42 protein-coding genes and 5 tRNA genes (2 of these 47 only partly in view) are annotated in these 57,671 nt (G+C 29.5%); 6 read left to right on the top strand and 41 right to left on the bottom strand.

Annotated elements, in window-relative coordinates; genetic code table 4:
- On the top strand, nucleotides 1–12 hold the end of the coding sequence (secDF, locus tag AC1RP9_RS02825; protein ID WP_481821970.1) for a protein translocase subunit SecDF. Its footprint begins 2,577 nt before the window's first position; the window shows 12 of its 2,589 coding nt (coding positions 2,578–2,589); its start codon lies off the left edge, out of view; it ends in the stop codon at nucleotides 10–12.
- Between the two features lie 86 nt (nucleotides 13–98).
- Nucleotides 99–1,364 carry a GTPase ObgE gene (gene obgE / locus AC1RP9_RS02830; RefSeq protein WP_481821972.1) on the top strand — a complete coding sequence of 422 codons (1,266 nt, stop codon included), beginning with the start codon at nucleotides 99–101 and terminating at the stop codon, nucleotides 1,362–1,364.
- 79 nt (nucleotides 1,365–1,443) lie between these two features.
- Here obgE and AC1RP9_RS02835 read toward each other — a convergent pair.
- The 12 genes from AC1RP9_RS02835 to mnmA form a co-directional block, all read right to left on the bottom strand.
- A tRNA-Leu gene (locus AC1RP9_RS02835) sits at nucleotides 1,444–1,527 on the bottom strand.
- 23 nt (nucleotides 1,528–1,550) lie between these two features.
- Nucleotides 1,551–2,048, bottom strand: a complete 498-nt coding sequence (locus tag AC1RP9_RS02840; protein WP_481821974.1) for a dUTP diphosphatase — start codon at nucleotides 2,046–2,048, stop codon at nucleotides 1,551–1,553.
- A 45-nt stretch (nucleotides 2,049–2,093) separates the two neighbouring features.
- Nucleotides 2,094–2,852 (bottom strand): class I SAM-dependent methyltransferase, encoded by a 759-nt coding sequence (locus tag AC1RP9_RS02845; protein ID WP_481821976.1) that lies wholly within the window; start codon nucleotides 2,850–2,852, stop codon nucleotides 2,094–2,096.
- 16 nt (nucleotides 2,853–2,868) lie between these two features.
- On the bottom strand, nucleotides 2,869–4,632 hold the full coding sequence (locus AC1RP9_RS02850) for a restriction endonuclease subunit S (protein WP_481821978.1): 1,764 nt from the start codon (nucleotides 4,630–4,632) through the stop codon (nucleotides 2,869–2,871).
- An 18-nt stretch (nucleotides 4,633–4,650) separates the two neighbouring features.
- A complete protein-coding gene (locus tag AC1RP9_RS02855) occupies nucleotides 4,651–5,739 on the bottom strand; it encodes a M42 family metallopeptidase (protein ID WP_481821980.1) in 1,089 nt (362 codons plus the stop codon).
- Between the two features lie 32 nt (nucleotides 5,740–5,771).
- Complete coding sequence (gene hpt, locus AC1RP9_RS02860) at nucleotides 5,772–6,329, bottom strand: hypoxanthine phosphoribosyltransferase (protein ID WP_481821982.1); 558 nt, start codon at nucleotides 6,327–6,329, stop codon at nucleotides 5,772–5,774.
- A complete protein-coding gene (locus AC1RP9_RS02865; protein WP_481821984.1) occupies nucleotides 6,322–6,996 on the bottom strand; it encodes a deoxynucleoside kinase in 675 nt (224 codons plus the stop codon). The genes hpt and AC1RP9_RS02865 overlap by 8 nt, the downstream gene beginning before the upstream one ends.
- A 44-nt stretch (nucleotides 6,997–7,040) precedes the next feature.
- Nucleotides 7,041–7,520, bottom strand: coding sequence for a transcription elongation factor GreA (gene greA, locus AC1RP9_RS02870; protein ID WP_481821986.1), 480 nt, complete (start codon nucleotides 7,518–7,520; stop codon nucleotides 7,041–7,043).
- 41 nt (nucleotides 7,521–7,561) lie between these two features.
- Nucleotides 7,562–8,221, bottom strand: a complete 660-nt coding sequence (locus AC1RP9_RS02875) for a BC85_0335 family putative methyltransferase (protein ID WP_481821988.1) — start codon at nucleotides 8,219–8,221, stop codon at nucleotides 7,562–7,564.
- A complete protein-coding gene (gene ruvX / locus AC1RP9_RS02880; RefSeq protein ID WP_481821990.1) occupies nucleotides 8,214–8,651 on the bottom strand; it encodes a Holliday junction resolvase RuvX in 438 nt (145 codons plus the stop codon). Before ruvX ends, AC1RP9_RS02875 begins: the two co-directional genes overlap by 8 nt.
- On the bottom strand, nucleotides 8,639–11,266 hold the full coding sequence (gene alaS, locus AC1RP9_RS02885; RefSeq protein ID WP_481821992.1) for an alanine--tRNA ligase: 2,628 nt from the start codon (nucleotides 11,264–11,266) through the stop codon (nucleotides 8,639–8,641). Before alaS ends, ruvX begins: the two co-directional genes overlap by 13 nt.
- An 8-nt stretch (nucleotides 11,267–11,274) precedes the next feature.
- Nucleotides 11,275–12,387 carry a tRNA 2-thiouridine(34) synthase MnmA gene (gene mnmA, locus AC1RP9_RS02890; RefSeq protein WP_481821994.1) on the bottom strand — a complete coding sequence of 371 codons (1,113 nt, stop codon included), beginning with the start codon at nucleotides 12,385–12,387 and terminating at the stop codon, nucleotides 11,275–11,277.
- Between the two features lie 142 nt (nucleotides 12,388–12,529).
- Here mnmA and ftsY point away from each other — a divergent pair, with 142 nt between their 5' ends.
- On the top strand, nucleotides 12,530–13,549 hold the full coding sequence (gene ftsY, locus AC1RP9_RS02895) for a signal recognition particle-docking protein FtsY (protein WP_481821996.1): 1,020 nt from the start codon (nucleotides 12,530–12,532) through the stop codon (nucleotides 13,547–13,549).
- Nucleotides 13,542–13,778 carry a sigma factor-like helix-turn-helix DNA-binding protein gene (locus AC1RP9_RS02900; RefSeq protein ID WP_481821998.1) on the top strand — a complete coding sequence of 79 codons (237 nt, stop codon included), beginning with the start codon at nucleotides 13,542–13,544 and terminating at the stop codon, nucleotides 13,776–13,778. Before ftsY ends, AC1RP9_RS02900 begins: the two co-directional genes overlap by 8 nt.
- A gap of 40 nt (nucleotides 13,779–13,818) precedes the next feature.
- On the opposite strand, the gene AC1RP9_RS02905 is transcribed toward AC1RP9_RS02900, so the two are convergent.
- From AC1RP9_RS02905 to mip, 26 genes are all read right to left on the bottom strand, one after another.
- Nucleotides 13,819–15,393 (bottom strand): hypothetical protein, encoded by a 1,575-nt coding sequence (locus AC1RP9_RS02905; RefSeq protein ID WP_481822000.1) that lies wholly within the window; start codon nucleotides 15,391–15,393, stop codon nucleotides 13,819–13,821.
- Between the two features lie 155 nt (nucleotides 15,394–15,548).
- A tRNA-Ile gene (locus AC1RP9_RS02910) sits at nucleotides 15,549–15,625 on the bottom strand.
- 58 nt (nucleotides 15,626–15,683) lie between these two features.
- A complete protein-coding gene (gene rpsI / locus AC1RP9_RS02915; RefSeq protein WP_481822002.1) occupies nucleotides 15,684–16,082 on the bottom strand; it encodes a 30S ribosomal protein S9 in 399 nt (132 codons plus the stop codon).
- 2 nt (nucleotides 16,083–16,084) lie between these two features.
- Complete coding sequence (gene rplM / locus AC1RP9_RS02920) at nucleotides 16,085–16,519, bottom strand: 50S ribosomal protein L13 (protein ID WP_481822004.1); 435 nt, start codon at nucleotides 16,517–16,519, stop codon at nucleotides 16,085–16,087.
- A 177-nt stretch (nucleotides 16,520–16,696) separates the two neighbouring features.
- Entirely contained in the window at nucleotides 16,697–21,094 is a 4,398-nt protein-coding gene (locus tag AC1RP9_RS02925) for a DNA-directed RNA polymerase subunit beta' (RefSeq protein WP_481822006.1), read from the bottom strand.
- On the bottom strand, nucleotides 21,087–24,689 hold the full coding sequence (gene rpoB / locus AC1RP9_RS02930) for a DNA-directed RNA polymerase subunit beta (protein WP_481822008.1): 3,603 nt from the start codon (nucleotides 24,687–24,689) through the stop codon (nucleotides 21,087–21,089). Before rpoB ends, AC1RP9_RS02925 begins: the two co-directional genes overlap by 8 nt.
- 140 nt (nucleotides 24,690–24,829) lie before the next feature.
- Nucleotides 24,830–25,831, bottom strand: a complete 1,002-nt coding sequence (locus AC1RP9_RS02935; RefSeq protein WP_481822010.1) for an NAD(P)H-dependent glycerol-3-phosphate dehydrogenase — start codon at nucleotides 25,829–25,831, stop codon at nucleotides 24,830–24,832.
- A 50-nt stretch (nucleotides 25,832–25,881) separates the two neighbouring features.
- Nucleotides 25,882–25,956: transfer RNA gene (locus AC1RP9_RS02940), tRNA-Trp, on the bottom strand.
- A gap of 23 nt (nucleotides 25,957–25,979) precedes the next feature.
- A complete protein-coding gene (locus AC1RP9_RS02945) occupies nucleotides 25,980–26,207 on the bottom strand; it encodes an acyl carrier protein (RefSeq protein ID WP_481822012.1) in 228 nt (75 codons plus the stop codon).
- A gap of 25 nt (nucleotides 26,208–26,232) precedes the next feature.
- On the bottom strand, nucleotides 26,233–26,637 hold the full coding sequence (locus AC1RP9_RS02950; protein ID WP_481822014.1) for an MHO_1590 family protein: 405 nt from the start codon (nucleotides 26,635–26,637) through the stop codon (nucleotides 26,233–26,235).
- Nucleotides 26,630–27,736: an MHO_1580 family protein gene (locus tag AC1RP9_RS02955; protein ID WP_481822016.1), complete on the bottom strand. Its 1,107-nt coding sequence runs from the start codon at nucleotides 27,734–27,736 to the stop codon at nucleotides 26,630–26,632. Before AC1RP9_RS02955 ends, AC1RP9_RS02950 begins: the two co-directional genes overlap by 8 nt.
- Complete coding sequence (locus AC1RP9_RS02960) at nucleotides 27,720–28,034, bottom strand: MG284/MPN403 family protein (protein ID WP_481822018.1); 315 nt, start codon at nucleotides 28,032–28,034, stop codon at nucleotides 27,720–27,722. Before AC1RP9_RS02960 ends, AC1RP9_RS02955 begins: the two co-directional genes overlap by 17 nt.
- 73 nt (nucleotides 28,035–28,107) lie before the next feature.
- The gene (gene proS, locus AC1RP9_RS02965) at nucleotides 28,108–29,544 is read right to left on the bottom strand and encodes a proline--tRNA ligase (protein ID WP_481822020.1); all 1,437 of its coding nucleotides are present in this window, start codon (nucleotides 29,542–29,544) and stop codon (nucleotides 28,108–28,110) included.
- Between the two features lie 72 nt (nucleotides 29,545–29,616).
- Nucleotides 29,617–29,691: transfer RNA gene (locus AC1RP9_RS02970), tRNA-Gln, on the bottom strand.
- Nucleotides 29,692–29,696: 5 nt separating this feature from the next.
- Nucleotides 29,697–29,780 (bottom strand) — tRNA-Tyr (locus AC1RP9_RS02975).
- A 102-nt stretch (nucleotides 29,781–29,882) separates the two neighbouring features.
- Nucleotides 29,883–32,585 (bottom strand): cation-translocating P-type ATPase, encoded by a 2,703-nt coding sequence (locus tag AC1RP9_RS02980; protein ID WP_481822022.1) that lies wholly within the window; start codon nucleotides 32,583–32,585, stop codon nucleotides 29,883–29,885.
- Nucleotides 32,586–32,715: 130 nt separating this feature from the next.
- Nucleotides 32,716–34,077, bottom strand: coding sequence for a phosphopyruvate hydratase (eno, locus tag AC1RP9_RS02985; RefSeq protein ID WP_481822024.1), 1,362 nt, complete (start codon nucleotides 34,075–34,077; stop codon nucleotides 32,716–32,718).
- A gap of 135 nt (nucleotides 34,078–34,212) precedes the next feature.
- The gene (locus AC1RP9_RS02990; RefSeq protein ID WP_481822026.1) at nucleotides 34,213–35,580 is read right to left on the bottom strand and encodes an MSC_0618 family F1-like ATPase beta subunit; all 1,368 of its coding nucleotides are present in this window, start codon (nucleotides 35,578–35,580) and stop codon (nucleotides 34,213–34,215) included.
- Complete coding sequence (locus tag AC1RP9_RS02995; protein ID WP_481822028.1) at nucleotides 35,580–37,112, bottom strand: MSC_0619 family F1-like ATPase alpha subunit; 1,533 nt, start codon at nucleotides 37,110–37,112, stop codon at nucleotides 35,580–35,582. Before AC1RP9_RS02995 ends, AC1RP9_RS02990 begins: the two co-directional genes overlap by 1 nt.
- Nucleotides 37,102–39,105 carry an MSC_0620 family F1-like ATPase-associated subunit gene (locus tag AC1RP9_RS03000; protein WP_481822030.1) on the bottom strand — a complete coding sequence of 668 codons (2,004 nt, stop codon included), beginning with the start codon at nucleotides 39,103–39,105 and terminating at the stop codon, nucleotides 37,102–37,104. The genes AC1RP9_RS02995 and AC1RP9_RS03000 overlap by 11 nt, the downstream gene beginning before the upstream one ends.
- Nucleotides 39,096–39,554 (bottom strand): MSC_0621 family F1-like ATPase epsilon subunit, encoded by a 459-nt coding sequence (locus AC1RP9_RS03005; protein WP_481822032.1) that lies wholly within the window; start codon nucleotides 39,552–39,554, stop codon nucleotides 39,096–39,098. Before AC1RP9_RS03005 ends, AC1RP9_RS03000 begins: the two co-directional genes overlap by 10 nt.
- Nucleotides 39,547–40,437 (bottom strand): MSC_0622 family F1-like ATPase gamma subunit, encoded by an 891-nt coding sequence (locus AC1RP9_RS03010; protein ID WP_481822034.1) that lies wholly within the window; start codon nucleotides 40,435–40,437, stop codon nucleotides 39,547–39,549. The genes AC1RP9_RS03005 and AC1RP9_RS03010 overlap by 8 nt, the downstream gene beginning before the upstream one ends.
- Nucleotides 40,418–40,921: an MSC_0623 family F1-like ATPase-associated protein gene (locus AC1RP9_RS03015; RefSeq protein ID WP_481822036.1), complete on the bottom strand. Its 504-nt coding sequence runs from the start codon at nucleotides 40,919–40,921 to the stop codon at nucleotides 40,418–40,420. Before AC1RP9_RS03015 ends, AC1RP9_RS03010 begins: the two co-directional genes overlap by 20 nt.
- A 2-nt stretch (nucleotides 40,922–40,923) precedes the next feature.
- Nucleotides 40,924–42,360 (bottom strand): MSC_0624 family F1-like ATPase-associated membrane protein, encoded by a 1,437-nt coding sequence (locus tag AC1RP9_RS03020; RefSeq protein ID WP_481822038.1) that lies wholly within the window; start codon nucleotides 42,358–42,360, stop codon nucleotides 40,924–40,926.
- Nucleotides 42,341–44,455 carry a putative immunoglobulin-blocking virulence protein gene (locus AC1RP9_RS03025; RefSeq protein ID WP_481822040.1) on the bottom strand — a complete coding sequence of 705 codons (2,115 nt, stop codon included), beginning with the start codon at nucleotides 44,453–44,455 and terminating at the stop codon, nucleotides 42,341–42,343. The genes AC1RP9_RS03020 and AC1RP9_RS03025 overlap by 20 nt, the downstream gene beginning before the upstream one ends.
- Nucleotides 44,456–44,463: 8 nt before the next feature.
- Nucleotides 44,464–46,821, bottom strand: a complete 2,358-nt coding sequence (mip, locus tag AC1RP9_RS03030; protein WP_481822042.1) for an Ig-specific serine endopeptidase MIP — start codon at nucleotides 46,819–46,821, stop codon at nucleotides 44,464–44,466.
- A 135-nt stretch (nucleotides 46,822–46,956) separates the two neighbouring features.
- On the opposite strand from mip, the gene prfA reads away from it, so the two are divergent.
- Entirely contained in the window at nucleotides 46,957–48,033 is a 1,077-nt protein-coding gene (prfA, locus tag AC1RP9_RS03035) for a peptide chain release factor 1 (RefSeq protein ID WP_481822044.1), read from the top strand.
- Between the two features lie 2 nt (nucleotides 48,034–48,035).
- Entirely contained in the window at nucleotides 48,036–48,761 is a 726-nt protein-coding gene (gene prmC / locus AC1RP9_RS03040; protein WP_481822046.1) for a peptide chain release factor N(5)-glutamine methyltransferase, read from the top strand.
- Here the strand turns inward: prmC and AC1RP9_RS03045 are convergent.
- The 3 genes from AC1RP9_RS03045 to AC1RP9_RS03055 all read right to left on the bottom strand — a co-directional run.
- Entirely contained in the window at nucleotides 48,758–50,041 is a 1,284-nt protein-coding gene (locus tag AC1RP9_RS03045) for a hypothetical protein (RefSeq protein WP_481822048.1), read from the bottom strand. The genes prmC and AC1RP9_RS03045 overlap by 4 nt on opposite strands.
- Nucleotides 50,042–50,489: 448 nt before the next feature.
- Nucleotides 50,490–51,038: a hypothetical protein gene (locus AC1RP9_RS03050; RefSeq protein ID WP_481822050.1), complete on the bottom strand. Its 549-nt coding sequence runs from the start codon at nucleotides 51,036–51,038 to the stop codon at nucleotides 50,490–50,492.
- Nucleotides 51,039–51,675: 637 nt separating this feature from the next.
- On the bottom strand, nucleotides 51,676–57,671 hold the final stretch of the coding sequence (locus AC1RP9_RS03055; protein WP_481822052.1) for an SGNH/GDSL hydrolase family protein. The gene runs 6,226 nt beyond the window's last position; the window shows 5,996 of its 12,222 coding nt (coding positions 6,227–12,222); its start codon lies beyond the right edge, outside the window; its stop codon occupies nucleotides 51,676–51,678.

The raw sequence follows: 57,671 nt of genomic DNA on the forward strand, positions 1-57,671 counted from the left end.
TTTGAATATTAAACAACTTTTTAAAAGTTGTTTTTTAATGCAACTAAAGACAAAAGTAAAATATGGTATTATTTAAAAACTAAACAAGGAGGAATTAAATGGCACGTTTTATTGATGAAATTACAATTCAAGTTCAAGCAGGAAAAGGTGGAAATGGAATGGTTTCGTTCCGTAGAGAAGCACACGTAGACAAAGGTGGTCCTGATGGTGGAGACGGAGGAAACGGTGGTGATATTTACTTTGTCGCTGATCCTGGTAAAAATACTTTACTTAGCTTTTATAAAAATAAGATCATTGTAGCTGATGATGGTGTTAAGGGAGGACCTAAAAATCTTTATGGTGCAAACGCTCCCCATAAATACATTAAAGTACCAATTGGAACTTTGGTTTACAATGGTAAAAAACTGATTGCTGATATTATTGAACCTGATAAACCTTATTTAATTGCTAAAGGTGGGAAAGGTGGTCGTGGAAACACTAAATTTAAAACTTCAAAAAATACTGCTCCAAGAATTTCAGAAAATGGAATGCCTGGTGAAAAATATGAAGCTAAAATTGTGCTTAAAATTCTTTCGGATGTAGGAATTGTTGGTAAACCAAGTGCAGGAAAGAGCACTCTACTATCTGCTCTTTCTAACGCAAAAGCAAAAGTCGCTGATTATGACTTTACCACTCTTGTTCCTCAACTAGGAATGGTTGAATTCCATGATAATTCATTTACAGTAGCAGATTTACCAGGTCTTATTCAGGGTGCTTCATTAGGTAAAGGTCTTGGGATTCAGTTTTTAAAACATATTGAGCGTTGTAGAGTAATTGCTCATGTAATTGATTTTGGAAGCGAAGAAAAAGATCCTATTACTGATTATGAAACTATTAACAATGAATTAAAATCGTATAATTATAAACTCGAAGAAAAACCTCAACTGGTTATTGCAAATAAAAGTGATATGCCATTATTTAATGAAAACTTAAGTGCTTTTAAAGCTAAATTCCCAAATATTGATATAGTAATAATTTCAGCTATTTTAAGAGAGAATTTAGAACAAGTTAAGCAAAAATTATGAGCAATAATTCAAAAAGAGGCTTTAAAACCAATCCAAGAAGAAGAGCAAGAAGAAAAAGAAATTACTTTTGAACCTGATTATATTATTCACTCTCCGTACCGTGGACATTTTGATATCACCGGTAAAAAGGTTGAAGAGTTTTATCACAAAATTCCTCTCAATTCATATGATAATTTAGTTAGATTTAATAATATGATGAAGAAAATTGGAGTTTGGGACGAGCTTTTACAAAGAGGGATTAAACGTGGTGATACTGTTTCTATTTACGGCCACCAAATGGAATGGGAAGATGATGAATAAAATAGACTACCTAATTAAGGTAGTCTATTTTATATAAAAAAACAGGATACTAAATTATCCTGCACAAAAAAGAGTATTTTGGTGCCCAAGACAGGACTTGAACCTGCACGGATTGCTCCAGCGGATTTTGAGTCCGCAGCGTCTACCATTCCACCACTTGGGCGTAATAAAATTATACTATTAACATTAATAATTATTTAAAATTCTTTGATAATTAGTATGATTTTTTGCAATATATCACGAGCATAATTGCTCATAGGTAAATCCTAACATTTCAAAAGTCCCAATAGCAACTTGAAAGGCCTTGTAAACAGTTTCCTTGCATGGATTGTGCATGATTTTGGTTAAAGTGATAAATAAGTTCTGTAACTGAATATTTAAATCCGAAGAACAAATGATCGGTTCAATTTCATAAGGAACATTATAACGATTAGAAAAAGAGACTAAAAAGTGAATTAAATCTGCAAATTCTTCTAAAGCTTTATCGGTATTAATATTTTTGTTCTTTTTTCAATACTTAAAAGATTGAATTTCGTTAGCAAATTCTGAAGCTTCAACCACTAGAGCTATTGTTCCATTAATAATAATTTGATCATCAGATAAATTCGGATTAGAATCAAAGGATTTTTCCTTGATTTTTTTATCTAAATCCTTTTGCATTTCGAATATTTTCGAGAAATTCATATTAAAGTATTATAAAGAATTTACGCTTAAAACCAACAAATAAGACTATTTTTTGAGTACATAATAATATGCATTATCCGAAAACGCTTTAACTTTTTCATTTTCTTGTGCAATCTCATCTCTCTTAGCAATGAAAATAGGTTCAGGTAAAGATGCTTGTTTGATTAATTTTAAAACCTCAGGTTTATTGTAAAAACAAAGCACACCTTCTTTATCTTCAATATGATAAATTACATCTTCAGGTCTTCAATTGGAAACGTTGTTTTTGATTAAATACTCTCGTCTTTCTTGAATATATTTTTCTTTTGCTGGATCATTATTAATCTCATCAGCAGTGAAAATTAAAATCCCTCCTTTTAATAATGATTTTCAAGCGTTTTGTAATGCTTTAATTTTATTATCATGTCCTGGAATGCACATGAGTGAATTGAAGGTAAAAAATGCTAAATGATAATAATTGTCTTTTAAATGTTTAGGTTTGGTTAAATCATCTTTATAAAAGTTAATGATTCCTTTTGATTGTTGTAGTAAATATTTCTGCTTGAGAGATTTAGCAAGTTTAATCGATAAAGGACTTATATCATAACCATCAATGTTCAAATATCCCAATAATAGTGTATTAAAGGTAAATCGACCAGGACCACAACCTAAGTCAGCAATTTTAATATTAAATTGATCTTTAAAATATTTGCTCAATAGCACTTCTTCTGCTTTAAATAAACCAACATTAAAAATCGCTTCAGAATAATGTTGAAGCGATTTTCGTGTATCGTAACTTTTTGTATATTTAATAGTATCTTTCATAATTAAGAGCAAAAAATTATTTAAAAAAATGCTTAGTTTTAGTTAAAAGTAAATTTCGATAATATTGATATTGTTTATTGACAAGCTCAATTTCTGCAGGTAGACCTTGTGTTAAGTCATTAGTTAATTTTTCGAAATTATCTAAAATATCAACTATTTTTTGTTGGGTTTTAATGTTTGGTAATGAAATAGGTAAATTTAAAATGCTTTCTCTAGCTAACATTGGTGGAGCTGAAGCGAATGCTTGATTCTTAATAATATCTTCTTTATTTTTAAGGAAATAATATAAATACTTGTTCAGAATAATTGATTCATTTTTAGACTTTACAATATAACAATTTGGATTTGCTCAAAATTTGGTTTTTTGAAAAACAACACTTCCTGCTGCTCCAACCTGTGATATTGTAATTGTGTTTTCTTGTTCATTATATTGATTGGTAAAACCCATTGGTATAATTCCGCTATTAAATACCGGATATTGTCCATGAGGAATAAAAAGGTTTTTACTAAGTTTTCTCCCATTGCTTAAATTGATGTAGTTTTCTAATTTAACTGGTTGTTGTATTTGTAAACTATCTGAAATGGTGTCAAAAAAGACAAAATTAATAAGTTTAATAAGAGAATTTATTAAGCTGTCTTTAGCTAGCTGTCTTTGTTCTCTTGGTGTTTTAAATATGTCTTGTGTAAATGTTAATAATTTATCTCTATAATATTGATATTGTTTTTCTCTAAGTTCAATTTCTGCAGGTAAACCAATATTTAAATCTGCACAAATTTGTTCAAAATTATCTAATACTTCCACAATTTTTTGCTGAATTTTTAAACTAGGAATAAGAATTTCTATATCAGAAATATAAGAAGGATAAATATTAGGTATGCCACCTGTTGATTTTAAAGAATAGATATATTCTTGTTTGTTTTTTAAGAAATGAAATAAGTATTTTTGAAGAACGATTTCTTCATTAGAATGTATAGTAAAACAGTTTGAAGCATAAATTGGTGTATTTCAAAAAGCGACAAAACCAGCTCCTGACCCAGAAGAAGAAACAGTTATTGAATTTTTATCTCTGTTTGGAATATCTGTATATTTTTTAACTTGTGCACCACTTGAAATTACAGGGTATTTGGTTCCTTCTGGAATATCAATTTTTCATTGTCCTCTTTCAAATGAAGCAACGTCTTTTAATTTTCGTCTTTTAATGTCAGTTAAGTAATTAGTGCTTAAAAGTTTATTTCGATAATAAGTATATTGCTTTTTTCTAGCTGTTAGCTCTGCTGTTAGCTCTGCTGTTAGCTCTGCTGTTAGCTCTTGTGAATAATACTCCATAAACCCAAGGACTCTAGATTTTTTAGCAATATCTTCTCAATCAATTTCACCTTGATAATTCAATGGTAACAAAACATAATCACTATCAAGATTTTTAAATCTATATTGATTTGAATAGTTATAATTATTTTTTGAAACAGATTCTTTAACTGCTTCTAAAAGAAAATATGCGGTTTTTTCGCTTAAATTGTCATGCTGAAGAACAATTATATTATCATCACAATAAAATTGATAATTTCTTCAAAAAACATTTCCGAACATATCTATTGTTAGTGAGTTTTTAAAAATTTCTTTGCCATTAGATATATATTGTGCAATACCTTGGTTTTGAAATCCGGCTGTAACCAACGGAATTTCACCTTTTACTCTTTCGTCTACAGTTAGCCTTGTGCCTCTTTTATAATTAAAGAATTCTGATATTTTAAAACCTTTGCTTTTTTCTAAATTATTCATATTAATTTTTATATTTAATTATTTATAAGATAATTCATCGTGTTTTTCTGGGTTATAGTTTTTAATAAATTCAACCATTAAATCAATAGTTGCTTGAATATCAACTAGTGAAGCAACTCCAATTGGACTGTGTAGATATCTTTGTGGAATTGAAATAGAAACTGTTTTAGTCCCACCTTTACCGTATTGAAGCACACTAGCATCAGTTCCACCACCCATTGCAATATATTTATATGTCGGAATATTGTGGGTTTTAGCTAAATTCATTAACATTTCTAATATTTTGGGATCTGATAAAGTTCCACCGTCTTTAACAAGTAAATTTACCCCTTTACCTAGTGATGGAGTTCCTTTAATACATCCAGTTGTGTCGTGTGAAGCACCTGTATCTATTGCAAAAGCTACATCAGGGTTAATTAAACTAACTGAAGTTTTTGCTCCTCTAAGCCCAACTTCTTCTTGAACAGTTCCAACAATATATAAGTCTATATCTAATTCTAAATCAGCCACAGCATTAGCAATAAATTCAATTGCTGTAACTCCAGCACGATTATCCATTGCTTTTCCGCCAACTAGATTATTAGCTAAAATTACTGTTTCACCAGAAAGATAGATTCGATCTCCGACATCAATACCTTCATCAAGAACTTCTTGTTTTTTCATAAAACCTAAATCAACAAAAAGTTCTTTTTCTTTGAGTGCTTGTTTTGCTTTTTCTTGCTCTAAAATGTGGATAGAAGTATGTCCAAACACTCCAGTATATTTTTTATTGGTTGCATTTAAAACTACAGTAACTTTAGTTCCAATGACTACACTTGGTCATACTCCACCAATGCTTGAAACTAATAAATTTCCATTATCTTCAATACTCCGAACAATATAACCAACTTCATCCATATGGGCAGCTAACATTACTTTAGGTGCGTTTGGGTTTTTTGATTTTTTATGAAAAATCACTGAACCAAATCCATCTCTGCTTACTTGGTAGGTATTGCTTTTGATTGATTTTTTAAGTTCATCAACTACTGGCTCTTCATAACGAGACATTGCTTCAATGTTCATATAAACATTTAATCTGTTAAATAATTCTGTATATTTTTTATCCATATTATCCCTTTGTTTGTGTATTTTAGATAAAATTACTCATCCTTATCTTCAATATATTTTGGATCAAAAACTCCTATATAAGGTAAATTTCTAAGTTTTTCTTTATAATCAAGTCCAAATCCAACTAAAAACTCATTGGGTACAATAAATCCATAAAAATCAGCTTCCAATTTAGCTTTTCGATTATGTGGTTTGTTCATTAAAGTTAAAATTTTTAAACTCTTTGGATTACGAGAGAGTAAAATTCCTTTAATTTTTTCAAGTGTAATTCCACTATCAATAATATCTTCAATAATTAAAACGTCTTTCCCTTCAATATCAGCACTTAAGTCCATGATGATTTTAACGCTTCCACTTGATGCGTGCGAACCACTGTAACTTGAAGCGATTAAAAAGTCAATTTGATGATCGACATTAACGCTTTTGATTAATTGAGCTAGAAAAGGTACTGAACCTTTTAATAATCCAACTAAGATTAAATCTGAGCTATCTTTATAGGTCTCATTAATCCAGTCTGCGCATTTTTTAATATGTTCATTAATAAATTCTTGGTCAAATAAAATTTTTAATACTCTTGGGTCTTTATTCATTTTGTGCTCCTGTTGTTTTGATTTGTTTATAGTGATCAATTGCTTTGATTGCTTCTTCAAAAACTTCTTTCTCACTTTTATCGTTAGTATCAATAATGAAATAATTTATTTTGTATTTTTTAACAATATCAAGAAAAACATTTTTATAAACTTTATAAAGTTCATTAAAATATCCCTCGTTTTGTTCATAGGTATTAATTTCAACTTCTCTTCCCCGTTTGAATAACCGTTTTTTAAAGTTTTCAAAACTAATATCTAGGAAAATTGTGAATTCTGGTAATTCCTCATTGCTAACAAGCTCGTTAAAGAGTGCTTTATAAGCATTGAATGATTTTCTTGGATATCCTTTTAAATTAACCGATGCAAAAACATAATGTTCAGCACTAAAGCGATCCAGAAAAATAATGTGCTCGTCTTTATTTAATTTTTTATCTTCAAATTCTTGCAGAATTTTTCTTACACTAGCGGTGTGATTTTCAACAACATAAACTTGAAAACTCACATCAATGTTTGCTTTCTTTTCGTAAAATCACTTTAAAAAAGTATTAAATACAACATCGTCTTCTTCGTATTCATTTAGTAAAAGTGATTTTTTGTAATGCTTATGAAGTTTTTTGGAAAGTGTACTTTTTCCACTACTAATCATTCCAGAAATACCAATTAACATACCTACCCCTTAAATAAATTAACAAAAAACCAAAGAATAAATCTTTAGTCTTCTTGTGTTACGTTCATAATTTCAACATTAAATTTTTGTTGAGCATCTACTTCAACTGCATCCCCAGCTTTTCTACCTAAAATAGCTACTGCTAGAGGACTTTTGTTTGAAATTTTATCTTCAAATGGATTGGCATCATGAGTTCCCATGATGGTGATGTTTTTAATTTCGCCAGTTTCAAGGAATTTTAAGGTCACAGTTGCCCCAATTCCAATTGAAGCGCTGTGAGCATTTTCAATAATTTCAGCACGATCAAGAATTGATTCAAGTTCGTTGATTCTTCCTTCGACAAGTCCTTGACGATCTCTAGCTGCATCATATTCAGCATTTTCTGAAAGGTCACCTTGAGCACGGGCTTCTTTAAGTGCGTTTTGAACCGCAGGACGTTCAACATTAACTAGTTGTTCGTACTCTTTTTTATATTTTTCTAAAGTCTCTTTGGCTAGATAAATTTTTTCGCTTTGTGTTGACATAATGCTCCTTTTTTATTTAAAAAATTATAGCAATTTTAACTCTATCTCTTAACAATATATAAAAATTTACTTTCTACATACGAAATTCGGTAAGTAAGATTGCTTTTCTTAATTAATTTAACAAATTTAATTAATTCTTTTTTGCGATAATTGCTAGTTAAAATCATCATCATTGATTCAGGTTGCAAAGCTGGGAAAAATTCATTAAATAACTCTTCAAGCTTATAAGTATTATTAAATATAACAACAAAATCTAAATTTTGTCCACCATATTCAATGAGGTTAGATTGACTTAATTCGTTTGAGTACTTTTGAGTTAGTTCAAGGTATTTTGAATAAAAGTTATATTCTTTTAAATAATAAATTTTACGTTTAGTTTTTGATGAAACAACCGATTGCAAAAATACATCTTTATTATCAATAACTAAGGTTGATTGAAAATTATTGACATAGATAGTGTTAATTACTTCTTCAATATCATAAGGCTTATAATTATTTTTTAATTCATCTTTAAGATTAAAAGGTAATTCTCCTAAATCATTGCGAAGTTTTTGTAACATTAAATAGGTTTGTTCTCGATCTTGAGCCAAATATTTTTCTTTAATTTTTTTAATTTTTCGTTTAAGTAAAAATGATGAAACTGCAGCTAAAATAATTACAACAATCATTGAGCCAAAAAGAATTCATTGCGTTTTAGTCATGTTTTTCTCACTTATTTTTGTAATATTGCAAATAATCATTCAAAATAATTTGAGCAGCTAATTTATCTTTATGGTTTTTGCGTTTTTGACGAGTAAGTCCAGCTGTAATCATAATTTCTTGAGCTTTTTTGGTGCTATATTGTTCATTAATAAGCATGATCGGAATATCAAAATGTTGTTTTAATAATCGAACAAAATCTTCTACCATTAAAGTTCGTTCGCTTTTTTCTCCACTTATTTTAAGGGGATAGCCTAAAATAAAACCATCAATAGAATACTCAAGTAGATATTGTTGAATTCTATTAATAACTGCACCAAAATCTCCCTCAGACATTAAAAAGTTTTCTAATGAGCTTGCAATAATTTCACTTTCATCAGTAATGGCAAACCCACAACTTTTAATTCCTAAATCCATTCCTAATTTTCTCATGATATTTTGCTTAATTGTTCAAGAATTATTTCTTTAGAAACTGTTAAGCTACATTTACCCATTGCAAGTAAATTATTTCCTCCGCCTTTTCCTTGGAAAATCTTGAAAAGTTGTTGGGCTATTTGATTTGCATTAAGTGTTTTTGAACCAACACAAAGCATATTACTTTGATCATATCCAATGACTAAAGATTGTGTGTGAACTTCTCTAATAGTTGAAACAGAAGTTTTTAATGAATTGGTGGGTAATTCTAAAACATATACTTCTTTGCCGTTAACTTGTGTACTTTGGAGATTTTCTAAATCAAGTGAATTAGAATTTTGTGCTTGTTTTTTTGATAATGTCTTATTATCTTCTTTAGCTTGTTCAATTGCTTGTTCTAGACATTGAATTTGTTTTTCTAAATCATTTTCAACACAACTTTTTGCTTGATAATTTGGGTCTAAGGCTTCATTTTTAACAATAATTTTGTCAAATTGTTCTCTTAATAATTCAACTTGTTCATTGAGATATTCATTAACAATTTTAAACGATGAGATAGCACGAATCCGGAAAATTCCAGCTGCTTTTTTCTCTACTGACACAATTTTAAAAGTTTCAAGCATTCCTGAATGCTCTAAGTGTGTTCCTCCACATAAATCAGCAGTTATTCCTTCGAATTCAACAATTCGAATATTTTTTGGATCCATATATTCAGCTTCTTCAAGTGTCATAATTGCACCCATTTGTTTAGCTTTTTCGGTAGTAGTTTCTAAATAATTACGTTTGGCATCGCGTTTAATGTAATCTTTAACTAAATTTTCAATCTGTGCAATAGTTTCTTTACTTGGTTTTCGATCAGCAGGAAAGTCAAATGTTAATCTTAATTCATTATTATCACTACTTAATTGCTCAATATGTGAGCCTAAAATAGTTCTTAAAGCACAGAATAATAAGTGAGTTCCTGAGTGGTTTCTTTTTAACCCTAAACGAATTTGTTTATCAACAAAACATTGAACTGGATCTTTAAGATTGACTTTTCCTTGTACTTTGTGAATGTGATTATTAAATTTATCTTTAAAGACATTTAAAATTTCAAGTCTATTATTCCCTTGAAGAATGTATCCGCGATCGTGTTTTTGTCCACCACTAGTTGCATAAAAAGGTGTTCGTTCTAAAATTAAGTAACTAATTCCTTCATTTTCTGATACTTCATGTTCGCTGGTAAGAATTTTAAGAACTTTGGTTCTTCCTTCTTCAAATTCATAACCAATAAATTTATCAAGTTTTTGATCAATTAGAGCTAGTGAGTTAATTACTTTATCCATTCCAGAAATTTTTGAACCCTTTGATACTTCTGAATGTTGTTCTTTAGCTTGGTTATATCCATCCATATCGACTTGAATATTTTGTTCAGCTAAAATTTCAGTGGTTAATTCAATTGGAAAACCATAAGTTTCAAACAATCTAAAAGCAATTTCTCCCGAAAATAAGCTTTGATCGTGATTAATATATTGTTCAAGTAATTCTCTTCCGCTTTCAATAGTTTTTGAAAATAAAAGTTCTTCTTCTAAAATAACCTTTTCAATATGCGGAATATTATATTCATATGGCAGAGTGCTTGCAATCACAGGAACTAATTTATATAAAAAGATGTTTTGTTCAACTTTAAGTTGCATTGCTTTGTGCACTGAACGACGAATTAAACGTCTTAAAATATATCCACGTCCCACATTTGAAGGTTTAGCTCCATCATTAATGGCATTAACTACAGTTCGCATATGGTCTGCAATTACTTTAAAATAAGTATTAATAGTGCTTTGTTGTGGGTCATTAATAAAGTAATTATCAATTTGATATTTGTATGGAGTATATTTTTCAATTTCGTGAATAATTGGTAAAAATAAATCAGTATCAAAATTAGTTGGTGCATCTTGTAAAATTGAAGCAATCCGCTCAAGTCCAGCACCAGTATCAATATTTTTTTGGTTTAATTCAGTGTAATTACCTTCGCCGTCAGAATTATAAGTTGAAAAAACAATGTTTCAAATTTCAATATAACGGTCATTCTCAATATCTTTTTGGAGTAGTTCAATTCCACGAGCGTCATATTTTTCACCACGATCATAGAAAATTTCTGTGTTTGGACCACAAGGACCTGAACCTACTTCTCAAAAGTTAGTTGATTTATCCCCAGGAATTAAACGATCTTCACTAAAACCATGTGACATTCACTCGTTTTTAGTTTCTAAATCTTCATAATAGTAGGTAAAATAAAGTTTGTCTCGATCTAGTTTAAGGTCATTAATTAAAAATTCAACCGCAAAAGCAATGGCTTCTTTTTTAAAGTAATCTCCAATTGAAAAGTTTCCTAACATCTCAAAAAAGGTATGATGACGGGCGGTGATTCCAACATTTTCAATATCATTTGTACGGATTGCTTTTTGTGAGTTAGTTAATCTTTTTGAAGGTGGAATTTTTTTACCTGAAAAATAATCCTTTAAGGTGGCTACTCCACTATTTATCCAAAGCAATGATGGATCTTTTTCAGGAACTAAGCTTTTTGAAGGGACAATAAAGTGCCCTTTTGATTCAAAAAACTTTAATCATTTGTCTCTAATTTCACTTGTTTTCATGTTTACCTCTAAATGTATGTGAGTTTTTGCTCGTCCATATAAATTTCTTCAATTATCGCTCCACCAATGCATTTATCCCCATCATATAAAACCACTTGTTGTCCTGGAGTGATTGCTTGTGCTTTTTGTGGATAAAAAACTCGAATATTGGTGCCATTTATTTGAATATGTGCTTTAATATCGGCTTGGCGATATCTAAATTTAACAGTTATATTATTAGGATTGTAATCTAAATTGTTTAAATTGAGATTACTTGCAATTAAATTATTCGATTCCAGTCACTGCGGTTGGGATGCTGGAGCCACATATAAAATGTTTTTTTGGACATTGTGCCCACAGACATAATACGGTTCACTCATCCCACCTAAATTGAGTCCTTTGCGTTGTCCAATGGTGTAATAAAAACAACCCACGTGTCTACCAATTTTTTTATGAGTGGTAATATCAACAATGTCACCATCTTGAGTTGGGATGTAATTTTGTAAAAATTGAGTAAAATTACGCTCGCCAATAAAACAAATTCCAGTTGAATCTTTCTTTTTGGCTGTAATTAAGTCTAATTTAGCTGCTATTTGGCGAATTTGTTCTTTTTCTAAATTAGCTAAAGGCATAATGACTTTACTCAGTTGTTCAGTGCTTAATTGAGCTAAAAAATAAGTTTGATCTTTGTTTTGGTCCTTGGCTCGATATAAGTGACCATTTTCAACTTTAGCATAATGTCCCATAGCAATATAATCAGCTTTTAGTTGATTGAAAGCATAATTAGCAAAAGAATCAAATTTAATGTGTTTATTGCATAAAATATCTGGATTGGGAGTGCGTCCTTTTTTGTATTCATCAATGAAGTTTTCAAACACTTTATTTCAATATTCTTGAACAAAATCAACTCGATGTAATTTAATACCCAGAGCTCTAGCAACTGCTAGAGCATCGTTATAATCTTGTTCTTGAGGACAAATATCTTGTGAAATTTGTTCATTACCCAGAACATCATTATTAAGAATGCTATCTCAATTACGCATAAATAAACCTTCAACTTGATACCCTTGTTGTAAAAGTAGGTGTGCTGCAACTGAAGAATCAACTCCTCCGCTCATTCCGATAATTACCTTTTTTTTCACAAAATCTCCTTTAATAGTTAGACTGTTCTTATTATATTATTTTTAGTTCTTTTTAAAAGAATAATGCGATAAATCGGAATTATTCAACTCTTTATTAGCTTGTTAAAAGCAAATAAAATAATTAAAATGGTAAAATTAAACCATGGGATTTTTTAAAAATTTAATCAATAAAGTTTTTACAAAAAATAAAGACGGGAAAAATACTAAAGATAGTCAAATTATTGATACAACAAAGCTTGAAAAATATACAACTGGTCTTTCAAATGCAAGCAATTTTGGAAAACGATTGCTTGAACTTCAAAATCGATACAATCATATTGATGAGCAATTCTTTGAAGAACTAGAAGAATTGCTCATCATGTCTGATATTAATGCTTCATTAGTATATTTAATTATTGAAAAAATTAAAGCTGAAGTTAAAACCAATCAAATTGACGATCCACAATTAATCGGTGAAATTGTTGCTGATCAAATGTTTATTGTTTATACCAATAATAGCATCACTAACACTACTTTAAATTATGAACCAGGTCGTTTAAACGTATTTGTGTTTGTTGGAGTTAATGGAAGCGGAAAGACTACATCAATTGCTAAAATAGCTCATAAATTTAAGCAAGAATGTAAAAAAGTGCTGATTGCTGCTGGCGATACTTTCCGTGCTGGGGCAGTCAATCAACTTGCAATTTGAGCTGATCGAGTTAATGTAGATATTGTTAAACCAGATAAAGAAGGAGCCGATCCTGCTTCAGTGGTTTATCAAGCAATGCAAAAAGCTAAAGAACAAAATTACGATTTATTAATTATTGATACAGCCGGAAGATTACAAAATAAAGTTAATTTAATGAATGAGCTTAATAAAATGATTGGTATTATTCAACGTTTTGAACCAAGCGCTCCGCATGAATCGCTTCTTGTTCTTGATGCAACCAATGGGCAAAATGGTTTATCGCAAGCTAAAGCATTTAAAGAAGTAGCTAATTTAACTGGAATTATTTTAACTAAAATGGATGGAACTTCTAAGGGTGGGATTGTCCTTTCAATCAAGGATGAATATGAGCTTAATGTCAAGTTTTTAGGTTTAGGTGAAAAACTTGATGATTTACAAGAATTTGATTTAGAATTATTTATTTATCAAATGACTAAGGATTTAATCAGTGAATAAAGAGCCAAAAAAATCGCTTGATAATATTTCTAAATATACACTATTGTACGAGAAATATGGTTTTTTGCTCACCAAGGTACAACAACAGGCCTTTGAGTTATATTTTTATAAAGATTTATCCTATGCTGAAGTAGCTGAGATATTAGTTACAACTCGTTCTAGTGTTTATGATGCTGTTGATAAAGCATTTAAAAAACTCGATAAAATCAATTCTCAAAAGACAAATTAAAAAGCACTTGGTGCTTTTTTAATATCTTTTTTAATGGGTTTTAGTTTGATTGTTGCTCTTCTTCTTTCCCTTTTGATTTTTTAAAGAGAATAAGAAATAATCCAGCTAATAATAATAGTGTACCAATAACTCCAAAAATAATGTATTCGTAATATGTTGCTTTTGGGTCATCTTGGTTAGCTAATTTTTCATTGGTATTAAGTAAATTAAATTGTTCAGCTTTTGAGTATTCTCTGTACACATTCGATGAAACGCTTTCAATTTCTTTTGGATCTGTGCTTAATTTGGTTAATTGATCATTTGCACGTTGAAGTACTGAACTAATTGCGTCTTTATTTTCTTGTGATAATGTACTTGAGTTTAAAAATTCTTTTAATTTGGGTTCAAATTCTTTAAGATTTTTTTGTAAACTTAACATTTGAACATTAACATCATTCACTAATGTTTCAAAAACTTTTGCATCACTTGAATCTTGTGCTTGGTCTGCTCTGGTTTTTCCAATTTTTGCAAATTCTTGTTTTTGTAAATTGTTCAATCCTTTAGCTTTACCTAAAATTTCATCATACGCTAGGGTTTTTTCATTTTCAGGTTTAAGCTCAGTATATACACTTTGTAAGGTTTCTAAATCAGTTTTTAATAATTCAGGGTCTTTAAAGAATTTTTCTCCAAGTGTTACATCTTCTTTTGAATCAAGCACTAATGTTAATTTTTCATAGTCTTGTTTTAATGAGTCTTGTTTTTCTTTAGGAAGGAGTGAATTTGCAAGAATTTGATTAACATTTGATTTAAGGTTTTGGTTCTCGTCGACGAATTTTTTTACTTGTGCACTAACTTCAACTAATTTATCAACATTTTTATCAGCCATTAAAATTAAATTAGTGTGTTCTGGTGTAAGTTTAGCACTAGCACTACTTAAATCTGCTTTTGAATTGTTTAAAAGTTGTTTTAAATACGACACAATCACTGAATTAAGTTCTAAATGATTGTTTTCATCTAAAATATATTCAAGAATCGAAACAACTCCATTAGTGTAAACATTGACAAATTTATCAATAAGAGTTTGAACTTGTTCTTTGGTTAGAAATGTTGTATTGGTTTTAGCTATTTCTTTAAATGCACTTTGAGCTTGAGTTTCTGATTCAGTTAATGTTTCTTTGTATGACTTAGCACTAGCATCACTGGATACTTTAGTTTCAAGATGAGTAGAATCTTTTAGCTTAGTGTATAACTCATTAGTAGCATTTTGGAATAAAGTAAGCATTGCACTTGCCAATTCATTAGCTTGATTTAAAAATTGATCAATTTGTTCAATGGTAACATTAGTTTGGTCTGCTTTAGCTTTATATTCAGTAATTTGTGCTGGAGATAAGAATGGTTTTACTTCATTAGTTTTTTGTGCAAGTGCGTCAATCATTCCTTTATATTCATTTTTCTTAGTTTCTAAAGCTTGATCTGTAGTTGCTGGTGTTCCACTTTGATTAGTATTTGGAGTAGGCGATGATTGTGGGTTGGTTGTAGTTGGTGCACTTGTAACTTGAGCAGAAACACCTAAAATTGGAGCTGAAACAAGAGTAAATGAAGATAAAAGCAATAATTTATTTTTTAACTTTTTCATAGATATATCCTTTGTGTAAATAAGTAAATTTATATTTAAAAAATATAATGATGTTAAGTTTACTTTTGTATAAATTATAGAATATTTTTTAAAAAACGGATATAAAAAGATAATTAAAAAGCAGGATTTTTCCTGCTTTTGGTCAAAACTTGAAATGGTGCGAACGAATGGACTTGAACCATCGACCTCACGATTATCAGTCGTGTGCTCTAACCAGCTGAGCTACGCTCGCAAGTGTATTCCAATTATATCGCATTTTTTACGATTTAATTGGAAAATATTATTAAAAATTAACGTTTTGAGAATTGTCTTGCACGACGTGCTTTTCTAAGACCAGGTTTTTTACGTTCTTTAGCTCTGGCATCTCTGGTAAGCATTCCAGCTTGTTTTAACACTGCACGATAATCTGCACTTGCTTCAAGCAATGCTCTTGCAATTCCAAGTCTAATTGCTCCTGCTTGACCACTAAGACCTCCACCAGCTACATTAACCGAAACATCAAATTGTCCCATAGTTTCAGTTAAAACGAATGGTTGATTTGCGTCTTTAAGATAAATATCAGAAGTTAAATATTCTTTAGCTTGACGTTTGTTAATCACAAAATTACCTTTTCCAGGTTTAATAATCACACGAGCAACTGAAGATTTTCTTCTTCCTAATCCACGGTATTGTAATTCTTTTTTGTTCATAATTATCTAACCTCTAATTTTTCTGGATTTTGTGCTTGGTGTTTGTGTTCTGGACCAGCGTAAATAAATACGTTACGACGTTGTTTGTTCCCTAATTTTGTGTGTGGAAGCATTCCGAAAATAGCTTTTTGAACTATTGCGGTAGGTTTTTTTACCCTTAATTTAGCAGCAGTAATGCTTTTAAGTCCACCTGGATAACCTGAGTGTGAGTAATAAATTTTATCTTCTTCTTTTTTAGCTGTTAAAATAGCTTTTTCAGCGTTGACAATGATGACATTGTCTCCCATATCTGCGTGTGGTGTAAATGTTGGTTTAGTTTTTCCTCGAAGTACTGAAGCAACAAAAGCAGCTAAACGACCTACAATTTGACCTTGTGCATCAACAACGTATCATTTTTTATCAGCTTGTTGAGTGTTAACAATTGTTGTTTGTCTCATTTGATCCTCCTACGTTAATTTTTGGAATTTATTTAAATTGTATAAATTGCTTTTTAATTATAACACAATCCTAAAAAATACAAGGACTTTTTAGCGCCTGATTATCTTGCTAGGGTTGTGAAATAAATTAAGTTTTGAGTGCAAAAAACACCAAATGGTGTTTTTTGTTAATCGCGATTACTCTTCAATTCCGTAATCATAATCTAAAGTGTCAATATTAGAATCATCTTCATAAAGTTCAATTTCTTCTAGTCCTTGTGAATCAAACATGTTATCAATATCGTAAATAATTTCTCCGTTAATTGTTTGAATAACTTCATTCTTATTGGTGAAGTATGTTTTTGGATCACGGATATCATATTTAGATTTTGGTTCGTAATTTGAATTAGTTCCAGCTGGAATTTTGTATCCTAAAATAATGTTTTCTTTAAGTCCTTTAAGATAATCAACTTTATTTGAAATTGACGAATTAACCAGTATTTTCGCAGTTTCTTGGTATGAAGCAGCAGCTAAGAACGAATCGCTAAGAAGTGGTGTTTGTTTAGCTCCTTTGATTTTAACTTCACCAAAAGCAGGGCGTTTCCCAGCAGCAATTAAACGACCGTTTTCTTTTTGATAAATGAAACGATCAACTAAACTTCCAGTGAAGAAATCTGAATCTCCTGGGTCAGTGATGATAATTTTTGAAAGCATTTGACGGATAATAATTTCAATATATTTATCAGCAATAGCAATCCCTTGAAGACGGTAAAGTCTTTGCACTTCTTTTAATAAATAATTTTGTACAGCACGTGTATCAGCTTTTTCAAGAAGATCATTAATAATAATTGGTCCTTCAACAATTTTTTGTCCAGGAACCACTAAATCACCAACTTTAACTCTCAGTTTTTGTGAAACTTTTACCGCATGTGGGTGGATTTCTAAAAGACCATCTCTATTTTTACTTTCAATTTCCACAAGTAAAGTATCTGAATCTTTTCCTGAACTATCTTTAGCTGGTTTAATTGATTTAACCACTCCATAAACACGCGAAATCACCGCAGGACGACCTCAAGGAAGGTCATAAGCATCAATAAGCTCAATTAAACGACCAAATCCTCCAGTAATATCAGCTACCCCAGCTACCCCTCCAGTATGGAAAGTACGCATGGTAAGCTGTGTTCCAGGTTCTCCAATTGATTGAGCAGTCACCACCCCAACAGCTTCACCAATGTGCACAATTCGATTAGTTGCTAAATCTTTTCCATAGCAACGTTTACATACTCCATTACGAGTGTGACATGAAAGGACTGAACGAATTTCTACTTCAGTTTTTCCATGCACATTGACAATTTCATGAGCTAATTCAGGGGTGATTAATGTATTTGCATGGATAATTACATTTCCGTTTAAATCATAAATTGCACGGTTAGTAAATCTTCCTTCAATTCTTTCGATTAATGACTCAATAACTGTGTCAGTTTTAGTGTCTTTAATATCTTTAACTACAAACCCAAAATCACTTCCACAATCTTCTTCACGAACCACAATTCCTTGAGCCACATCGACAAGTCTCCGGGTTAAATATCCAGATTTAGCAGTGTTAAGAGCTGTATCAGTAAGTCCCTTTCTAGCCCCGTGAGTTGATGAATAAAATTCATATGCAGTAAGTCCATCTAGGAATGAAGATTTAACTGGAATTTCCACAGTTGAACGGACAACCCGATCATTTTCAGCATCGGCCTTAAGCACTTTAGCATTATTGTTCATTAATCCACGCATTCCAGCTAGCTGAGTAAAGTTTGATGCATTTCCACGAGCTCCCGAGGTAAACATCATAAAGAGTGGATTTTCTAAGTCTGATTTAGTAACTTCTTTTAGGTCCTTTTCAATTGATTCTTTAACTTGAGTTCATTTTTGAATGGTAAGGTTATAACGCTCATCATCAGTTAAATAACCACTAGCAAAGTATTTTTTAAGCTGTTCAACATATTCTTCACCTTCTTTAATTTTATCTTGAGTGGTTGGTAAAGTAGTAATGTCATTCATGGAAATAGTAGTCCCTGAAATAGTTGAATACTTAAATCCTAAATCCTTAATATTATCAAGAATTGAAGCTACATAGTTGGAATATTTAAATCACACATTTTCAAGTAATTCAGTGTAATGTGATAAGTTTCATTCAATACCACGATTTTCGGCTTTAGCAAAATATTTAAATTTAATATTTTCGTATTCTTCTTGAATAAATCTGTCGATTAATCTAGCGTGTGAAGTGGAAATTTCTTCGTTTTTATAATCTTTAAGACTAGCACATTCTTCAAATTTATTTTTGTAATTATTATATTTAACTGTGTCAATTACACTAGCTATATCTTCAATAGTAACCACTGCAACATATTTTTCATAAACTCAACGAATGATTTTGGCAATGTCTTTTTTAACTAATGAATGGTTGGTTGGAATTAATTTAATCGCTTCTCTAAAGTTGGTTCCATAGGTAAAAGTATATTCATCTAATACATTTTCAGATGTATGAATAGTTTCAGTTTCTTTGGTTTTGATTTCTCCGTTTACATTTTGTGAGCTAATTGTGACACGTTTTCCAAATATAAATTCAAAATCACTTGGGAAGGCTTTATTTAAAATGAATTTTCCAACAGTTGAAACAATGTATGGACGATTGGTTGAATTAAGAACTGAAACTTTATCAATTGCTTCAATTGGAAGTACTACTCTAGTGTGTAGGGTAATAAATCCATTTTCATAAGCATTAATCATATCATTATAAGTTGCGTAGAAATTACCTTCTCCTTTAGCACCTTGTTTTTCAATAGTTAGGTAATAAAGACCTAAAATCATATCTTGTGAAGGGTTGATAATTGGCTCACCATCTCTAGGTCCAAGAATGTTTTTTGAAGCAAGCATTAATTCTTTTACTTCACGGACAGCTTGTTCAGAAATTGGTACGTGGACAGCCATTTGGTCCCCGTCAAAATCAGCGTTAAAAGCTGTAGTAACTAAGGGGTGCAATTTGATTGCTTTTCCACGAATAAGTACAGGTTGGAACCCTTGAATTGAAAGACGGTGCAAGGTTGGAGCACGGTTGAGTAAAACTGGACGTCCTTCAATGGCTTTTTCTACATAAGGTCAAATAGTTGGGTTTAAACTTTCAACCAGTTTTTTAGCTGATTTAACGTTTTTAACGCTCTCTTCAGATTTAATAATTTCTTTAATAATTCATGGCTCAAATAATTTAGCGGCCATATCACGTGGAATTCCAACTTGGTACATTTTTAGAGTTGGTCCAACCACAATAACACTACGCCCTGAATAATCGACACGTTTTCCGAGTAAGTTTTGACGGAAACGTCCTTTTTTTCCGGTGAGTGCATCTGAAATTGATTTGAGTGGATGTCCATCTTTTGATGAAACTGGTGAAGGTTTTTTTCTTGAATTATCAATTAAAGCATCAACAGCTTCTTGAATCATCCGATACTCATTTTGTTTAATTAGCATAGGAGCATCTGATTCATCTCATTTAGCTAAACGATTGTTTCTAATAATGATCCGACGATAAAGTTCATTGACATCACTAGTTGAGTGTCTTCCACCATCAAGCTGAACTAATGGACGCAAATCAGCCGGAATCACTGGAAGATTGTAAATTAACATATTAGTAGGTTTTTGGCCTGATTTAATGAATGAATTAATAATAGTTAATCTTTTATAAAGTTTTGAACGATCTTGTAAACTAGTAGTTGAAAAATTAGGTGAAGCGTTAATTTCATCAATTTTACTTTGGACTAATTTTGCTTCTGCTTGTAAATCAATGTTTTTAAGTAAGTATTCAATTGCTTGTGAACCAGTCCCGATTTTTGCATCAGAAAATTCATGAATTATGTCATTGTATTCGTAAAAATCAATTCCATAATCTTTACCCATTTTTGAAGAAGCATATTCTCTTAATTCTTCTAAAGCTGTGTAAATATCTTGGTATTCATCACTATCAGTATCTCATTGCCCAAGCATTTCCATTAAGGCACCTTCATAAATTGTAGCTGCTTCATTAATGTTAATAATGGTATTTTTCTTAAGTGATTTTAAGCTTCCACTTTCAAGCACAATGTGTGATTTATAATAAATTAAATTTTCTAAATCAGTTTTAGAAACTGGGGTATTAGAATCAGCGACTCTAAGGCCTAAAAGTTTAGCAATAATTGAGTGATCAATTTTGAAAAATCAAAAGTGAACCACTGGATTGTGTAATTTAATGTGCCCCATACGGGTTCTACGAGTAATTTTAGGAAGGATTTTTGGTTTGTATTTTTCACAAGCTGGAGTTTTGGTACAGTTAGTGTTTTCGTCACTTTTTTTGTATTTAGTTGAACATACTGGACATTTATAATCAGTGGTTGGACCAAAAATAAGTTCATCAAAAAGACCATCTTTTTCTGGTTTATATGATTTATAGTTTATTGTTTCAGGTTTAGTTACTTCACCATGTGATCAACTCAATACATCTTCATTAGTAGCTAGTGAAAGAGTGATTTTATTTAGCAAATTGTCGGTTTTTTTGTCTGTTAAATTACTCATAACTTTCTCCTGCAACATCTAAGTATTGATTGAATTTTTCTTCTTCGTTTGTGTCTTGTTGTGATAATTCTAATTTCATTCCTAATCCTTTAAGCTCATTACTTAAAACGTTAAATGATTCAGGAATTCCTGGACTTGGAATATCTTTATTATCTGAAACAAGTGCACTATATAAGGCATTTCTTCCTGAAATATCATCAGATTTATAGGTAAGAATTTCTTGAAGTACGTTGGTTGCACCATATGATTCAATCGCTCAGGTTTCCATTTCCCCAAATCTTTGACCTCCATTTTGACTTTTTCCTCCCAGAGGTTGTTGAGTAATTAATGAATATGGTCCAACACTACGTGCATGCATTTTATCATCAACCATGTGATTAAGTTTAAGCATGTACATTACTCCAACTGAGATGGGTTTATCAAATTTACGACCAGTAATTGGATCAATAAGAATTTGTTTCCCTGTTTTTTCTAAACCAGCTTCAACAAGAGCATCTTCAATATCTTTCTTTTTAACTCCATCAAATGAAGGAGTCACAAATTTTTCACCTAATTTACGTGCAGCCATCCCAAGGTGAAGTTCAAGAACTTGACCTATGTTCATCCGCGAAGGAACCCCCTGAGGATTAAGCATAATATCAAGTGGTGTTCCATCTTCAAGGTATGGCATATCTTCTTCAGGAAGTACAATTGAAATAACCCCTTTGTTTCCATGACGACCGGCCATTTTATCACCAACTTTGATTTTACGTTTTTGAGCAACTGAAACTTTAACAATTTTGTCAATTCCGTCTTCAAGTGCATCACCTTTTTCACGCGAAAGCACCTCAACGTGAATTACAGTTCCATTATGTCCATTCTTAACTTTAAGCGATGTATCTTTCACATTTTGTGGACGTTGTTGTAAAATTGCCATTAATAATTTTTCTTCCTGGGTTGGGTTATCCTCCCCTTTTGGAGACACTCTTCCGACCAAAACATCCCCAGCCACAACTTCAGAACCAACACGAACAATTCCTTGCTCATCTAAGTTACGAATTGAATATTTAGATACATTCGGAATATCATCGCGAGTTAGTTGATCTTCTCCAGCACGTGAAGATCTAAATTGAATAGTTTGTTCTTCAATGTGAATTGAAGTATACACATCATCCTTAACAAGTCTTTCGTTAATAATAATAGCATCTTCAAAGTTATATCCGTTTCAAGTGGTAAATCCAACAAGTACGTTTTTACCAAGAGCCATTTCTCCGTCTTTAAAACTTGAACCGTCAACTAATAAATCACCTTTTTCTACTTTTTGTCCAATTTGGACAATTGGTTTTTGTTGAATAATTGTCCCTTGATTTGAACGTTCAAAGTTTCTGAGGAAGTATTTATCAGTTACTCCACTTTCTTGTTTAATATGAATTCTTGATCCGTCAACTAAAGTGACTTCACCAGCATTTTTAGCTGTTATGTTATATGAAGAATATTTAGCAATATCTGCTTCAATTCCAGTAGCAACATAAGGAGCTTCAGCTTCTAGAAGGGGTACAGCTTGACGTTGCATGTTCGAACCCATTAGCGCACGGTTCGCGTCATCATTTTCAAGGAAGGGAATTGCAGTAGCAGCTAATGAAACAATTTGTTTCGAAGAAACCTCTATAAAATCAACATCAAGAGGTGTTCCGATAATATAGTTATAGTCTTTTCGAATAGTTAAAGTTGGTGAAACAATTCGATTATCATCATCAACTTTGACCGAAGATTGTGCAAATGCGTACCCAATTTCTTCAGCGGCAGTTAAATAAACCGGTTCACTGTAATCGACAATACCTTCTTTAACTCTAAAGTAAGGAGTTTGTAAAAATCCTAATTCATTAACTTTAGCAAAGGTAGCATAGTTAAGAATCAAACCAATGTTTGGTCCTTCTGGTGTTTCAATAGGACAAATTCTTCCATAGTGAGTTGAATGAACGTCACGAACTTCAAATTGAGCAGTATCACGGTTAAGTCCTCCAGGTCCTAGTGAAGTAACTCTCCGTTTATTCGACACTTCTGAAAGAGGATTAATTTGATCCATAAATTGCGAAAGTTTTGAAAGGTTGAAGAAAGTTTTCATTTGATTGGTAACTAGTTTGTTGTTGGTAACGTTTTTACCGGTTACTTTTTCAGGTGATTTAGCTCCCATTCTTTCGCGAGTGGTTTTTTCTAGTTTAGCAAAAGCTACTGAAAGTTGTCCTTCGAGCAATTCTCCAACACTAACAATTCTCTTATTAGTAAGTGCATCGGGATCATCATCTTGTCCAATTCCTTCAATTAAGTTAAAGTAGTAATTAACTACAGCAACAATATCTGAAATTAATAAGTGTTGTTCGGTTGATTTTGAATCGTTCCCAATAACAAGAACAGGATCATTTGGTTTTTCCTGCATTCATCTTTTATTTGGGTAAACTTTAATCTTAGCGATTTTATTTCGTTTTGAAAGGGTTTTACTGTTTTTAAGTAATTTGTGGTAAACGTGTTCCACATCAATTCCAGGAATATTTTCAAGCGACAAAATTCCTTTTTCAAAGGCTTCAGCAATTTCCTTAGCAATGTTAATGGTAACTAAAGTGTTTTTGGTATAAAGAATTTCTCCTGATTTAGTTTTAACATCTTGTGCTAAATAAGTGTTAGTAATACGATCAACCACTGAAAGTTTATTATTGAGCATATATCTACCAGTCACTGAAAGATTGTAACGTTTTTTGTCAAACAAAATCCCTGGTAAAAGACTCTTTTTAGATTCTTCGGAAATCCGATCACCTTTTCTGAGTCCTCTAAAAAGCTCTTCTTGACATAAGTCAATTAATTCTTCTTTAGAAATTTCACTATTAGACACGATTTTGTTTTTTCTAATAGTTTCTTGTAAAAGTTCGCTATTTCCAAAAAGTTTTACAATTTCTTCTTGTCCTAGACCAAATGAACCTAAAAATGTTCCAAGGTTCACATTTTTGTTTTTGTCAATTTTAACTTTAACTGTATCAAGTGTGTTTGAGGTGGTTTTGTGCGAAATTTCAATTCACGAACCAATTCTTGGTAACACTTCTACCTTATTGAAAAGGTCGTCAGATTGTTTATTTCTAACATTAAGTCCAAAGTATGCTCCAGGTGAACGAATAAGCTGTGAAACGATTACTTTTTCACTTCCATTAATAATAAAACTTCCACCAGAAGTCATATATGGAATTTCACCAATTAAAACTTCATCAGTATTAACCTCTCCAGTTCCGGTGATTTCACGTTTTAAAGTGACATAAACTTTAGCTGAAAAGTTAATTCCTTTTGATTTACACTTTTTAATCTCTTCACTTTCTGAAGTAGATTTTTTAAAAGGTAGCTCAAGTCTTAAGCTACCTTTAACATAATCAAGTGAAACTTGTTTATTAGCAGCTTCGATTGGATAAATTTCTAAAAGTTGATCATTGATTCTCTTCTTGATGAATAAATTAAAACTTTCTTTGCTAGTCGAAAGAATATCCTCAACAGGAAGCGAATGTTTAGTGATTGAATAATCTCTTCTTAATGTTTTAGGTCCGAACTTACGAATTTTGTAATTTTTTTGGCTCATAACTTCCCTTCGTTAATTTTTACAGATGTACGCAATTAGTATACAAATTTTACCATAAAATGAATTTAATTATGGTCTTTTTTAAATATTTTAAATAAAGCGTAAAAATGTACAAAAAACCAGGTTTTTCGACCTGGTTTTTAGTGAGAATTAATTAAGAAATCGGTTAACAAAATTGGTTCTTTAGTTCCGTTTAAAACTGCAATAATATTTTCTAATAAAGGAATATTCTTAATATGTTTAGCTTGAATTATTTTACTTAAAGCTTTAGCACTTGAATAACCTTCAACGGTTACTTTTTGATTTTTTAGTGTTTCCTTTAAACCACGTTCAGCAATTGAATATCCAAAGGTGAAATTTCGACTTTGAGTTGAAGAGCAAGTTAAGAAAATATCTCCAGTTCCGACTAATTCATACCCTATATTTAGGTTTGAATTAGGTTTAACTTGTTCAATTACACTTAAAATTTCTTTAGTTCCGACTGATATTAGTGCTGAATGTGAATTTTTTCCTGGATGAGTGTATGAAGAAATTCCAATTCCTATAGCCAGTACATTTTTTAGTGCTGCAAAAATTTCTCCAGCGTATTCATCTTGACAAGGGATTAATTTAAAATAATGATTGTTAAATTTACTAATTAATTCATCTTGAAATTGCAAGCTTGAAGCAAAAACATTAATTAGAGTTAAATGTTCATTAAACACTTCACTAGCATATGAAGGACCAGCAAATGTAGCAAATTCTTTCATATTTCGCTTTAATTTGTATTTAATAAGGTCTGAAAGAAAATCACCAGTTTGTTCATCGAACCCTTTAGAAACGTTAATTATATTCACTTTTCGATATTTTAATACTGCAGAAACTTGTTTTAAAACACTACGAAACGCTGTTGAAGGAATAGCGATTACTAGTGTTTCGCAATCTTTTAAAACAAATTCTAAATCATTAGAGGCTTGAATTAGGTCTTTATTAGCAAATGATCTTGAACCAAAAAATTTCCGATTATAACCTTGGTTGATTTCGTTAATTTCATCCACGTTTATCCCGTACATTTTGACATTATGATCATTTTGTGATAATAAATTAGCTAGAGCACTAGCCCATGCACCAGTTCCAATAAAGGAAATATATTTTTTGTTCATATTTCAAATTATATTATTTTGTTTATTTTACATGAAGAGAAATAAAAAAATGGCAGGAGTAGCAGGATTCGAACCCACAACACACGGGGTTGAAGCCCGTTGTTCTACCGTTGAACTATACTCCTAAGCCTAAGCTATATAATTATAGCTATTTTTTTAATTTTTCAATTAACAAAATAATATCGTTAATTTTTTTGATTTTAGTTAATTCTTGATCGGGAATTTCAATGTCAAATTTTTCTTCAGCATCAACTACAATTTCAACTAAATCAAGTGAATCAATTTGCAACTCTTCTAATAAGGTATCTTGATTAAAAGCTTTTTTAGTATATTTTTTTAATTCTTCAAAAACAATTTCTTTTACTGATTTGCTCATAATTAATATTATATAGTTAACAAAGCTATTCGTAATCTAATTTAAATTTATAGGCTTTAGTATACTCTTTATCTTGTGTAGTAATTTTAATATGAATATCCATTTCATATTCGCTAATGATTTTTCAGTGAAAATTAATATTTCCATTCGGAATATTAATTCGCTTAGCTAAATCATTGATAAGTTCATAAACTATATCTTCATTAATGACTTTTTCTCCGTCTTTTGTGGATAAAAAGTCTTCAAAGTAATTAGCTTGCAATTCTGGGAATACGTCATATTCTTCTTTGTGTAGGGGCGGTTTAATTGGTTTAGTTTGATTAGTAGGTTTTTGAAAATACTTATAAGCATAATAACCTCCAATTCCAGTTCCAATTGAAACTAGGAAAATTAAAAAATATTTAATTTTGCTAACAAATGAATTATTCATCTTTACGTTTTGCGTAAATTAATAACGAAGTAATATCAGTAATTTTTTGCTTTAAATTAAAGTCAATGACCTTATCAATTGAAATTTGAAAGGAATTAGATGCATCTTCTAAGTATTCAATTTGGGTTATTTTTAAAAATCTCTTTGAATTTTGTGAGGATTTGGAATTTTTATTCAAAACGATATTGCGAATAAAATTAAGTTTAAACTCTTTGAATTTGATTGAAATTTCACTACTAAAATTACCTGAAAAATATTTGGGTAGCATTATCCCACGTTGAGAATTACTAAAATTGCTTATAGAAACGCTATTATCCGTGTTAAAAGTATTATAATGAAAAGGGAGTGTGTATTCATTTCATGCATATTTTTTCAAATCTCAATTACTAGAATTGAGATTTTCATTTTTATATGCAATATTTAATTTTCCAGAAATAAATTTTTCAAAGGCAACTGTAGTGCCTTCGATTTGCGGAGTTGATTTTTGTTTGCGTTTTTTTGTAAAAATTCGATCTATTTGAGGATTGTAAAAAACCTTTAAACGTCCTAAATTATCAATTCTTTTAACGTTGGATAGATCGTTAATCTCAAAATTCACATTGAGATAATTTTTATAAATTTTGTAATTCTTGTTTGAAAGAACAAAATTATATTCACTCACAATTTTAGCATTGGAATGAACATTTTTCATTGCAATATTTTGTTCAATATTATCAAAATCTGAAAAATCAATATAGAATACTCCTATGTCTTTTTGCCCATTCCTAAATACAAGAGCAATATTTTTGATTTTAGAATACGCAAGATTAATATCTTCAAATCCTAAATTAAAATTGTTTAAATTATTCATTAATTGATTAATATAAACTTTATTATTAAGCAAAATTGAGACTGAATATTGATTTTTTATATCGTTAGTTAAATTTGAAGCCAAATTTAGATCGAAAAATCCATTGCTCATAATTTTATCAATATTAAAATAAGCAGTAAAATTCGCTGGTAGTTCTTTGGGTAATCATTTACACTGGATTCTTTGATTATCTAAAACATACAAATTATCTTCTCTCAACTGATACTGATAATTAACTGGATAATCCATGATTTAATAAGCAGTGCCAGAAATTATTAATAGCTATTTTACGTTTTTTATAGTATGTTGAGCGTGAAAAGTAATGAGTATATCATTTCTCTTCTCCACGATTTTGTGGAGAGAGAAGAATTTTTTGATCCAATAAATCTAATTGTTCAATACAATAGTTAGTTTTAAAATTAAGCTCTTTGTCTATATTTTCTAATTCAATTTGATCCAAGGTTTGAATAAATGTATTCCTAAATAAGAGCATTTGTTCAGTTAAATGAACTTTGATTTTTTCTCGTTTATTAAATAATTTTGTCATTTTCATAATACCTCTTTTTAGTAATAAGAAAAAATCAAAAAAGTAAATAAAAAAACTGTAAAAATTAACAGTTTTAGTAAGCTTTAGCAAAAAGAACATATCGATTAGCAATTGAATTACATTTGCTGAAAATACATTTGTTTTCTTTATCTGGTTTTTGAAAGTCTTTTGGAACACATCTAGTAGTTGCTCCAGTTTCTTCTTTGATTTGAATTTCAGCATAATCAGAACAACAAAATGGTGCAATGACAAATTTTTGCTGAGCAATTTGCTTTTTAAAATCTTGGTAATTATCAACAAAAACAGTATTTGCTTCCAATCTTGCTTTAGCTTGTTGATATAAATTATCATGAATGTTGTCCAGGGTTTTACCAATGATTTTCTTGACATCTTCAACTTTAACTAATTCTTTAACAAGAGTATCCCTTCGGATGAGTGTAACCATTCCTTTTTCTAAATCTCTTGGTCCTACTTCAATTCTTAGAGGCACTCCTTGAATTTCACTATTTGAAGCTTTATATCCAGGGGTTTTATCGCTTGAGTCAACTCTAACTCTAAATTTACGTGATAAAGTTACTTGTAATTGTGTCACTACTTCCTTAACTTGTGGATTTTTGTCTCCAAAGAGTTCTAAAATATCCACTTGAATTGGAGCAACACTAGGAGGTATAATAATTCCTCGATTATCCCCGTGGGTCATAATAATAGCTCCAATTAAACGAGTAGTAATTCCTCAAGAAGTTCCATAAACAAACTCTTTTTGGTTATTTTTATTTTTAAACTCAATTTGATATGGTTTAGAAAAATTTTGTGCTAAATAATGACTAGTACCAGCTTGAAGTGCTTTTCCATCTTTCATCATTGCTTCAATGGTATAAGTTGAACAAGCTCCAGCAAATTTTTCGTGCGGAGTTTTTTTACCAACAACTACTGGAATGGCTAAATAATTTTTTAAGAATTTGGCATAAGTTCCAATCATTGAACGAGTGAATTTTCTTGCTTCCATTGGGTCAGCATGACAGGTGTGTCCTTCTTGTCATAAAAATTCACGACTTCTTAAAAAAGGGTTGGTAGTTTTTTCTCAACGAAGCACATTAGCTCATTGATTGTAGATTAAAGGTAAATCATTGTACGAATCAATTGACTGTTTGAATAATTCTGCAAATAAAACTTCTGAAGTTGGTCGAATAAATAATTTTTCACTAAGCTCTTTATTACCTACATGAGTAACAGTAGCTAATTCAGGATTAAAACCTTCTAAATGCTCTTTTTCAATTTTAAAGAGCGATTCAGGAATTAAAAGGGGTAAATAAACATTTTGTACCCCTTTTTCTTTCAAAATTTTATTAAACTGGGTTTGAATTAATTCTCAAATCCCATATGAATTGGGCAGATAAATCACGCTTCCTTTGGTTGAACCATATTTAATTAAATTACCATTTTTGACAACATCAGTATACCATTTGGCAAAATCAACTTCTAAAGGTGTAATCTTATCTAGTGTTTTCATAGTAATAACATTATATAGAAAATAAGCGTTTTATGTGTAAAAGTGTATAAAAAAATCACCGAAATGGTGATATGGCTGCCCCAGTTAGATTCGAACTAACGCATGGTGGAACCAAAACCCACTGCCTTACCGCTTGGCTATGGGGCAATAAATGGTGGGGGGAGAGGGATTCGAACCCCCGAATCCTAAGAAAGTGGGTTACAGCCACCCGCATTTGGCCGCTTTGCTATCCCCCCATTTGGTTGTTGCTTTATTATTATATAACAAAAATTTAAAAACCAAACTTTTTCAAATCTATTTTTGGATAAAAAATAAGAGGATTCAATCCTCTTATTAATTTAAACTAATACTTCTCTTTTAAAAACGTAGACATTTAGAGCTTTTGCAATTTCATTGTAAGCAATTAAACCAAATCCAAAGAAAAGCGGAATTATTCAAAGTGCACTTGATATAGAGTAAACATGAATTGATGAGTTTTTAAACACTTCAGCAAATCCTGGAATATACGCAGAAGTTAGCACGCATACAAGCGAGAATAAACAAGCTACATAAACTAAATAAAATTCTTTAACTGAGCATTTAAAAATACTTTTTGTGCTCATTAAATTAATTGAGTTGAGTGAAGCTCCAATTCCAAGCGTTACAAAACAAGCTGTGGCAGTAACTTTAACAAATTCTTCACCAATAATTAATTGATTTTGAGCAATAACTCCAACAATTAAATAAGCTAAGAGTGCAAAAAACGAAAGAATAAATGATTGTGCAAGTAATTTTTTACCCATCCCTGAAGCAAAAACACTGTCTCGTTTATTAATTGGTTTTTCTTTCATAACATCAATTCCACTCGGGGTCATTCCTAGTGCAATAGCTGGCAATCCGTGAGTAAGTAAGTTAACTCAGAGTAATTGTGAAGCTGAAAGCACAAAGAAGCTAGCATTTCCAATAGTATCTTTAAAAATAAATCTAAATAAAAATAATCCAAATAACATAACAATGATTTCAGTTACTGAAGAAATAAGTAGGTTTAAAATTACTGTTTTAACTTTTTTATATGTTTCACGGCCCGATTTAACAGCATTAACAATGGTATTGAAATTATCATCAGTTAATATTACATCAGCTGCTTGTTTAGAAACTTCAGTTCCAGTAATTCCCATAGCACAACCAACTTCAGCTGCTTTAAGAGCAGGAGCATCATTGACTCCATCTCCTGTCATAGCGACCACTTTATCATGATATTGTCATGCTTTGACAATTCTGAGCTTATCTGCTGGATTTACCCGAGCATAAACCGAAATTAAGTGAACATTATTGCGTAATTCTTCATCACTCATTAAAGCTAGTTCTTCACCTTTAATTGTTTTATCACCTTGCTGATAAATATTTAATTCTTTTGCTATTGCTAGAGCTGTTGTTAAATGATCCCCAGTGATCATTACAGTTTTAATTCCAGCCTGACGAGCTTGTTCAATACTTGCTTTAACACTTTCTCGAGGTGGATCAACAAGTGCAATTAATCCAAGGAAGTTTAAATCATTCTCATCATCGTGTGAAATGCTTTCTTGTTCATTAGAAATTGCTTTATAAGCTATTGCGATTACCCGATAAGCTTTCTTTGATCATTCTTCATTAAGCATTCTTGCTTGCTCTGGCAAATTATTACATTTACTAAAAATCACATCTGGTGCACCTTTAGTGATTAATGACTTGCCATTTGAGCCTTGAATTAATACAGACATACTTTTGCGATTGCTATCAAACGGAAGCGAGAAGAGTTTTGGATATTTAGCTAAAACGCTTTGAGCAGTTTGATTATGTTCAATCCCATAACGTAAAATAGCTGTTTCAGTTGGATCTCCTGCTTCACTATAAGCTCCATTGCTTTCTAAATTCACTTGAGCATCGCAACAAGCTACAAAAGAAAATAAAGCTTTTGATTTTTCTGGTTCATTATCTGGATACTCATAATCCCAAAAGTCAACTACTTGCATTTTGTTTTCAGTTAATGTTCCAGTTTTATCAGTACAAATCACTTGAGTAGAACCAAGTGATTCAATTGAAGGAAGTGATTTAATAATTGCTTTTTGTTTAGTCATGCTTGCTACACCAATAGCTAAAAGCACAGTAGTAAAAGTAATTAGTCCTTCTGGAATAGCAGCTACAGCTAGCGAAATTCCAATCACTAAAGCATCTGAATAAGTTGATACCTTATCTCAAGCACCAAAAAATCCATTTAAGAAAATTTGAATTAAGGTGGTTAATAAAAATAATGCAACACCCGAAATTCCAAAAATACGACTAAGATTATTAAGTTTAATTTGTAATGGAGAAAGAGCAATTTCTTGCTGATTGATTAATTTATTAATTTTTCCAAGTTCAGTTTTATTTCCTGTATATTCAATTAACGCAACTCCACGTCCATTAGTGACATATGTTCCTGAAAACACACGATTTAATTGATCGCCTAATGAACTACTTTTAATATCAGTTTGCATAACCATTTTAGCAACTGGTAATGATTCCCCAGTTAGAGCTGATTCGACAATATTTAAACTAAAAGCTTCAATTAATTTTCCATCAGCTGGTACATAATCACCAGCTTCTAAAACGACTAAATCTCCTGGAACAATTTCGTTTGCAGGAATAATAATCATTTTCCCATTCCGAATTACTTTAGTATTAAGTTGATTATTTTTTTCAAGCGTTTTAACAGCTTGATCACTTTTGTACTCTTGATAAGTACCTAACATACTATTTAAAATAACTACTATTAAGATAATAATTGGTTCAATATACCCAATAATAATTTCAGTTGAATCGCTTTTTCCACTAGCATGTTGATAAATAGCAACTGCAAATGAAATTGTTGCTGCAATTAAAAGTAAAATAATCATAAAATCTTTAAATTGAGCTAAAAAAGAATTAATAAAACTAAATTGCTTATGACTTTTAATTTCATTAAGACCATATTTGGCTCGCTGAGCTAGTACTTGTGACTCAGTTAAACCATTTGTTAAATCAGTTTTCACTTGATTATCCACCTCTCTCCTTTTCTTAAAAATGGTCTATAAAATTGTAAAAGCGATTTAATAATCGCTTTTATTTTGTTATAAATTTGATGTTTAAAATTTTTTTAAGCACAATTTTTGCTTAAAATGCGTTTATAGACTATTATAATTTAATATTGTAAAAAGCTTTTTCACCATCAAATTTTGAACTTGAACCAAGTTCTTCTTCAATAGCAAGTAAACGATTGTATTTAGCAATACGGTCAGTTCTTGACATTGAACCAGTTTTAATTTGACCAGCATTCATAGCTACAGCAATATCGGCAATAGTTGAATCTTCGGTTTCACCTGAACGGTGTGATACTACAGCGGTCATATTTGCTTTTTGAGCCATTTGAATTGCTTCAAAAGTTTCGGTTAATGTCCCGATTTGATTAATTTTAATCAAGATTGAGTTCATTGATTTTTCTTTAATAGCACGTTTTAAAATTGAAGTGTTAGTTACAGTAAGATCATCACCAACAATTTGAAGTTTGTGTCCATATTTAGCTGTAAATTGTGCAAATCCTTCTCAATCAGCTTCAGCTAATCCATCTTCAATTGATACAATTGGATATTTATCCACTAATTTTCCTAAATAATCAATCATCTCACTAGTTGTATAAGTGAGTTTAACTCCTTCAAGGTGCTCAAATCCAGGTTTTTTCTCTTCAATAGCTTGTTTAAGTTTTTTGAAAGTATAAACTCCGTTTTTGTAAAGTTCGCTTGAAGCACAATCCATTGCAATCGCAACTGCTTTATCTCCACTTTTTGCTGGTGCATAACCCGAAACTTTAATTGCTTCAACTAAGAAATCAAGAGCTTCTTCATGTGATTTAAAGTTTGGAGCAAACCCTCCTTCATCACCAACTTGAACCCCATGTCCAGCTTTTTTAAGTAATTTAGCAAGATTATGGAATACAAAGTTAGCCATTTGCATTGACTCTCTAAAGGTTTTAGCTCCTACAGGCATAATCATGAACTCTTGAAAGTCAATAGTGTTTGAAGCGTGTTCTCCACCGTTAATTACATTTAACATTGGAACTGGCAATAAGTGTCCATTAAATCCACCAAGGTATTTATAAAGAGGTAATTGTAATTCATTAGCTGCTGCACGAGCTACAGCAAGTGAAACTCCTAAAATGGCATTTGCTCCCATTTTTTCTTTATTAGCAGTTCCATCAAGAGCAATCATTTTTAAATCAATTGCTCTTTGATCAGTAACTTCCATACCCAATAATTCAGGTGCTAAGTCTTTGTTAACGTGATCAACCGCTAACATAACTCCTTTACCACCAAATCAATTGCTTTCGTATTTTGAACCTTTGTCTCTAAGTTCAAGTGCTTCTCTTGAACCGGTTGAAGCTCCTGAAGGAACCATTGCAGAACCATATCCTTCATATTCAGTCCATACTTCAACTTGCACAGTTGGATTACCACGTGAATCAAGAACCTCACGAGCGTGAATTTTTTTAATTGCTGACATATTTCTTCTCCTTAAATTTTAATATTTTGAGTTACATAAAAACGTTGTTTTAATTATATTCTTTTTTTGAATTTGCTTTAAAAGGATTTAAATTTAGTTCATTTAAAGCTAAAAAATGAGCTTAGAGCTCATTTGTTATTTTTTCAATTTATCTAATGATTCGGTTGAACCAATGTATGAAAAGTGTTCTGGCGATAAATGAAGATAATCACCACGAAGAATTTTAATTACTGATTGGACAGTTTTTTGTAATGGAACAAACACTCCAGGAGTGTTTCTAAAGTGTTCAGTCATAAAGAATGATTGTGAGAAAAAGTTTTGTAATTGGAGTGCTTTTTTAACGATAGTTTGTGATTCTTCGTCTAATTCATCAAATCCAAGAATAATCATTACATCTTCAAGTTCTTTGTATTTTTGAAGCACAAATTTAGCTTCTAAAATAGCATTATAATGTTCAAGTCCGATAATATCTGGATTCACATTAGTTGATGAAGAAGCCAGTGGATCAAAGGCAGGAAAAATATTTTTAGCTGTGATTTCACGTGATAAAAACATTGATGCATTTAAGTGATTAAACACAGCTACAGCTGAAGGATCATATAAATCATCCATTGGTAAGAACACAGTTTGAAATGAGGTAATTGAACCATTTTGATTACTATAAATTCTTTGTTCTATCTGTGAAATTTCTGTGTTTAAGGTTGATTGATACCCTCCAACTGAAAGTTTTTTATCAAGTGAAGAAGAAGTTTCGTTCCCAGCTTGAATAAAACGGAAAATATTATCAATGAACAAGAGTACATTTTCTTTTTGTTCATCTCTTAAATATTCAGCAGCAGTAATCCCAACCGGAACAATACTCATTCTAGCTCCTGGATTTTCATTCATTTTTGAAATAAACATAATCGAAGAGTCCATTAAATTAGAATCTCTTAAATCATCATATAACTCAATTGCTTCACGTGAACGTTCTCCTGAACCCACAAAAATAGCAGAAGTATTGTTTTTTTGTTTGGAAAGGTTAAAAATAATTTCTTTCATTAACACGGTTTTTCCAACCCCGGCCCCACCAAAAATCCCAATTTTTGATCCGTCTAAAATAGGGATAAAGAAGTCAATAGCTTTAATTCCAGTTTCAAGAATTTTGTATTTATTTTCGTAGTTTGAATTGGTTTTGTTAGTTGAGTTCATCTCAACATATTTAAGTTTTTTACTTGGTTTTTCGTTGAGCGGTTCCCCAAGAATATCAAAAATTAATCCTTTTGAGCTTTCACCAACCGGAACCATAAACCCATGATTAAGAGCCTTAATTTTTCCATTAATTGAAAAATCAGCTTTTTGTTTGACAATTACTGCTAAAATTGCTTCTTGTGAAACAACTTTTTTTGCTAATAAAACTGAACCATGTTCATCAACTAGCAGAGTTTCTAATAAAGGTAAATTATTATGTTCAAAAGTAATTTCAAGAACATCACTTCATACTTTTGTTATTTTTCCTTGCATTATTTAACTCCTTTAAATGATGAATGAATTTTGCTAATTAGTGCTGAATTTAAGTTTAAATATTCTTTTGGTGCAACAATATTTCAGTTTAAATTATGCATGTCTGAATAAGTTTTAAGTAAGAAACTAAAATAATCTTTTGGTGCACTTTTATCCGAAATTTTACCTTGAATAATATTGTTCATTAATTCGGTAGAAACTTTATCTTCTTTGACATATTTAATGATAAATTCAATTGCTCGTTGGATTTGGTTTTCTTTTAAATTATTAAGAATGTTAAATTGAATAATTTGTGAAGTCAGGAACAAGTCATATTCATCGTAAGAAGTAATTCCTTTTTGATTGAATAATTTTTCAATCTGTATTCCAGAAAGAATTAAATTATTAACTTCTTCATTAAGGTCATATTTAAGAGCAGCTAATTTAGTTTGTCGTTTAAAAGCACGGAAAATGGTATTGATTGTTTTAGTAGTTTGTGACACAATTGGTTTTTGAAGTTTAGTTCCAATCCGAGACACTGATAAATCAATGTTAATGGCAGGGTATTTATTTAAAGCAAATAACTCGCTACTAGTAACAATTTGTCCATCGGTAATTGAAATTACATTTGAGGCAATAAGTGAAGTAATGTCATTATCAATGGTTTGTAAAATTGGTAGCGCACTAATACTTTTACGACCAACAAATTTTCCACTTCGCTCGAGTAAACGTGCATGGGCATAGAACATATCTCCTGGATAAGCTTCTTTCCCAATTGGTTTTTTAATTAATAAAGCAATTTCACGATATACATTTGCATGTTTAGTTAAATCATCAAAAACAATTAAAACATCATCAAAATATGAAAGGTTTTCAGCATGACCCATTCCAATATATGGAGCTAAATATTGTTCAAATGGATTTTCAGGTGAAGCATTAAGAATAATAGTGTAATCGAGTGCTCCGTGTTCTTTTAAGGTTTGATACACCCAAGAAACTTGATTTTGAGTTTGACCAATAGCCACATAAATACATTTGATATTTTTATTTTTTTGATTAATAATAGTGTTTAGTGCAATAAAACTTTTTCCGGTTTGACGATCTCCAATAATAAGCTCTCTTTGGCCTTTTCCAAGCGGAATTAGTAAATCGACAATGGCATATCCTGTATTTAATTGCTCAGTAAGAGTCTGATATACCATTAAATCATTTTCAGCTTGAATACTTTTTGATTGCACATCTAAAAACTTACTTGCTTTAGCCCCTAATGGAAAGATGATATTTCCATGAATATCGATAATTTTGCCAAAATATTCAGGTGAAGTTTTCACTAATTTACTCTCTTGTGCTGGAATTAGCTCTGAACCAACTGAAAACTTTTCATTATTGCTTGCACATAAACAAAAAGCAGTATTCACACTGGCACTAATAATCATAAATTTAACTCCAGGTTTATCTTTAAGAACTAAAAAATCACCTTGTGTAAAATTATAATTTCCCGAAACTTCCACAATATATTCATTAATTGAAGTTATTTGTAATTTATTTGTCATATTGTTCCTTACTTAATTTGCGTTTAGCTAATATTTTTTTAAACATTCACATTAAGAACATGATTATTCCACCTAATAGCGAAAGCCCTGCAAATGTTCATAACAAAATGTCGCTTAGTGAATTATCTTCACTATAATTAGTAACTAAATTCTGATATTTTTCTAAAAATACTTTTGCCTTTTCATCTTCTTTATTTGGAATTGGTGTGCTTTTTGTTAGTAATGAGATATTAATAATTTGATTATGAACTTTTGCTAAGGTTTGAGTATATTGATTAAAATCGTTTAATGAAAAATTATTTTTCAATGCTGATACCTTAAGAGTTTTAATCATAGAATTTAAAGCACGAAAAGCTAAAGCTAAATTATTAATTTTTAAACCTAAATTTTTAAAGTTTTGTTCAACAACTTTAAAATTTCTTTGGTTTTGATCAATAACACTTGCATGAAGCAATTCAAATCCATTAGCTAAGTAGTTAAAGAATTTATATTGATTCATTTCTTGGACCGATAAAGCTTTAACGATTAATTCTTTAGCTACCTTTTCTAATCTGTCGTTTTTAATTTCGACTTGATCACCATTGTTTTGAGGTAGAATAGTAGAATTTTGATATTGTTGAACTATTCTATCGACATTTTTTAAAAATTCTTTATCTTCTAATAATCTAATAGCAGAAAAAACCTGATCAAATAAACGTTTAGCTAATAAGCTGTTCCCTAATTTAGAATAATCAAGATTTTCATCAAGACCTAATGATTTTATAAATTCGAGAAAAATACTCGAAAATGATTGATAAACCTTTTGATAGCTAGCACTTTCTAAAGCGTTTGGATATTTTTTAACTTCTACTTGATAATTGGTTGAATTGTTTCGATTAGATTTTTGAATAATTGAAACACTAGCAATTAGCTTGTTATTTTCTTCTTTAAGATCATTTACACGATAAATAAAAGATTTGAGAAAAGAATCTTTTCACCAAACAAATTTAGAATTAAATAATTCATCATTAGCTTTAAATTCATCAATTAATTGTTGATTAGTTGAATTGATTTTGAGATAAGTTATATTTGGTGCTATTCTTGGTACATTTTGAACACTTGGTTCAGTAATGGTGGGTTGTCCTGGATCATCATCAATAATTGGTGGGGTGGGGGTTACTTCTGTTTTAGGTTTATTGTCTTGTTGATTGAATAAAACGTTTTGTTCTAAATCATAGGAAATAAATTCCTTATTAATTTTTTCTTTGATATATTCATCTCAACTTTTAAAACCTTCAGGGACTTTTAATTCATATTGAGAGTTTTCTTGTAACACAAAATCAACATTGTCAGGAAATTTTGGTGCATCTTCAGGTTTAAGGAAAACTTTTTCCGTTAATGAAGCAATCCCTTCAAAATACTTACTTGTAGCTTTTAAGACAGCTTCTTCATCAACTGTATTAACAGTGGGTTTTTTACCGTCATTTTTAACTGTGCTTTTTGGATCGGTTTTTTTAACAAAGTTATAGTCTTTAGGATCTGTTGTCCCAATCATTACTGGAGAATAATCTTGATTGTTATATTTAATGTCTCCAAAATTGTATTCTTTATCAACTAATAACTTTGGAAAGATAATGTTAAATCCATAATCTTCTGGTTTTTCAATGATCTTTTTTAGATTTTGTTTAAGATAATTGGCCACTTTTTTATAATATGCTACCTTGGCTAGCAGTTCATTTGAAAGAGGTTTTTCGTTTAAATCTTGGATTTTTGCAATAGCGTTTACAATATTACTTTCAACTCTGGTTAATGCTTTTGCAAATTCTTCTTGGATTACTTTTTCTTGCTTTGGTTTAATTAAATCATAATTAGGAGGTGTTTTTGGTTTATCTTTATCTTTTTCATCGCCTTCTTTGGGAGTTTTTTCATCTTTAGGATCAGCCGAAACACTAAAAATAATTGGAGCAATAACTAAAGGAGAGCTTAATGAAAACAATCAATGTTTTAATTTCATGGTATCTCCTTTTTAAATAAAGAATAATACATTTGTGTTTTAAAATAAAATTCTTCTCTTTTGAGTAACTCGTACTGAGTTTCATTAAAATTGCTTCACTCAAACATTCTAAGGGCTTTATTTTTTCATATTTGCTTTTTGATTTGTAAATATTGTTGTTTTAACTCATGTTCATGTTTTTTGTCGTGTTTTTGAATAAAAGTATTTAAATATTTATCATAATAAATTGTTGCTTGGTCTTGATCGTGTTTTAAAAACAAATTATCAACCAGTAAATAATAATCATTCCCATTCGAAAGAACTATCTTTACTAACACATTTTTAAAGCTTACAATTGAGTTGTTTTCAACTTTAATTCAATTGTCATTTAAACTCTGACTTACAAAGATACTTTCCACTTGAATTGAATTAATTATATTTTTTGTTGAAATAAAATTTAATTTAACCATTGTAAACCTCATTTTGTGAATGAATTAAATCTTTATCAGGACTTAAAATTGAGATTTCTTCAATTTCAAGATCCTTTTTAGTACGAAGATATATGATTTTATGTTTACGTATCTTTTCTTCAAGATCATTTAATGATTTATTTTGAGCTACTAGATTATATTTTTCTTTTACAAGAGCCGATTCCATTAATAAAGACATTGATGAAAAAGTTAAATATTGTTCAAAAAGCGATTCGACAAACAAGTTAGGTTCAGGATAGATTTTATATTTATCAAGATTAAAATTAGTTGAAGATTCTTTTTGTGAATAATAGGTTAGCTCAAAGTTATTTTTTTCAAGTGGGAATAAAGTAATATATTTGTGCTTGATTTTTGAAGAGTTAATAACAAAATTCAGTTCAGAAATTTTATATTGTTTAAAAATATTAATCATTAATTTAGGTAATATTTCGATAAGTTTTAAAACATTGTTTCCTGGACTTTTAAAAAGAATTTGTTCTGGATTATTAATAGGTAACTCGTGTGCTTTTTCTCCAATTAAAATAAATAAATCTTCGTTCATATTAGCATTTTCAATTAGAGTTTTATAATGCTTTTGATATGAATTTGTTCCATATTTTTCTTCTTCGGTAATATAGATTCAAATCTTTTTTCCTCTAGAAATTTCCACTATTTGTGCTTTAGATAAAAAAGAATTGTCAATTGAAAAATTACGATTAAGTAAAGTGATTAAATCTTTAGAAAAATTAGATCTTTGTAAATAAAATAAAATTTCTTTTGAAAGTTTCAAAATATTAACTAAGGTAATATTTTTCTTTGATTCAATAATTTTGTAGATTTTATCAAGATTTTGTTTCTTCTCTTTAATTTTCTTCAAGTTCATGAGTTATTAACCCTTCGCTAAATAAAATTTTGTAATTATTTGAAGATTTATCTTTAAACACAACTGTGTCTTTAATAATTTCAAGTTGATATCCTTTTAAAAGTAAATCATCTATAAATAAATTAAATTTTTCTAAAAGTTTATTTTCTTCAGGGTTAGCTGAGTTTTTTAAATTAATATCAAGTGCATTAGTATCCGGAGTAGAAATAGTTGGTACAAGATTGGTAAAACTAAACTTTTCATTACGATTTCAACGAATAGTAAAACTTTTAAATAAAAGATTTTTTTGTGAATTTTTGAATTTGTTCAGTTTTTCTAAAACATTAAACCAAAGTGGATCCTTAATGCTTAAATTTTCTTGGATTTCAAAGGTGTTAAGCAGTTTTTCTTGAGTAACAAATTCTCTTTTAGCAATAACACTTTTAAAAAGCTGATAAATTGATTGTTTATATTCATTTTGCTGATTATTTTTTTTCTTTTGCATGTCTACTCCTTGTGTAATTTAATTAATTTTGAATGAGTTACAATCAGAATTAATGAAAATATTTTTTTAGATGATTTACGTAAGATTTCTAGCAAAAGAAAAATTAATGATGCTATTAAAAATCTTGTTGAATAGAAAAGTTTTGAACTAAGGTAAATTATTGAATTATTTTGAAAATTAACCGATGTGTATTCAAAGGTATTAAGCACTAATGCTATTAATAATAAAAAGAGAGTGGCTAAATAGCTAATAAAGGTGAATTTTTCGATTGAATATTTGTGCTTAATTAAAAAGAGAAAATTAATTAGTGTTAATAATAAAATGATTAAATAACTAAATTGTTGTGCATAATAACTTAATTTAAGAACATTAAATAGAAATTCTAATAATAAAATGATTAAATTAAATCCTAAAACTAATTCAATACTATTTTGTTCTTTAATTTTTAGAAAGTTTATCAAAACTATTTTTCTAAGAAAAATAGTGCTTAAAGTAATTATTAAACCCAATATCACTATTACTAGATAAACAAAATTAATTTGATTATCAAAATTTAAAGAGGGATTAGATTGACTTTTATTTAAAGTAGCTAGATATATCCCAAAAGTAAACAAACTTATTAAAATCGCTAATCCAAAAGTAAACATGTTGGATAATTTATTTTTCAAAGCAATAAGACTCTCTTTTTGTTTTTGAATATTAATAATTTCAATGATAATTAAAGAAATAATTGCAATTGAAATTAATAAAATATATGTAAAATAAAGAGCTGGATTGTTTACTTTTAAGTTATCTAAATAATTGATTACATCATTATTAAAAAATAAAACTTCACTAGTGCTACTATTTCTTAAAAATAAAAATAAAAAGATTAACAAAAGCGTAATTAAGATGAATTTTAAGAGCTGTGCTAATAAAATTAAAATCATATTTTTACGAACATGAATTAGTCGTTTAACTTTAAAAGCAAATACGTGGATTTGATATCCAAAAGATAAAAATAAGTATCATAATAAGATTAATGATTTATAAAATAAATCAATTGGCTTATCAGTTAATTTATGCGGTAAAAAAGCATATAAAACCGCACTTACAATTGCTAAAACCAGATAATTAATATATCAATAAATATAATGTTTGAATTTTAAATTATTATTGCTAGTTATTGTAAAAGTTCTAAATAAACTCATTAATGAAACAATTAGAAAAATTATAAAAGTTCCAAAACCTAAGAAATTATACGATTTATTAAAGGTTGTTTCAGTGTTAAAGATTGTTTTTCAACTTAAAAGAAAGCTTGAAGAATTAAGCTGTAAGACTAAAGCAAAAATAAAAAAAGAAAATATCGCAAAAGTTGCAATAAAAGATGTTAACTTTAGGATATTTTCTTTACTAAAATTGAGCCAAAGAGGTGTTTTTTTAGTCAAAACTAATTTCACTAGTACCTCCTTGTGGGTTTAAGTTGCTTGGTTTTACAATCGCTCTTTTTCCAAAAATTCTAAATACAGAAGATTGGTTAAGAGTGTTTGCGACAACCTCTGAATCTACGTAAATTGTTTGGAATGCATCTTTTCCAGCTTCAAGTAATCCATAAAGATTTCTACCATATCCACTTGGAATATTATTCCCTTTTAAATATAAAGCGTTTACTGAAGTTGGTGATTTGAAATATAACTTAGCCTTTTCAGGTCCTTTTAGGATTAGAGCACTTCATTGTTGTTGATTAATGTCTCCTAAATCAACTGTAAAAATATTTGAAGGGTTATATAAAGTTAATTCATTAAAAACTTTTCCATAAAGATTCATTCCTTTTAAACTTCGGATTGAAGGAACATTAGAAAAATCTAATTTAAGAGGTCATGAACCAGGTCCAAATCCACCTTGAAATACCCGTTCATTTTTTCTGGTTTCAAAAACTGTTTTTAATCCCTCGTTGATAGTGTTTAAATTATCCTCAACATCAAATCTTAATCTATCAAAAACAATTGAACCAAAACTTTCATTAGATGCATTATAATCAAAACTGATATACTTAACCCCCTTAAGAGAGTTAGGGTTAAGACCTCAATCCTTATCAAAACCACCTTTTGAAGTATACAATTCTAACTCATCAATTGTTTTATTCTTAAGAGCTTTGAGTGAAGATGTATCATGTGCTGAGTAAATTAAAGTAAGTTTTGGAAGATGATCAGGAATTGCCTTTAAAATATCTTCAAATTTTTGTTTTTTATCAATTTTACCCATATTACGGATAACAATTGCATCAATTTTAGAATTAGGGTCTTTTTCTACTTGGTTAATAAAATTGATAAATTTTGCATATCCTTCAGGTTTTGCCGCATCTAATTCAATAAGGGTTCTTGGTTGTCCTTTTGATTGTTGAACCGCAAATTTATCTTTAGGGTCTGCTGTATATTGAAGAACCTTAATTCCTTGATCTTTTTGAATTCCAAATTTTACATAATTATCAGTTTCGTCTTTTTTAATGTATCCTTGATAATTATTGTAAAGAATTTGCTCTGGTGTTCTTTGTCACTCAGTTTCATAACCGAAAAATCTTCTTTTATTATCAGCGATTTGTCTGTTTCGAACAGGGTTTTTAGAAATATCGGCATAACCAAAAACTATTCCTCCAATACCTGAAATTCCCATATTACCTAAATCAGGTACCATTCCTTTATTAAGTTCTGAATCAAGCTCTTTTTCTATAGCAGCATATGAATCTTTAAGAGCTTTAGATGGTATAAATGTTTGACTTGGATTAATTCCATTACTAAAGAAAATTCCTTGCGATTCTAGTTTTTTTCTTTTTTGTGCATCAGTTAAACCGTCATTTGCTATATAGGTAAAAAACTGATCATATCAAGTTTGAGTGTAAGTCTCGGCTTTTCCTTTAACTGCTATTTGATATTCTTTGAAAGCTTCAATATATTTTTTTCTATCATTTTCAGTAAACTCTTTTGGTAAATTCTGTGTAATAGTAAACAATTTATTAAAAGCTTGTTTAATTTGTACCTTTTGGTTGAGCGAAAGGGTTCCACCTTTACTCTGTTGAAGTTTTGAAAAATCAATATCAGGAATCTTGCTTGTATCAACAAGTGGACCTTCGTTAACATTTAAGACTTTTGGTTGTTCTTTTGGGATAGGTTTTGGCTGAGGTTTGGTTTGAGGCTTTACTTGTACAACTGGTTGAGGAGCAGGTGGGAGGGGTTGTGGAATTGGTTTGATTTCTTCTTTAACCGAAACAGGAGCTGGTTTTTTAATAATCTCTTTTTCAACAGGTTGTACAGGCTCATCTTTAACTTTTTCAATTTGTTTTAAATTGTTATCTTTATTTGATGAATTTATAAAATCTGTTTGAGCAACATTGTCAATTAAATTTGAACTAATATTTCTAGAGTTTAAAAAAACTTGATTTGAACTATTTTTATTAATTGCAGAATAAATTCCACCAGCAGCGACTATACTAATAATTCCAATTGCAGTAAAAGGAGATATATTTAAAAGAATTTTCGTTTTTTTAGCTTTAATCACAGTATCTCCTATTGATTTTTGAATTTATATTGTTCTGGAATATGAGAATCATCAGATCCTTCAGGGAATAAATATGTTTTAGCATTTGGGTTATAATCGTGTAATGCTTGACGATATGAAGTACGTTGGTTTTTTCCTCCGCCATAAATTAAATCGTATTGTTCTAATTTATATGAACCATAAAAATCCGAATAATCAATTCCTTCACTTCTAAATGCTTGCACTAGTGAAGTTAATGAATTTCCTAATTCATCACCTGTAGCAAAATTTATTCCAACAATTTGATTGTCCATTGTTCTAACACTAGAACCTGAAGCTCCTGTAAGTGGTTGTCATGAAGCTAATGTATACCCAAGACCATAATTAATATACGATTGTTCTTTGTATGGAGAATTTTCATCTTTAAAGTAAGGTACTGAGAATGGTTGGTTTTTGGCAACATTAATTACAGGGGAAGTTATGGTATAATCACTGATTCCTGGTTTTGATAAAAAATTTCTTAAACCAAATGCTTTTGAAAATCCAGACCCATAATCTTTTGTAGTAACTTTACCTGGAGCAGCAAAATCAGCTCGAGTATAAATTGGTTTATTAACTCAAATGCTTTGAGTATATTTAAGGGAGTTAATAAAAGCTTCATCTTTTCATTTTGTGTCAATTTGATTATCAGTTGAAGAAACAGGGAATCCAAGAGCTAATAAATTAACCATACTTTTTGGTAATTCTTCTTGTTTTCCATCTTGTTTGGTTACTGTAACTTTTTCTTGATTATTTTTATCTCAATCTTTGTATAGAGAATTTGTAGCAAATTTAAATTTACGTTTATCTTCTCATTTCGCAAAATTTGATGTAGCTTTTTTAGCTAATTCTGAAGCTGAGCTAACATTAATTTGTTTGTTTTCTCTTCTTGAAAAGTATTGGTATGGACCACCGTTTTTATGAGTAAAGTCAAATTCTAAAACAGCAAAATCAGCTAATTCTTCTGTATTTTTATATGGGGAATCACTTGAAAGATAATCTTTCGGACTAGTTTTAAGGAAATCATTAGCTCCATAAACAATTTTTACTTGTTCAGGTTTAAAATCAAATACATCCACTGTTAATGCTTTATCATTGGTTTCTAAATCTTGATCAATTGGAGTATCTTCGTTAAAATGTTCAAGAACAACACTTCGAGTAGTTCCTTTAAATTTACCTTTTAACTTGTCAGTTAATTGATTGTATTCAACTAAATGTTTAGAATTAAAATCTTTATCAAGCTTATCATTTTTTGCTTTAAAAATCGGTGCTTTAAGCTCTTGTTGTTTGTCGATAAGGGCTTGATATTTTTTAACCTCTTCATTATTTCCGTTTGTATCAGCAATATTTCTTTCTCTCGTTAATCGATCAATTTCTTGATCAATTTTTGCAAGTTGTTCCTGAAACGGTTTTGCTAAATTAGAATACATTTTTTCTAATTCTGTTTTTCGAGCAATAGTTTTATCGTATTCGTCTTTTTCAGCTTGTAAATTAACTATATTTGAATATTTGCTATCAGCAACGGTTTTTAATATTTGAGATGCTACGTGCAAATTAGTTGCAAGATATCACTTGGTTGGATATCCTTTATCATCGACTTGATAATCTAAAATTCAAGCGGTCCCTCTTTCAACTCATCCAAAATTTGGATCAATGAGATCATTACCATCATTAATGATAATTGCATATGATTGCAAAGCGATATCTTTATATTTTTCATTTGGTAAATATCTTGATAAACCACGGTTATTAATAGTTGAATTTCAGTAAGCTGCTGATAATTTCTTTGAAATCGGATTTAAAACGAGCTTTTTATCCTTGACAATTGAAAAGTCTCTTAATAAAGCACTTTCGTAATCAGGTTGTCCAGCTTGAAGAGCTTTTGTATCATATTCTTTGACTTGTTGTTGATCTTTAATTGGTGAAACTTTTGAAGTGTATGAAAGTCCTCCAAGAGGTGCTTGAAGAGCTTTTGTATATGATTGTAAATCAACTTTGTCTCTATCAACTTTAGATAAAGCTAGATACTTATCTTGTGAAATATCTGGTCTTCCTGGTATTGAACCTTGAGGACCACTTGGAACTTGATTTGGTAATCCACCACCAACTTCAATTCCGCTTAAATCACCTTCTTGGGGTGAACTAGGTATAAGTGGTTTGGAACCTGGAAAAGGTGAGTTTGGATTTGAAGAACCACCTTCTTTAGAACCTTTATTAGGATCATTTTTGTCATTTTTTGGATTTGCTTGACCAGTGCCAATTGGTGATTGAACACATGAAGCAGCGATAAGAACACTTGGTAAACTTAATACCAATAAAAAGGATTTTTTTCAGATTGTTTTTTTCATAAACCAACCTTTCTTTTACTGATTAATTCTATTATATTCTTTTCAAAAAAAAAAAAAAAAAAACGGGTTATATAAAAGCAAAGCTTTTAAAGATATAAAAAGGATATTTTAAAGATTTGATAAAATAAAAATACTATGGAAAATACAATGTATAAATCACTTTTGCAAATCAAGAACAAACACGATGAATTAGAAGAGCGATTAACTAATCCTCAAATTGTAAGCGACATTAAAATGTATACACAAATCTCAAAAGAGATTAATTTAATTAAAGATATTGTCGTTTCTTTTGAAGAATACTTACAAGCTGAAAATAATCTTAAAACAGCTAAAGAAATGCTCTTAGAAAAAGATCCTGAACTAGTAGCTTTAGCTAAGGTTGAAATTTCTGAATCTGAAGAAAAAATGGAGCAACTTGAGCAAGAATTAAAAATTTTAATTCTTCCAAAAGATGAAAATGATAATCGTGATGTTATTGTCGAAATCCGGGGAGCAGCAGGTGGAGATGAAGCCAATATTTTTGCTGGTGATTTATTCAGAATGTATTCCAAATATTGTGCTACAAACAATATGAAAGTCACTGTATTAGAAACTTCTCCGTCTGATTCGGGTGGTTTTTCACTTATCACTTTTGCAGTTAAAGGTGATAAACCATATTCAAAATTAAAATTTGAATCTGGTGCTCATCGGGTGCAAAGAGTCCCAACCACTGAAGCTAAAGGTCGAATTCACACATCAACAGCAACAGTGACTGTTATGCCAGAAATTGATGATGATATTGAAATTGAAATTAAAAGTGATGATTTAAGAATTGATGTTTTCCGTTCATCTGGTAATGGTGGTCAATCAGTTAATACCACTGATTCAGCGGTTCGTATCACCCATATTCCGACAAATATTGTCGTTTCTTGTCAAGAAGGAAAAAGTCAAATTCAAAACAAAGAAATTGCAATGCGAATCTTAAAATCAAAACTTTATGACCTTGAACTCAAGAAAAAACAAGAGGAAGAATCAGCATATCGTAAATTAGCTGGTTCGGGTGCACGGAGTGAAAAAATTCGTACCTATAACTACCCTCAAGATCGGGTAACTGATCATCGAATCTCATTTTCAACCTCACTAGGTCCGATTATGGAAGGAAAATTAAATTCAATTATTGATGCTTTATTAACTGAAGAACATAACGAAAAAATCAAAGAAGCTGGATTATAATTGTGCCAAGTAAAGAAGATTTATTGCTTGAAAAAAGAAGATATTCGCTTCCGTTACAAATAAGTGAAAAAGAGCAGAAAATGTTGGATTTAGGTTATCCAATTCAAAAAATTATCGGGTATGTTGACTTAGCAAATGTCAGAATTAATCTTGATCAAAATGTACTAATTCCACGTTATGAAACTGAGGAATTAGTTTTTTATGCTCTGGATTTAATCAAAAAACATCAATTTAAAAGTGTTTTGGATTTATGTTCAGGAAGTGGGTTTATTGGAATTGCTATAAAGAAAAATAATCCTAATTTATCTATTACTTGTGCAGATATTGATTCACAAGCAATCCTGTCTACTCAACAAAACGCTAAATTAAATCAAGTTAATGTTCAAGTGATTCAATCAGATTTATTCGAACATATTCACTCAAAATTTGATTTAATCATTTCTAACCCGCCTTATCTTTCTAGAGAAGAAAATATAGATGATAGTGTATTAAATTTTGAACCTCACTTAGCTTTATTTGCACCAGACAATGGTTTATTTTTTTATAAAAAAATACTCAAACAAGCTTTTGAGTATTTGAATAAAAATGGAATGATTATCTTTGAAATTAATCCTTTGCATATTGATTTTTGAATTCAAATGCAAGAACAATTTCACATTCAAATATTAAAAGATTTTAGTGGTAAATATCGTTTTGTTATTATTAAACTAAAAAATAGCATCTATTAAGATGCTATTGGGTTTTTAATTGGGTTTTTAGGTGCAGACAGTGCAGAAATGAGAGATTTAGGAAATGATAAAAGAATATCCTCAACTTTAATGCTTGTATTTTGTAATTTAGAAACATCAACTCCAAGTCATTTTAGTGATTTTAAATCTTCTGTTTTGAACTCGATTAATGCCTTATCTTTTATTGAAGGGTTATCATATTGTTCTAAAAGATTTTTAATAAAACTTGGTTGACTCTCTTGAGGAATATTTTTAATTGCTTGTATTCTCGATGCTATTTCTTCTTGACTTAATGATTTGTTTTTATCAACGAATTCAAGCAAAACATTCATTAGATTGCTTATTAAATCAGCAAATATTTTTTTAATTTCAAAATAAGAATTTTTTAACATTGAATTAGTAATTGTTTTTTCTAATACATTTTTATTTAAATTAATAAATAATGTCATAAGTTTTTCATTATATTTTTTAAAAGTTTCAATAATTGATTTAATTTTTGGATCTAATTGTTCTCCCAAAATTGGTGATGTGGTTAATGCTTCTAGACCAATTATTTGAATTTGCAATTTTGATAGGTATTCTTGTATTTTTTCTTGGTGAGTTTTTGCAAAATTCTCTAAAAAATCGCGGAATTCCTTCTTGATTTCTTCATTTTCTGGTGTTGTTTGGACAATTTTTTTATAGGAGGTTTGCTTGTCTGAACCTTCATGTTGAATCTTGTATTCAATAACTATATTGTTATTTTTATCTAATTCGACAGGTAAATATTGTGAATTTGCTTTAAAATCTAATTTGACTCATTCGTCTTTATCATTTTTAACAAAGAATTGATCTTTTTCATAAAATTCATGAATTTTATCTTTTTGGCTTCCTTTACGAATTTCTCCTATTTTAAAATTATTGGTAGAAGTAAAAAGTTCATTTAGTTGTGCCTTAAAAATAGGTTCAAAAATTTTCTTCAATTCTGGGCGTTTTTCAAAAAGCTTTTCGGGTCCTTTTGAAAAATCATATATTTCTATATCAACTGAATTATTAGTAGAATTTGGGTATAGATATAAACGAGTTAATAAGTCACCTTGGTATAAATCTTTAATAATCGATACAGGAATTTGACGTATTTGAAGCAAGCTATCTGATAAATCAATGTGATTACCTTCAATTACATCTGGTTTAACATCTCCTTTAATTATTTTTTGATTTATTGAGCATCCAACAGCAATTGAACTAAAAGCTCCGATAAATAATCCGCTGTACAAAATTTTGTTAAATCTTTTTTTCATTTGTAAATACTCCTTAGTATTTTGTCTAATTATACTAAAAATACCATAATATGTGGTATCTAGCAATTTTATTTAATTGAGTTTACTAATTTTATCAATTGCTTTTACAACTTCTTGTAAAGGGGTTGTGTAAAACAAAAGCATATCTAATGCTTTTATGTTTAATGAATTAATTTTCTGAGTATTTAATCCAAGTCATTTTTCAAATTCTGTGTTTGCTATTTTTAAATCATTAACTGTTTGTTCTTTGAGTTGAGAGTCATTATATTGAGATAAATAAGCTTGTATTTTACTAAAAAATGGAAGTCCTTGTAAAAAAGCATGATTTTGCTTTAATTTATCAATATTTTCTTTTTATTGAGTTAATCTTTGCTCTATTTCCTGAGTGGTTAAGTTTTTATTTTTTTCAATTGTTGCAAGACTATCTTCAAATGATGAATTAAGTAAATTAGAAAAATATCCTTTTATTTGAAAATATAAACTTAATAATAAAGAATTGGTTAAATTTCCAGCTAAAGATTTCTTTAAAAAATCTTGTAAGATAGTTAAAATGTTTTTTTGTATCTCTTTTCAAGACTTGAATAGTATGAGGATATAAATTAGACAATTCTTGAGAATTTGAATTATTGTTTTCAATTTCAATATACTCTTTAACATTGTTGTTAAATAATTTCAATTCTTCTAAAATCTCTTCTTTATTCGCATCAACAAATTCCCCGAATAAATCAGCAATTCCTTGTAAAACTTTACCTAAATCTCGAGTTGTTTGAATAGTTTGAGTATAGATTTTAGAATCTTGTTTTTGAATTTTATATTCAATAACAAGATTATTGTTTTGATCTACTTTAATAGGTAAGACTTGATTTTGTTTATTAAAATCTAATTGGACTCATTGTCCTAAATTATCTTGAACAAAAATCTTTTCTTTTTGATCTTGTCGGATAATTTTTCCTATTTTAAAACTGTTTATTTTGCTAAAGCTCGGGTTTAAGTTCAAAACATTTATTTAAAAAATAGAATTTAAAAGTCCATTATTACCAAGATACGATTTTAATTTATTTATAAAACTAGTATCCATTTTAATATCAAATGAACTTGTTACAGGATTTGGAGAAATCATTAATTGATTGATAAGTCCAGATTGGAATAAATCTTGAGCAATTCCTAAGGGTATCCGTTAATTTTAAATGTGGCTTTTAATAAATTGTTATGTTTACTTTGTTCTTGCACTTGTGAACAACTCATTGAAATTGTGCTAACAGTTGTAATAAAGATTGAACTATATAAGAATTTGGATTTTTTTATTTGTTTCTCCTTAATTATGTGAATTATAATGAAAAATGTATTTAAAAAACTTATCTGTAAATCAAAAATTTTCATTAAAAATGATTAGAATTTAGCTAAATTTAATAATTTAAAGCGTCTCAATATTCTAACATTCACATAAATTAAAAATTCTATCGAATATCCAAAGATAGAAATAAATCAACTGCTGAAAGTTGGAAATTATATGAAGATTTAATTTTGATGATTCAAATTTATAACTAATAGCAAATAAAAAACCGTTTATCCACGTTTAATGGGCATAAACGGTTTTTTAACCCTTGTAACTGGGAAACTCAAGATAAATTGTTTTAAACAATTCCTCGATCTCCAAGTCATCCATTTTTAAGCGATTCGAGTAAAACTCTAGTTCTAGTTTTAGGTTTATGATTATGGTCTATTTTTGTATTTCATGTTCTATAGTAAATATAAGCTAGTAATTGGTATTTCGAATAGGTTTTTTCTTTTGTTAAGTTTTCACCACCCATGGTATATTCTTTTCAAAAACCACCTTTATAACCTAATGATTCACGAACTCTAGTATTTAGACTAATGCGATGTCCATATTGTTTTCAAGCTGGATCTCATGCTTTATATTGCCCTAAAGACACAGCACTTTCAGTAGTCAAAGTTGTTCAATTTCAAAAGTTATTAAATCTTGTTAAGTGACCTATTAATCAAAGAAGTAGTGCGTGAACACGGTAGAGAGCTTTATAACCCTCGTTAAGTTTATAATTTTGTACCATTCATTTATTCGAAACAGCATCAGAATATATTTTCATATAAATTTGAGAAAAGAATGGAGCAATTAAACTAGCAACTCTGTTTTTAAGTGTAAAAATATTTCATGTATCAAAACTAAAACCTGGTGCAAAAGGTTTATTTCAAAAATAATTAGGATCTTTCCCTGTATTTGTACTTGAAGGTTTAGTTGTATTTGGTGTACTTGGAGAACTTGCAGACCCTTTTATAAGTTCTAAATCCAACATTCCATTTAAGAATTTGTAAATTCCAGTGACTCTATCTAGCGATGAAGAATCGAATAAGCGATTAATAAATTTAGTATAAACTTCTGGTCCAATATTTTTTGCCAATTTATCAAGATTAGATGAAAAATCTAATAATTTGGACATAAGAATGTTTTGATTATCACTACTTAACAGTGGTGATAGCACACCTGATATAATCGCTTTAGAAAATGCACTTGCTGGATTATTTACTTTGGTAAAATCAATACTTCTAATATTAGAAACAATTTTTCCAAAAATTGCATTTGTTAATATACCATCATTTGCAATGGTTTTTAAAATCCCACTCGCAAATTGTTTCATCATTGTTAAATCTGCTTTATTATTTAAATTGAAACTATACGATTTCATCATTTTGTGTAAAATCGCTCCCACTCCTTGAGCTAGATACGAGTTGTCTCTTCGAGCAATTTGTTCAAATCAAGTTTTTAAATTATCTTTAACAGTGATTTGATTGCTATGTTGAAGGAAGTAGTTAATTGCTTGTGGTCAACTGTTAAGTTTTTGGTATTCAGTATTATTGTTAATTGCACTATCAATGATTAATTTAAATAGATTTAAAATATTTTGGTTTCTAAGCATGCTAATGAGCATAGTATTAATGGTTGAAGCATCATAATCAACAATTGCAACTCCAATATTAAGCGTATTGAAAATAGATTCTAATTTTCCAGCACGATTCACTAGTGATTCGACAATTTTGTGAAGAGCATTCTTAATAATGTCTTTATTTTGACTAATAATTGGATCACCAATTATGCTTTTGAAGAAATTATATTCAGTTGGATTAACTGACCCTAAAATACCTTTAACTAATTTAGTAATTGAGCTAGCACTAAATTGGGTTTCAGTTTGAAGGAACTTAATTGTTCCGTCAATAAATTTATCAACATATCCGGTTCGAGTTAATAGCGGAATTAATTGATTTGCAACTAAATCAATTAATCTATTAATTTCAGGAGTAGTATTAATTTCAACAAATTTAAAGAATTTATTGAGCATAGATTTAATAGCACTCACTGAATCAGGAATTGAGAAAGTTTGAGTGATTAAATCTGTTAATCTTTGTTTAACGTATTGAACATTTAATTGAACATTAAAGTATTCTTTAAAAATCTCATTAAAACTATTCATTGCTTTAATTTTGCTTGGATTATCAACAATAAAGAAAACAATATCTCTAAAAATTTGACGTAATTGGTCTGAATGAGCAACATGGTTGATAATGTTGTTTAATAATGAAGTATCAAATAAATTATTTTGGATTCATTCAAGTGAATCTTGTGGAATTTGTTTAACAACTAAACTTCCAAAATCAATTGTTGTTGCAAAGTGATCAAAGACATTGGTAAGCATGGTTTTGAATTCATCTTTACTATTAGTTACTACATCTGAACGTGAAAATACTTTAAGTAAATTTAAGAGATTATCTCAAATATTTCCATTAGTTAATAGCGTTTTAAATTTATTAACTAAGAGTTGGAGAATTGGTGAAAAGTTTCCGGTAAATCCTTGCTTTTGAATTATTTCTACTGCTTTATCTATAACATCAGTAAACAAATCGTACTCTTCGTTTAGTACTAATACACTATCAAGTAATGAGACAACTAATTGATCTGGTTGAGCAATGTTATTGAATAATCATGCTAAATTATTGTCTTTAAGTGATTTAACCACTATCTTAGCTAAAGTGTTTTTAATTACCTGATTTCCTAAAAGCATTGGAATGGCATTTTTAAGGTTTTGTTTAATTAAATCAATTGAATCATTGTTGGTAACAATGTTTTTGACTAGTTCATTGTATGAATTAGCATTACCAATTTTTGGAGCATGATCTAGTACTTGATTTGTCACTAAACTTAATACATTTTGAACTGGATTAATACCCAACAATTGTGAAGTGCTATTAGCAATTTGCTCGCTAGTAAGCTCATAAGGAGCTAATTTTCCATCTAAATTCAACTTGCTCAATAAAGTATTAATTTCTTTTGAATGACTTGAAGCTCAATAAATTAGTGAAGCAATTAAGTTTCTGTATTGTTCTTTTTGATTTTGCAGATATTGTGAATTTAAAATCACTTTTAATAGCTCAAAATGTGATTGAGCAAGGATTTTGATTAGTTCAATTGGAGCTTGAGTGCTAAATTCTTCCAGGGTTTGTGATGTGGTTAAAACTTCAAAAATCTTGTCATAAACCGGTTCATATATGTTTGCTGATTTGAGAATTTGAACAAGATTTTGTAAAGTAGCTTTGGTGAATTCAAATTTATTAAAGCTACTTACAGACACATTATATTGGTCTAAAAGATTATTTAAAGCACTTGAACTTAGTGTATGCATAAATGTATCTTTAAGTAAGGCATCAATAAATGAGTTTCCTTGCTCTTTGAGTTTGTTCAAAATGTCTGGTTTCTTAATAATTTCAAACACCATTGCTAATGGATTATTGGTTTTTAATAATCAATTAGTATCTTTAATTAGCTGTGGTATAGACACCTTAACTATTTCGGCAATTGAAGGGTATTTGAGTACAGATTTAATTAAGTCATTTAAATTATCTTTTGTTACATATTTGAAAATATTTTGATTAATATCTAAAGCATTAATGCTTGGTTTGATTAAATCAGCAATAATTCCTTTTTGATTTAATCCATTGGTTAATTCCACTAAAGTTTTAATTAAACCTGATTGATTTGAATTGATAAAGCTCAATGACAATATTTTATCAGCAAATCCTTTTGGATTGTTAAGGATATTGGTTTTAACAATTTGTATAATTGCCGGAGCAATTTTGCTAATTTCTTGAGCTGGATTGGTTTTGAAACTACTTGATTTGAGAATTTCAAAAACTTTATCTAAAATTGGTTCAACTAGGTTAATCGCACTAATTAACTGATCAAAATTGCTGGTTAAATTAGTTAAAAATGCACTAATTTCAGGATCATCAACATTGGTTTGATAGGTTTTGAGAGTGGTTTTTAAAAACTCTAAAATAACATTTTTAATTTCTTGAGTAGAAATTAAATCTTTAATTAATCCTCTTAATCCAGTTTCAAGATTTGCAATATTAACAATTTCAAAAGTTTTATTGATAATGTCAGCATATGATTGCACGCTTGAATATTGGTTAAATTGATCTAATGAGTTTCTAATGATACTATTTAAAACAGTTCTAAAGTTGGTATTTGAATGAATAAATTGAATTAATTTTTTAAATGCATCTAGTGGGATGTATTTAGTAATTTCGTTTTTAATTGGATCAGTTAAAGCACTTTCAATTAAATTAACAAAATCTTGTGAATTAAGATTTTTAAAAACATTATCAAAGATGGTTAATAAATCAGCTTTGTTTTTGTTAAGTAATTTAGAATTTGCTAATTCTCGAACCATTGTTGTTACTTTAGTTTCCGAATCTTGTGCAAATGATTTTTTAAGCCCTTTAAACACCGAAGCAAAAATACTTGATACATCATCAAAATTCAATCCATTATCTTTAAAAAAGCTAACTACCGATTCAAAGATAATTGAACTAATCCCTAATTGATGATCAAAGATATCAAACACTTCCAATATATTAGTTACTAAACTATTTTTATCACTAATACCTTTAAAGAATTTTTCGGCTTGAGAGTCATTTAAAGCACTGGTAATAATTTTAGAAAGAGTATTCTTAAATTGAGTATTGTTTACTGCTAGGTTGATTAAATTAATAAAATGATCTTTAATTGAAGCAACAAAATCTTTTTGAGCAAACATAATTTGTACTAATTCACTATATGATGAAGCATTAGTAAAAAGATTGTGGTGATCAATGAAATAATTAATAGCTTTATTGACTATTTCTTTAGCATTATTATCACTTAAAATAGTTATAATTCTAGTTTTTAAATTTGTGCTAGTTTCACCAATTTTTTGAGCAATTGCATCTAATGGAATTAAATTAATTGCTTTATTAAGATTCTCAGCTATGTAGTATTTATCAAGTAAGAATTTTAAAATCGACTTAATTGATGCTTTATTAGATTCTTGCAATAAAGTTGAATCAATTAATGATTTTACAATTTTAAAGTCTTGAATATTTAAAGCTCCATAAATTGAAGGAATAAAGGCTTTAAATGCTTGTTCTAATGAACTAGCGGTTTGAGCTTTTTGATCAAAAGTACTAATTAATTGATTAACAATTGTGCTTTGCGAATCTTTATTATTAAATTCTTGAATAAAGTCTCTAATTCCTGAAGCTAAAGCTAAATTAATATTTTGCTTATATCCTTGTTCACTTAATAAAGTATTAATTGCTTTTAAAATCACTTTATCAAGTGTGCTTGAATCTATTGCTTTATTAACTAGCATTTCTAATTGCATTTTTTGTGAATTTAAGATGCTTGAGTCTTTAATAACTTTGAAAATAAAGTCTTTAAAGTTGCTTAAAGATTGTACTCAAGTATTATTGTTAACTAGATAATTGACGATAAATGCAACAATTTCTTGAACATTTTCAACAGTGATTAATTCTTTAGCAAGTTCTTTTAAAGCTTCTTTGTCAATGTAAGCTACATAATTTCCTTGAAGAGCACTAATTTCATCAACAACATAATTAGTGATAGTTCCTTGTTTAATTAATTTATTAATAATACTAATTAAAATTGCTTGAATTACATCTTTATTGTTTGTAAAAATACTTGAAGAAATAATTGCATTAACAAAATTTTGTGAATTTTCTTGGAACTTATTAAGAACAACATTTGTTAATGGAGTAATTAATTGCTCGTTAATTTGTGGATTTGTTGATGTAGCAAAGGTTGTAATGCCATTAAATAATTCATTAATTAATGAATCATAAATTCCCAGTGAATTAAGTAATGAAACAATATTTTGACTGACATCACCTGCAAATTGATTAAGTGCACTTGGATTAAGGTTTGATACTTGGATTGTTTGACTTAATGCACTTGTAAGAGTGATTTTAGCAATATCTTTGAGTTTTGGATCTGAATTATAAGTGTTGACAAATTCTTTAAAGGCTTCTTTACCTTTGTTTGCAACATCTAATTTACTTAAAAGTAATTTAAGTAATTCATTAAAAGTATGGGCTTGCTTAATTGAGTTTTTATCTTTTAGCAGTTCAGATACTCCACCAATAATAAACTCTTTAAATTTAGGTAATTCAAATAGTTTTTGAATAAAGTAACTTAAATTATCATTTGAAATATACTTATTGATTTGAGTTTTTAGTTGGCTAGGAATAATTGAAATTAATGTATTAATAAAGTCTGGTTGAT

It is taken from the genome of Mycoplasma sp. 3686h (assembly GCF_056781225.1).